53 protein-coding genes (2 of these 53 running past the window's edge) are annotated in these 57,671 nt (G+C 58.9%); 44 read left to right on the top strand and 9 right to left on the bottom strand.

From position 1 onward, the window contains the following. The 6 genes from AB7M29_RS15235 to AB7M29_RS15210 form a co-directional block, all read left to right on the top strand. Positions 1–354, top strand: partial view of a glutamine synthetase gene (locus tag AB7M29_RS15235; RefSeq protein ID WP_454247197.1) — the end only. 978 nt of this gene lie to the left of the window's left edge; 354 of the gene's 1,332 nt are visible here — the last part of the coding sequence; its start codon lies off the left edge, out of view; its stop codon occupies positions 352–354. Then, positions 338–1,090 (top strand): N-formylglutamate amidohydrolase, encoded by a 753-nt coding sequence (locus AB7M29_RS15230; RefSeq protein WP_454247196.1) that lies wholly within the window; start codon positions 338–340, stop codon positions 1,088–1,090. Before AB7M29_RS15235 ends, AB7M29_RS15230 begins: the two co-directional genes overlap by 17 nt. Before the next feature lie 57 nt (positions 1,091–1,147). Next, complete coding sequence (locus AB7M29_RS15225) at positions 1,148–2,497, top strand: APC family permease (RefSeq protein WP_217858564.1); 1,350 nt, start codon at positions 1,148–1,150, stop codon at positions 2,495–2,497. 119 nt (positions 2,498–2,616) lie between these two features. After that, a complete protein-coding gene (locus AB7M29_RS15220; RefSeq protein ID WP_217858565.1) occupies positions 2,617–3,633 on the top strand; it encodes an arginine N-succinyltransferase in 1,017 nt (338 codons plus the stop codon). Positions 3,634–3,694: 61 nt separating this feature from the next. Next, complete coding sequence (gene astA / locus AB7M29_RS15215; protein ID WP_454247195.1) at positions 3,695–4,729, top strand: arginine N-succinyltransferase; 1,035 nt, start codon at positions 3,695–3,697, stop codon at positions 4,727–4,729. A 226-nt stretch (positions 4,730–4,955) separates the two neighbouring features. After that, positions 4,956–5,825, top strand: a complete 870-nt coding sequence (locus tag AB7M29_RS15210; protein ID WP_217858567.1) for an isocitrate lyase/PEP mutase family protein — start codon at positions 4,956–4,958, stop codon at positions 5,823–5,825. Positions 5,826–6,166: 341 nt separating this feature from the next. Here AB7M29_RS15210 and AB7M29_RS15205 read toward each other — a convergent pair whose 3' ends face one another. Continuing rightward, complete coding sequence (locus tag AB7M29_RS15205; protein WP_454247194.1) at positions 6,167–7,408, bottom strand: M20/M25/M40 family metallo-hydrolase; 1,242 nt, start codon at positions 7,406–7,408, stop codon at positions 6,167–6,169. 216 nt (positions 7,409–7,624) lie between these two features. Next, the gene (locus AB7M29_RS15200) at positions 7,625–8,698 is read right to left on the bottom strand and encodes a diguanylate cyclase (RefSeq protein WP_217858569.1); all 1,074 of its coding nucleotides are present in this window, start codon (positions 8,696–8,698) and stop codon (positions 7,625–7,627) included. 222 nt (positions 8,699–8,920) lie between these two features. Between AB7M29_RS15200 and AB7M29_RS15195 the strand changes: the two genes are divergently transcribed. From AB7M29_RS15195 to hglS, 5 genes are all read left to right on the top strand, one after another. Beyond that, the gene (locus AB7M29_RS15195; protein WP_454247193.1) at positions 8,921–9,847 is read left to right on the top strand and encodes an alpha/beta fold hydrolase; all 927 of its coding nucleotides are present in this window, start codon (positions 8,921–8,923) and stop codon (positions 9,845–9,847) included. A 52-nt stretch (positions 9,848–9,899) separates the two neighbouring features. Further along, a complete protein-coding gene (glcD, locus tag AB7M29_RS15190) occupies positions 9,900–11,399 on the top strand; it encodes a glycolate oxidase subunit GlcD (RefSeq protein ID WP_123721115.1) in 1,500 nt (499 codons plus the stop codon). Then, positions 11,399–12,448: a glycolate oxidase subunit GlcE gene (gene glcE, locus AB7M29_RS15185; RefSeq protein ID WP_454247192.1), complete on the top strand. Its 1,050-nt coding sequence runs from the start codon at positions 11,399–11,401 to the stop codon at positions 12,446–12,448. Before glcD ends, glcE begins: the two co-directional genes overlap by 1 nt. 11 nt (positions 12,449–12,459) lie before the next feature. After that, the gene (glcF, locus tag AB7M29_RS15180; RefSeq protein ID WP_454247191.1) at positions 12,460–13,677 is read left to right on the top strand and encodes a glycolate oxidase subunit GlcF; all 1,218 of its coding nucleotides are present in this window, start codon (positions 12,460–12,462) and stop codon (positions 13,675–13,677) included. A 146-nt stretch (positions 13,678–13,823) separates the two neighbouring features. Beyond that, a complete protein-coding gene (hglS, locus tag AB7M29_RS15175) occupies positions 13,824–15,215 on the top strand; it encodes a 2-oxoadipate dioxygenase/decarboxylase HglS (protein WP_454247190.1) in 1,392 nt (463 codons plus the stop codon). A gap of 121 nt (positions 15,216–15,336) precedes the next feature. Here the strand turns inward: hglS and AB7M29_RS15170 are convergent, their stop codons facing one another. After that, positions 15,337–16,014, bottom strand: a complete 678-nt coding sequence (locus AB7M29_RS15170; RefSeq protein WP_217858574.1) for a type 1 glutamine amidotransferase domain-containing protein — start codon at positions 16,012–16,014, stop codon at positions 15,337–15,339. 100 nt (positions 16,015–16,114) lie between these two features. Here AB7M29_RS15170 and AB7M29_RS15165 point away from each other — a divergent pair, with 100 nt between their 5' ends. The 15 genes from AB7M29_RS15165 (at position 16,115) to AB7M29_RS15095 (ending at position 31,121) form a co-directional block, all read left to right on the top strand. Continuing rightward, the gene (locus AB7M29_RS15165; RefSeq protein ID WP_217858575.1) at positions 16,115–16,291 is read left to right on the top strand and encodes a hypothetical protein; all 177 of its coding nucleotides are present in this window, start codon (positions 16,115–16,117) and stop codon (positions 16,289–16,291) included. Positions 16,292–16,414: 123 nt separating this feature from the next. Further along, entirely contained in the window at positions 16,415–16,930 is a 516-nt protein-coding gene (locus tag AB7M29_RS15160) for an Hcp family type VI secretion system effector (RefSeq protein WP_007900657.1), read from the top strand. A gap of 131 nt (positions 16,931–17,061) precedes the next feature. After that, positions 17,062–19,368, top strand: coding sequence for a type VI secretion system tip protein TssI/VgrG (tssI, locus tag AB7M29_RS15155; protein ID WP_454247189.1), 2,307 nt, complete (start codon positions 17,062–17,064; stop codon positions 19,366–19,368). Next, the gene (locus AB7M29_RS15150) at positions 19,310–19,900 is read left to right on the top strand and encodes a hypothetical protein (protein WP_454247188.1); all 591 of its coding nucleotides are present in this window, start codon (positions 19,310–19,312) and stop codon (positions 19,898–19,900) included. The genes tssI and AB7M29_RS15150 overlap by 59 nt, the downstream gene beginning before the upstream one ends. Beyond that, positions 19,890–20,651, top strand: coding sequence for a hypothetical protein (locus AB7M29_RS15145; RefSeq protein ID WP_454247187.1), 762 nt, complete (start codon positions 19,890–19,892; stop codon positions 20,649–20,651). The genes AB7M29_RS15150 and AB7M29_RS15145 overlap by 11 nt, the downstream gene beginning before the upstream one ends. 24 nt (positions 20,652–20,675) lie before the next feature. Next, complete coding sequence (locus tag AB7M29_RS15140) at positions 20,676–21,419, top strand: DUF4123 domain-containing protein (RefSeq protein ID WP_454247186.1); 744 nt, start codon at positions 20,676–20,678, stop codon at positions 21,417–21,419. Beyond that, positions 21,416–26,191: an RHS repeat-associated core domain-containing protein gene (locus AB7M29_RS15135; RefSeq protein ID WP_454247185.1), complete on the top strand. Its 4,776-nt coding sequence runs from the start codon at positions 21,416–21,418 to the stop codon at positions 26,189–26,191. Before AB7M29_RS15140 ends, AB7M29_RS15135 begins: the two co-directional genes overlap by 4 nt. Beyond that, entirely contained in the window at positions 26,188–26,601 is a 414-nt protein-coding gene (locus tag AB7M29_RS15130) for a hypothetical protein (RefSeq protein WP_454247184.1), read from the top strand. Before AB7M29_RS15135 ends, AB7M29_RS15130 begins: the two co-directional genes overlap by 4 nt. A gap of 55 nt (positions 26,602–26,656) precedes the next feature. Beyond that, entirely contained in the window at positions 26,657–27,076 is a 420-nt protein-coding gene (locus AB7M29_RS15125; RefSeq protein ID WP_454247183.1) for a DUF6896 domain-containing protein, read from the top strand. A 143-nt stretch (positions 27,077–27,219) separates the two neighbouring features. Beyond that, positions 27,220–27,687 (top strand): hypothetical protein, encoded by a 468-nt coding sequence (locus AB7M29_RS15120; RefSeq protein ID WP_454247182.1) that lies wholly within the window; start codon positions 27,220–27,222, stop codon positions 27,685–27,687. A 69-nt stretch (positions 27,688–27,756) separates the two neighbouring features. Continuing rightward, positions 27,757–27,918 (top strand): hypothetical protein, encoded by a 162-nt coding sequence (locus tag AB7M29_RS15115; RefSeq protein ID WP_201060484.1) that lies wholly within the window; start codon positions 27,757–27,759, stop codon positions 27,916–27,918. Next, positions 27,860–28,114 (top strand): Imm50 family immunity protein, encoded by a 255-nt coding sequence (locus AB7M29_RS15110; protein ID WP_454247181.1) that lies wholly within the window; start codon positions 27,860–27,862, stop codon positions 28,112–28,114. Before AB7M29_RS15115 ends, AB7M29_RS15110 begins: the two co-directional genes overlap by 59 nt. A gap of 243 nt (positions 28,115–28,357) precedes the next feature. Further along, positions 28,358–28,705: a DUF6124 family protein gene (locus tag AB7M29_RS15105; RefSeq protein ID WP_454247180.1), complete on the top strand. Its 348-nt coding sequence runs from the start codon at positions 28,358–28,360 to the stop codon at positions 28,703–28,705. After that, on the top strand, positions 28,702–28,968 hold the full coding sequence (locus AB7M29_RS15100) for a hypothetical protein (RefSeq protein WP_454247179.1): 267 nt from the start codon (positions 28,702–28,704) through the stop codon (positions 28,966–28,968). The genes AB7M29_RS15105 and AB7M29_RS15100 overlap by 4 nt, the downstream gene beginning before the upstream one ends. A 290-nt stretch (positions 28,969–29,258) precedes the next feature. Continuing rightward, positions 29,259–31,121 (top strand): ATP-binding protein, encoded by a 1,863-nt coding sequence (locus tag AB7M29_RS15095; protein ID WP_454247178.1) that lies wholly within the window; start codon positions 29,259–29,261, stop codon positions 31,119–31,121. Between the two features lie 578 nt (positions 31,122–31,699). Here the strand turns inward: AB7M29_RS15095 and AB7M29_RS15090 are convergent. The 6 genes from AB7M29_RS15090 to AB7M29_RS15065 all read right to left on the bottom strand — a co-directional run bounded on the left by AB7M29_RS15090 (position 31,700) and on the right by AB7M29_RS15065 (position 38,285). After that, positions 31,700–31,873, bottom strand: coding sequence for a hypothetical protein (locus AB7M29_RS15090; protein ID WP_217858587.1), 174 nt, complete (start codon positions 31,871–31,873; stop codon positions 31,700–31,702). 10 nt (positions 31,874–31,883) lie between these two features. Continuing rightward, positions 31,884–32,126: a hypothetical protein gene (locus tag AB7M29_RS15085; protein WP_454247177.1), complete on the bottom strand. Its 243-nt coding sequence runs from the start codon at positions 32,124–32,126 to the stop codon at positions 31,884–31,886. Between the two features lie 62 nt (positions 32,127–32,188). Beyond that, positions 32,189–33,262: a lipocalin-like domain-containing protein gene (locus tag AB7M29_RS15080; RefSeq protein WP_217858588.1), complete on the bottom strand. Its 1,074-nt coding sequence runs from the start codon at positions 33,260–33,262 to the stop codon at positions 32,189–32,191. Further along, positions 33,252–35,723 (bottom strand): ABC transporter permease, encoded by a 2,472-nt coding sequence (locus AB7M29_RS15075; protein ID WP_454247176.1) that lies wholly within the window; start codon positions 35,721–35,723, stop codon positions 33,252–33,254. The genes AB7M29_RS15080 and AB7M29_RS15075 overlap by 11 nt, the downstream gene beginning before the upstream one ends. A gap of 1 nt (position 35,724) precedes the next feature. Then, positions 35,725–36,393 (bottom strand): ABC transporter ATP-binding protein, encoded by a 669-nt coding sequence (locus AB7M29_RS15070; protein ID WP_048394989.1) that lies wholly within the window; start codon positions 36,391–36,393, stop codon positions 35,725–35,727. Between the two features lie 194 nt (positions 36,394–36,587). After that, positions 36,588–38,285, bottom strand: coding sequence for a sulfatase-like hydrolase/transferase (locus AB7M29_RS15065; RefSeq protein WP_454247175.1), 1,698 nt, complete (start codon positions 38,283–38,285; stop codon positions 36,588–36,590). Positions 38,286–38,665: 380 nt separating this feature from the next. On the opposite strand from AB7M29_RS15065, the gene AB7M29_RS15060 reads away from it, so the two are divergent. The 18 genes from AB7M29_RS15060 to AB7M29_RS14975 form a co-directional block, all read left to right on the top strand. Then, entirely contained in the window at positions 38,666–40,018 is a 1,353-nt protein-coding gene (locus AB7M29_RS15060) for a UDP-glucose dehydrogenase family protein (protein WP_454247174.1), read from the top strand. Next, positions 40,015–41,073, top strand: a complete 1,059-nt coding sequence (locus AB7M29_RS15055) for an NAD-dependent epimerase (RefSeq protein WP_217858592.1) — start codon at positions 40,015–40,017, stop codon at positions 41,071–41,073. Before AB7M29_RS15060 ends, AB7M29_RS15055 begins: the two co-directional genes overlap by 4 nt. Continuing rightward, entirely contained in the window at positions 41,070–41,816 is a 747-nt protein-coding gene (locus AB7M29_RS15050; RefSeq protein WP_217858593.1) for a sugar transferase, read from the top strand. The genes AB7M29_RS15055 and AB7M29_RS15050 overlap by 4 nt, the downstream gene beginning before the upstream one ends. Further along, positions 41,817–42,461: a CpsD/CapB family tyrosine-protein kinase gene (locus tag AB7M29_RS15045; protein WP_253545332.1), complete on the top strand. Its 645-nt coding sequence runs from the start codon at positions 41,817–41,819 to the stop codon at positions 42,459–42,461. Positions 42,462–42,484: 23 nt separating this feature from the next. Then, a complete protein-coding gene (locus tag AB7M29_RS15040; RefSeq protein ID WP_217858595.1) occupies positions 42,485–43,507 on the top strand; it encodes a polysaccharide biosynthesis/export family protein in 1,023 nt (340 codons plus the stop codon). 17 nt (positions 43,508–43,524) lie between these two features. Beyond that, on the top strand, positions 43,525–45,120 hold the full coding sequence (locus AB7M29_RS15035; protein ID WP_217858596.1) for a GumC family protein: 1,596 nt from the start codon (positions 43,525–43,527) through the stop codon (positions 45,118–45,120). Positions 45,121–45,152: 32 nt separating this feature from the next. Then, entirely contained in the window at positions 45,153–46,208 is a 1,056-nt protein-coding gene (locus AB7M29_RS15030) for a glycosyltransferase family 4 protein (RefSeq protein WP_408980382.1), read from the top strand. Continuing rightward, complete coding sequence (locus AB7M29_RS15025) at positions 46,205–47,572, top strand: O-antigen ligase family protein (RefSeq protein ID WP_201060078.1); 1,368 nt, start codon at positions 46,205–46,207, stop codon at positions 47,570–47,572. Before AB7M29_RS15030 ends, AB7M29_RS15025 begins: the two co-directional genes overlap by 4 nt. Further along, a complete protein-coding gene (locus AB7M29_RS15020; protein WP_454247173.1) occupies positions 47,569–48,537 on the top strand; it encodes a glycosyltransferase in 969 nt (322 codons plus the stop codon). The genes AB7M29_RS15025 and AB7M29_RS15020 overlap by 4 nt, the downstream gene beginning before the upstream one ends. Then, positions 48,530–49,666, top strand: coding sequence for a glycosyltransferase family 2 protein (locus AB7M29_RS15015; protein ID WP_454247172.1), 1,137 nt, complete (start codon positions 48,530–48,532; stop codon positions 49,664–49,666). Before AB7M29_RS15020 ends, AB7M29_RS15015 begins: the two co-directional genes overlap by 8 nt. A gap of 12 nt (positions 49,667–49,678) precedes the next feature. Beyond that, a complete protein-coding gene (locus AB7M29_RS15010; RefSeq protein ID WP_217858599.1) occupies positions 49,679–50,680 on the top strand; it encodes a polysaccharide deacetylase family protein in 1,002 nt (333 codons plus the stop codon). Further along, positions 50,677–51,981: a lipopolysaccharide biosynthesis protein gene (locus AB7M29_RS15005; protein WP_454247171.1), complete on the top strand. Its 1,305-nt coding sequence runs from the start codon at positions 50,677–50,679 to the stop codon at positions 51,979–51,981. Before AB7M29_RS15010 ends, AB7M29_RS15005 begins: the two co-directional genes overlap by 4 nt. Then, positions 51,978–53,897, top strand: a complete 1,920-nt coding sequence (locus AB7M29_RS15000) for a hypothetical protein (protein WP_454247170.1) — start codon at positions 51,978–51,980, stop codon at positions 53,895–53,897. The genes AB7M29_RS15005 and AB7M29_RS15000 overlap by 4 nt, the downstream gene beginning before the upstream one ends. Before the next feature lie 92 nt (positions 53,898–53,989). Further along, a complete protein-coding gene (locus AB7M29_RS14995; RefSeq protein WP_217858639.1) occupies positions 53,990–54,679 on the top strand; it encodes a GNAT family N-acetyltransferase in 690 nt (229 codons plus the stop codon). 4 nt (positions 54,680–54,683) lie between these two features. Continuing rightward, on the top strand, positions 54,684–55,913 hold the full coding sequence (locus AB7M29_RS14990; protein WP_454247169.1) for a GNAT family N-acetyltransferase: 1,230 nt from the start codon (positions 54,684–54,686) through the stop codon (positions 55,911–55,913). Further along, on the top strand, positions 55,885–56,697 hold the full coding sequence (locus AB7M29_RS14985; protein WP_454247168.1) for a ChbG/HpnK family deacetylase: 813 nt from the start codon (positions 55,885–55,887) through the stop codon (positions 56,695–56,697). The genes AB7M29_RS14990 and AB7M29_RS14985 overlap by 29 nt, the downstream gene beginning before the upstream one ends. Before the next feature lie 57 nt (positions 56,698–56,754). Beyond that, positions 56,755–57,444: a hypothetical protein gene (locus tag AB7M29_RS14980; RefSeq protein WP_052965222.1), complete on the top strand. Its 690-nt coding sequence runs from the start codon at positions 56,755–56,757 to the stop codon at positions 57,442–57,444. A 152-nt stretch (positions 57,445–57,596) separates the two neighbouring features. Then, positions 57,597–57,671: the start of a type II toxin-antitoxin system RelE/ParE family toxin gene (locus tag AB7M29_RS14975; RefSeq protein ID WP_454247167.1), read on the top strand. 219 nt of this gene lie beyond the right edge of the window; only the first 75 of its 294 coding nucleotides appear in the window; it begins with the start codon at positions 57,597–57,599; its stop codon lies beyond the right edge, outside the window.

Below are 57,671 nucleotides of genomic sequence, written 5' to 3'. Positions count from 1 at the left end.
GCGCAGTACAACCTGGAATTTCGCGCCATGGACGCCACCGCTTCGCCGCATCTGGCCATGGCCACATTGCTGATCGCCGGGCGCCTGGGCATCGAGCAGCGCCTGGCCCTGAACGCGATCACCGATGAAGTCCCCGATTCCCTGAACGAAGAGCAACGCCAGGCCCGCGGCATCGTCGCCCTGCCCGCGTCCCTGTCCCAGGCGCTGGAATGCCTGCGCAACAGCGAGGCGCTGATCGAAGCCCTGCCGAGTGCCTTGCTGGACACCTGGTTCGCCCTTAAAACCGAGGAACTGAGGCTGACGGAACAGCTCTCGCCCGCCGATCTTTGTGAGCACTATGCGCGCCTGTACTGAGTCCGCCGAATTGGGGTTCTATACCCAACCTGCGTACACCCTGAGCCGGGAAGCCTCCGAGCACCCGCTAATTCTGGTGTGTGAGCACGCCAGTCGTTTTATCCCGGCCGGATTGAATGACCTGGGCTTGAGCCATGAAGCTGCCCGCGAACACATCGCCTGGGACATCGGCGCTCTGGCGCTGGCCGAGGGCTTGTCCGAAGCACTGGGCGCCACCCTGTTGGCGGCCAACTATTCACGGTTGTTGATCGACCTCAACCGCCCGCGCCATGCGCCGGACAGCATTGCGTTGCAGAGCGAGATTTATCAGGTGCCGGGCAATCGGGATCTGGACGAGGCCACCCGCGACTATCGCCGGCACTGCCTGTTCAAGCCGTTTCATGCCCGCCTGCAAACCTTGATCGACGCCCGTGTGGCGCAAGGTCGACCGGTTCGCGTGGTGGGGATTCACAGTTTCACGCCGATATATTACGGCCAGCCACGAGAGCTGGAAGCCGGCGTGTTGTACGGACAGGCCGGGGAGTACGCGCAGCGAGTGATCGACGGGTTGAGTCGGCACCCCTTGAAAGTCGCGGCTAATCAGCCCTACAAAGTCGATCCGCTGGGTGACATGACCGTGCCGGTTCATGGCGATGCACGCGGGCTTGAGTCGGTGTTGATCGAGGTACGCAACGATCTGCTGCGCACTCCCGAAGACATCGGTCGCTGGACCGATTATCTGGCGCCACTGCTGTAGAACAATAGCTTCAAACTCGCAGCATGCAGCTGCTTTCATATCAAGGAGAAGGGCTTCATGGAAATAGAAGAATTCGGCTACAAGCAAGAGTTGAAACGTAGCCTGACGCTGACGGACCTGGTGGTATACGGGATGATCTTCATGATCCCCATCGCCCCGTTCGGCGTTTATGGTTACGTCAACGCCGAAGCCCCGGGGATGGTACCGCTGGCCTACATCATCGGCATGGTGGCGATGCTGTTCACCGCCCTCAGTTACGGCAGCATGGCCCGGGCCTTTCCGATTGCGGGCTCCGTGTATTCCTACGCACAACGCGGCCTCAACCCGCATGTCGGGTTTATCGCCGGTTGGCTGATGTTGCTCGATTATTTGCTGATTCCGCCACTGCTCTATGTCTACGCGGCGATGGCGCTGAATCATTTGTACCCGGACATCCCGAAAGTCGGCTTCATCCTGGCTTTTCTGGTCAGCGCCACCTTCGTCAACCTGCGGGGCATTACCTTCACCGCGCGGATGAACATCATCTTTCTACTGGCGCAACTGGTGGTGCTGGGAATCTTCCTGTTCTATGCCTGGAATGCCCTGCACAACGGTGGCGGTAACGGCGAGCTGACTCTGGCGCCGTTGTACAACCCCGAGACATTCAACTTCGCCCTGCTGATGCAAGCAGTGTCGATTGCGGTGCTGTCGTTCCTCGGTTTCGATGCGATTTCCACCCTCGCCGAAGAGATCAAGGGCGACCCGGGCCGTAGCGTCGGAAAGGCTGCGCTGATCACATTGCTGGTGATGGGCGTGATCTTTGTCGTGCAGACCTGGATTGCCACGGATCTGGCCGCCGGCCTGGGCTTCAAGACCGCCGACACTGCGTTCTATGAAATCGCCGAAATCGCTGCCGGCAGCTGGCTGGCAACCCTGACTGCCGTGGCCACCGCCCTGGCTTGGGGTGTCGCGGTCGCAATCACCTCGCAAGCGGCGGTTTCGCGCCTGCTGTTCGGCATGGCGCGGGACGGCAAACTGCCGAAAGTGCTGGCCAAGGTGCACCCGAAACACAACACGCCGTATGTGAGTATCTATCTGGTGGCGGCGCTGTCGCTGGTGATCTGCTACCTGTTCATCAACTCGGTGGACACCCTCACCTCCCTGGTGAACTTCGGCGCCCTGAGCGGCTTTATGTTGCTGCACCTGACCGTAATCAACTATTACTGGCGTCGGCAGAAGTCCGGTCAGGTGATTCGTCACCTGCTCTGCCCGGTGATCGGCTTCATCATCGTCGCGGCCATCATGTACAACATGGGCGTCGATGCACAGAAACTCGGCCTGATCTGGATTGCCCTGGGGCTGGTCTATCTATTCTTCCTCAACAAACTGGGTGCCAGCACGGTCCTACCCGACCCAAGCAATGGCTGACAAGAAAAAGGGCAGCGTCTGACATGAATTCAGGCGACTGCCGATTTAACGCGTGGAAACCGACAGTGATAGTCAGGTTCGGTGCAAATCGCCGAACCCTTTGATACAGGAGTACATCCATGCTGGTCTTACGCCCAGTGGAGTTAACCGACCTGCCCCAGTTGCAGCAACTGGCGCGCGACAGTCTGGTGGGGGTCACGTCCTTGCCGGACGACACCGAACGCCTGCGCGAGAAAATTCTCGACTCCTGCGCTTCGTTCGAGAAAGACGTCCAGGGGCCTGGCCCGGAGAATTATTTCTTCGTTCTGGAAAATCTCACGACTCGCCATCTGGTCGGCTGCTCGGAAATCCTCGCCACCGCAGGGTTCAACGAGCCGTTCTACAGTTTGCGCAATCGCCATTTCACCAGTGCCTCACGGGAGCTGAACATCGAGCACGGGGTGCCGGCGCTGTCGTTGTGCCACGACCTCAGTGGTCATACTTTGCTGCGCGGTTTCCATATCGACACAGCGCTGGAACGCACGCGGTTTTCCGAATTGCTGTCCCGGGCGCGACTGCTGTTCATCGCCGCACACACAGCGCGCTTTGCCGAAGCGGTGATCACCGAGATCGTTGGCTACAGCGACGAACAGGGCCAGTCACCGCTCTGGGATGCGCTGGGCAAGCATTTCTTCGACCTGCCGTACGTTGAAGCCGAGCGGCTTTGCGGTTTGCAGAGCCGGTCATTTCTCGCCGAACTGATGCCGCAATACCCGATCTACGTGCCGATGCTGCCGCCGGCGGCACAAGCATGTATCGGCCGGATTCATCCCGACGGTCAGGAGGCCTTCGACATTCTTGAACGCGAAGGCTTCGAGACCAACAGCTATATCGACCTGTTCGACGGTGGCCCGACGTTGTACGCACGCACCTCGAACATTCGCTCCATCGCCCAAAGCCAGACCGGCACGGTGCACCCTGGCTCGGCCATCGATGCGCGCGGCAGCTACTTGGTAAGCAACGAGTCGTTGAAGGGTTACCGCGCCATCGTCGCCGAGTTGGACTATCGCGCCGGGCAACCCGTGGCCTTGAGCGCCGAAATGTGCGCGGCCCTGAATGTGACCGACGCCAGTGCGATCCGGTTGATCGCCCTGTGAGCCGCCACCGGCCCCGTGCCCAACGACAGCGCCAGAACAGGCGCGAAGAAGGAGCTGCATCATGATTGTCCGCCCGGTTCAAGTCACCGACCTGCCCGCCCTGCTGGATCTGGTGCAACGGGCCGGCCCCGGGTTCACCACCCTGCCGGCCAGTGAAGAACGTCTGACCCACCGAGTGCGCTGGACCCAGCGCACCTTTGCCGAACAGGTAGAGCGTGCGGACGCCGATTACCTGTTCGTGCTCGAAGACGACGATCAACAAGTGGTCGGCGTCAGTGCCCTGGTGGGAGCTGTCGGCCTGCGGGAGCCCTGGTACAACTATCGGGTCGGACTCACGGTCAGCTCGTCGCCGGACCTGGGTATTCAGCGCCAGATCCCCACGTTGTTCCTGAACAACGAAATGACCGGCCAATCGGAAATCTGTTCGCTGTTTCTGCGACACGATCAACGTCATGGCAGTAATGGTCGATTGCTGTCGCTGGGGCGCCTGCTGTTCGTTGCCGAATTTCCCCATCTGTTCGGCGACAAGCTCATTGCCGAACTGCGCGGCAGTGCCGACGAACAAGGTTGCTCACCGTTCTGGGACAGCCTGGGCCGGCATTTTTTCAAGATGGATTTCAGCCATGCCGATCACTTGTCGGGGCTAGGCAGCAAAGCGTTCATCGCCGAACTGATGCCGCGCCAACCGCTCTACACTTGCTTGCTCACCGAACAGGCGCAGGCGGTGATCGGCAAGCCGCACCCGACCACCGAACCTGCGCTGAAGATCCTCGCCGCCGAGGGGTTTGCCCATAAGGGTTACATCGACATCTTCGACGCAGGCCCGGTGATCGAAGCCCCGGTGTCGAGAATCCGCACGGTGCGTGACAGCCAACGCTTGGAGCTGGCCATCGGCACGCCCGACGACCAGGCGCCAATATGGCTGATCCACAACCGCCGCCTGGAAAGCTGCCGCATCACCACTGCCCAGGCGCGGCTGGTCGGCAACAGCCTGATCGTCGACCGCCTCACCGCCAAACGCCTGCAACTGCAACCCGGCAACTCGGTCCGCGCCGTGCCGCTGCGCAACCAACAACAGCAGGCGGTGGCGGCGTGATCGGAAAAGATCGCAGCCTTCGGCAGCTTCTACATCATTCTTTACCCGCCCACATCGATCGTTGAACATCCAAGGAGCTGCCGCAGGCTGCCGATCTTTTGATCTTGCATCCCTTGGCCGGCAAATTCGTCATCATTCTTCACCCGCCCACGTGATAGCCTTTTGTTCCTTCGGCGTTGACACTTTTGCTCAAGCCCTTCCATTCCTTTGTATTGGTGGAACTCATATGTCCAGGCTGTCACATCAAGATTTGCGCCGTAATTTCCGCCAACTGTTCGCTTCCAACGCCTGCTATCACACCGCGTCGGTCTTCGACCCCATGTCGGCACGTATCGCCGCTGATCTGGGTTTTGAAGTGGGGATCCTCGGTGGTTCGGTCGCGTCGTTGCAGGTACTGGGCGCCCCCGACTTTGCCTTGATCACCCTGAGTGAGTTCGCCGAGCAGGCTACCCGCATCGGCCGCGTAGCCCAATTGCCGGTGATCGCCGACGCCGACCACGGCTATGGCAACGCACTCAACGTCATGCGCACCATCGTCGAACTCGAACGCGCTGGCGTGGCCGCCCTGACCATTGAAGACACCTTGTTGCCCGCGCAATTCGGCCGCAAGTCCACTGACCTGATCGGGGTCGCGGAAGGCGTCGGCAAGATCCGCGCAGCTCTGGAAGCCCGGGTCGACTCGGAAATGGCGATCATTGCGCGGACCAATGCCGGGATCCTGCCGGTTCAGGAAATCATCAGCCGCACCCAGCAATACCAACAGGCCGGGGCGGACGGGATTTGCATGGTGGGCGTGCGGGACTTCGACCACCTCGAACAAATCGCCGAGCACCTGAGTGTGCCGCTGATGCTGGTCACCTACGGCAACCCGCTGCTGCGCGACGACAATCGCCTGGCCGAACTGGGCGTGCGCGTCACCATCGACGGCCATGGCGCCTACTTCGCGGCGATCAAGGCGACTTACGACAGCCTGCGCGAACAACGCCAGATCTTTACCCAGGCGTCGGACCTGAGCGCCACCGAACTGACTCACACCTATACGCAGCCTGAGGATTACATTCGTTGGGCGAAGGAATACATGAGCGTCAAGGAGTGAGGGTTCGGCTGAAATGATGGTGTGGCATCTGGCCCCTTCGCGAGCAAGCCCGCTCCCACACTGGATCTTCTGTGAACACATTATTTGTGCACGCCAGCAATCAAATGTGGGAGCGGGCTTGCTCGCGAAGAGGCCAGATGAGACACCGCTAAATCGCGACCTTGAACTTCCCTATTCCGAACCACCGCCAACCCCGTGGCGAGGGGGCTCGCCCCCGTTCGGCTGCGCAGCAGCCGTAAATCCAGGCGACTCGGTGAGTCTGAAAGAATGCAGGGGGCCGCTACGCGCCCCAACGGGGGCAAGCCCCCTCGCCACAGAGAGCTGCGCCCGAGCTGTGTGGCTTATTTCTTGGTCAACTCCATAATCATCCTCGACAACAGATAAATCCGCGGCGCCACGCTCTCGACCTCGGCGTATTCCTCTGGCGTATGGATATTCCCGCCGACAATCCCGAACCCGTCCAGCGTCGGTGTACCCACCCCGGCCGAGAGGCTGGCATCCGCCGCCCCGCCGCTGCCTTCTTCCGTCAACTTGCGGCCAATTTCGCCATAAATCCCTTGGGCCATGGCCATCAAGCGATCTGACTCCGCCGTTTGCGGCATCGGCGGCAAGCCGCGTTTAAGGGTGGTAGTCACTTCAGTCTCGGGAATCAGTTTGTCTTTCGAGACCCGTGCCAGGTCCTTTTCGATCCGGTCGAACTCTTCCGGCACCGCTGCCCGCACGTCAGCCTTGGCGGTGGCCTGATCCGGAATCACGTTGGTGCGGTCGCCAGCGTTCAGCACGGTGAAGTTGATGGTGGTTTTCTTCTGCGCATCGCCCAGTTTGCCGAGTTGCAGAATCTGGTGCGCGGCTTCCATGGCGGCGTTACGCCCCAGTTCCGGCGCGACGCCAGCGTGAGATGCCTTGCCTTTGACCTCGACCATGGCGGTGGCGCTACCTTTGCGCCATATCACCAAACCATCGGCTGGGCGGCCCGGTTCGAGGTTGAGCGTCACGTCGTGGGCCTTGGCGGTTTTCTTGATCAGATCAGTGGCGACGTCCGAGCCGGTCTCTTCGCTAGCGTCGAGCAGGAAGGTGATTTGCGCATAGTCCTTGAAATCGAGGTTTTTCAGGACTTTCAGCGCATAGATCCCGGCGACGATGCCGCCCTTGTCGTCCATCACGCCCGGACCATAAGCGCGGCCCTCCTTGATCTGGAACGGGCGCGCGGCGGCCGAGCCTTCCTTGAACACGGTGTCCATGTGTGCCATCAGCAGGATTTTCGCCTTGCCGGTGCCTTTAAGCGTGGCCAGTACATGGTTGCTCTTGTCCGGGGTGTTGGGCACAAGTTCGATGGTGGCACCGAGTTTCTTCAACTCCTCGATGGCGATGTCACTCACCTGGGTCAGGCCCGGTTCATAACCGGAGCCGGAGTCGATGTTCACCAGGCGTTCCAGCAGTTTCAGGGCTTCGCCTTTGTACTGTTCGGCATCGGCGAGGACTTGTTTATGGGGTTCGGCGAAGGCTGCGGGGGTGAAGGCGCCGAGGGCGAGGGTCAGGCCGAGGCTGGTGGCCAGGAGGGAGCGAGAGCGTTTGAACGTCATGAATCGATCCTTGTTTCGTGTCGGGGGTCGAAAATACCCTACCTGACTACGACGCAAGGCTCTACACCGGATGCGACATACACAAACCTGAATGACCACACATCCCCTGTGGGAGCGGGCTTGCTCGCGAAAGCGGTGTATCAGGCAACAATGATGTCGACTGACACTCCGTCTTCGCGAGCAAGCCCGCTCCCACAGGGATTTGTGGTGATTTGGTTACACCGAATCGAGCAACTCTTTATGCGGTTTACCATCGCTGTGGCAGATGACGCGGTTGCGGCCGGTGGTCTTGGCTTCGTAGAGCGCCTGGTCGGCGTCGTTGAGCCACAGGGTCGCGTCGTCGTGGGCCGGGTTGAAGGCCGCCAGGCCGATGCTCAAACTGACTTTCAGCGCTGGGTTCTGCTCATAACCCAACGTGGCGAAACGATCACGCAGCGCATCCATCGCCACGGCGGCGCGGTCCAGCGGCAGGTCCGGCAGCAGCACACAAAATTCGTCGCCGCCATAGCGCCCGGCGACATCCGCTGCCCGCAGGTTCTGCTTGAGCATTTTGCTCAGCTGACGCAGGACAATGTCCCCAGCGACATGGCCGTAGGTGTCGTTGATGATTTTGAAATGATCGATGTCGATCAGCGCTATCGCCCCGCCCTGCTGCTGGCGCTGGCAACGCTGAAACTCGATTTCCAGCTGATCTTTCCAGGCACCGTGATTCAGCAGGCCAGTCAGGCTGTCGGTGCGGCTCAGGGCCAACAGTTCGCGCTTTTGTCGGCCAAGAGTATGGGCCTGATGGAAGCAGATCCAGCCCAGGGACATCGGATAAATCGACAGCAAAGGCAAACAGGCGTACAGCTGAAACGGACTGGTTTGCGGGACAAAAGCCGGCATGAACACCAGCAGCCCGACGCCGATCCCGAGCATCTGCGCGACGGCGCCCATCAACAGAAAACGCAAACCGCCGATGGCCACGTTGTGCATCGCCATCATCGACAGTGTTGCCGCGCTGGGCAGCGGATTGAACTGCATGGCGGCCACCCAGAAGCCGCCGAGAAACGCGTCCACCAGGATATTGCGGTGTTCGGCGTGGAAAGGAATTTTCGCCCGGCGCGCCCATTGATAGGCCACATGCGGCCAGAGCAGCCCGTTGAGCAGCATCACTACCCAGACCCAAGGCGCCGGGTTGAGTGGATACATGCCTGCGCCGACGCACAATAATCCAAGGGCCAGCCCCAGGATTCGTGACCCATAAAGCCTCCTGGCCAGTGAAAGTCCCTTTCCTCCCTTTTTTTCCATAGAGGCCTCTGTACCACTGAACGGAGCCTGACAACACACGGGATTGAAAGTGTGCTTGAAGTCTATCAGGGCGACGGCAAATAGCCATCACCGGTTGGCGGTCTGAATAGCATGGCCTCGCCATGAGCTGAATGCCCGATGTTTGGTCTATACATGAAGGGAGGGATCGCGCTCAAACCCACCGACCACACTCTGTCCTGATCACTGCAAAGGAATAGCCTGATGCTTTTGTTGGTTGTCACTATCGCCGTCTTCGTGGCCTGGAGCTGGTTGAGCTACCCGGCCATCGGTTACTGGCTCTATGACTTGAACATGGCGCTGGAGGCCCGGCTGTACCGGTTGCACAAGATCGTCGTGCCAATCCACGAAATGACCGTTTCGACCTGGCAAGGCGGGCCTTACGAAGCCTCCAGCAGTGTGCTGATGCTGCACGGCTGCAGCGCCGACAAGAACATCTGGCTGCGCTTCGCACGGCATTTTGTCGACGACTACCGGGTGATTATTCCTGACCTCGCCGGGCATGGCGAAACCGGCTTCAAGGCCGGCGGTGGCTATGACATCCCGGTCCAGGCCAAACGATTGATCCAGTTGCTCGATATCTGTGGGGTCGAAAAGGTACATGTGATCGGCAACTCCATGGGCGGCTACATCGCGGCGTGGCTGGCGGCCACTTACCCGGAGCGCATTATCTCGCTGGCGCTGCTCGACCCGGCCGGCGTCACTGCCCCGGAGCTTAGCGATATGGAGCGACACCTGGCCCGCGGCCACAACCCGTTTTTGATTCATTCCCGTGAAGAGTTCCAGTATTTCTACGCCATGACCATGGCCTCCCCGCCGTGGGTGCCGGGAATCGTGCTGGATGCCGTCGCCCAGCGCTATGAACAGCAGCGCGACGAACTGGAAGAAATCTTCAGGGACTTTCACGCCAGCCCGCCGATGGAGCCGAAACTGCCCGACATCAAATGCCCGGCGCTGCTCCTGTGGGGGCGCAAGGACCGTTTGATCGACGTCAGCAGCGTACCGGTCTGGAGCAAGGGCATCGCCGATCTTCGGGTGGAAATCTGGGACGGTGTCGGCCATATGCCGATGGTTGAGCAACCGGCCAATACGGCGCGGTTATATCGGGAGTTTTTGGGAAGGAAAAACTGATGAGATCCCCTGTGGTGAAGGGGGCAAGCCCCTTTGCGCTTGGTGGTGAACGATGAACATTCTTTACGACGAACGCATCGACGGTGTCCTGCCCAATGTCGACAAGGCTGCATTACTCAAGGCCTTGCAGCAGGAGGTGCCGGACCTGGACATCCTCTGGCGCGAAGAAGAACTCAAACCCTACGAATGCGACGGTCTGTCGGCCTATCGCACCACGCCGATGCTGGTCGCCCTGCCCCGGCAGCTGGAACAGGTGCAGGCGCTGCTCAGGCTCTGCCATGCCCGCAACGTGCCGGTGGTGGCGCGCGGGGCCGGCACCGGCTTGTCCGGCGGTGCACTGCCATTGGACAAAGGCGTGCTGCTGGTGATGGTGCGGTTCAACAACATCCTGCACATCGACCCCGCCGCCCGCACCGCACGGGTCCAGCCGGGGGTACGTAACCTGGCGATTTCCCAGGCAGCGGCGCCCTTCGGCCTGTATTACGCGCCGGACCCGTCCTCGCAAATCGCCTGCTCCATCGGCGGCAACGTCGCGGAAAACGCCGGTGGCGTGCATTGCCTCAAATACGGCCTGACCGTGCACAACCTGCTGAAACTCGAAGTATTGACCCTTGAAGGCGAACACCTGACCCTCGGCGCCGATTCGCTGGACGCGCCGGGCTTCGACTTGTTGGCGTTGTTCACCGGTTCCGAAGGCTTGCTGGGGATCATCACTGAAGTCACGGTCAAACTGCTGCCCAAACCCCAAGTCGCCAAAGTCCTGCTGGCGAGCTTCGACTCGGTGGAAAAGGCCGGTCGCGCGGTGGCCGAGATCATCGCCGCCGGGATCATTCCCGGTGGCCTGGAGATGATGGACAACCTGGCAATCCGTGCCGCCGAAGATTTCATCCACGCCGGTTACCCGGTGGACGCCGAAGCGATTCTGCTGTGCGAACTGGACGGTGTCGAAGCCGATGTCCACGACGATTGCGAACGAGTCCGCGAGGTGCTGCAGCAGGCCGGCGCCAGCGAGGTGCGCCAAGCCCGGGACGAAGCCGAACGCGTGCGGTTCTGGGCCGGGCGCAAGAACGCCTTCCCGGCAATTGGCCGCCTCTCGCCGGATTATTACTGCATGGATGGCACCATCCCCCGCCGCGAATTGCCCGGTGTACTCAAGGGCATCGCCAGCCTGGCGCAAGAGTACGGCTTGCGCGTGGCCAACGTTTTCCATGCCGGCGACGGCAATATGCACCCGCTGATCCTGTTCGACGCCAACCAGCCCGGTGAACTGGAACGGGCCGAAGCCCTTGGCGGCAAAATCCTCGAACTGTGCGTGAAAGTCGGCGGCAGCATCACCGGCGAACATGGCGTCGGCCGGGAGAAAATCAATCAGATGTGTGCGCAGTTCAACAGTGACGAATTAACCCTGTTTCATGCCGTCAAAGCCGCGTTCGACCCCAAGGGCCTGCTCAACCCCGGCAAGAATATCCCTACCCTGCACCGCTGCGCGGAATTCGGTGCGATGCACATCCACGCCGGGCAACTGCCGTTCCCTGAGCTGGAGCGTTTCTGATGCCGGACTTCGATGCCAGTGAAGCCCTGCTGGAGCAGGTCAAACAGGCGCGGGAGAACGCCACGCCGCTGCGCATTCAGGGCGGTAACACCAAGGCGTTTCTCGGCCGTGAAGTGGCCGGAGAAATACTCGACACCCGCGCCCATCGCGGCATCGTCAGCTACGACCCGACCGAGCTAGTGATCAGCGTTCGCGCCGGCACGCCGCTGAGCGAACTGTTTGCTGCACTGGACGCAGCAGGGCAAATGCTGCCCTGCGAGCCACCATCGTTCGGCGAAGGCGCCACTGTTGGCGGGATGATCGCGGCGGGGTTGTCCGGGCCGCGGCGCCCGTGGTCCGGTTCGGTGCGGGATTTTGTCCTCGGTACGCGGGTGATCAGCGGCCTCGGCACCCACCTGCGCTTCGGCGGTGAAGTGATGAAAAACGTCGCCGGCTACGACCTCTCGCGCCTGATGGTCGGCAGTTATGGCTGCCTCGGGGTGCTGACCGAAGTCTCGCTCAAAGTGCTGCCCAAACCCCGGCAATGCTTGAGCATCAGCCTGGACATCGACTGCGCCCGCGCCTTGGCCAATTTGGCGCAATGGGGCCAGCAACCGCTGCCCATCAGCGCCGCCAGCCACGACGGTCAGCGTCTGTATCTGCGGCTGGAAGGCGGCGAAGGTTCGGTCGCAGCCGCTCATCAACGGCTCGGCGGCGAACCGTTGGATTCCGGTTATTGGGCCGACCTGAACGAACAACGACTAGACTTTTTTAATGAGGGCCTGCCGCTGTGGCGCTTGTCATTGCCCAACAACCTCGGGCCTCTGGACTTGCCCGGTGAGCAACTGATCGACTGGGGCGGCGCGCAACGCTGGTTGAAATCCGCCGCCGACAACATTCAGTCGCGGGCCCTTGAACTCGGCGGCCACGCCACCTGTTTCAGCCATGGCGTCAGCGAGACGCCCTTCCAGCCGCTGGCCCCGGCGCTGCTGCGCTATCACCGGCAACTCAAGGCGCAACTGGACCCGCTAGGGCTGTTCAACCCCGGCCGGATGTACGCGGAACTCTAGGGGCGCTCTCAATGCAAACCAATCTCAGCGAACAGTCCAAACTACTGCCCCGCGCCGAAGAAGCGGACAAGATTCTGCGCACCTGCGTGCATTGCGGGTTCTGCAACGCGACGTGCCCGACCTACCAACTGCTGGGCGACGAACTGGACGGGCCGCGCGGGCGCATCTACCTAATCAAGCAAGTGCTCGAAGGCGCCCCCGCCACGGCCAAAGCCCAGTTGCACCTGGATCGCTGCCTGACGTGCCGCAACTGCGAAACCACCTGCCCGTCCGGGGTGGATTATCACAACTTGCTGGACATCGGCCGCGCCGTGATCGATCAAGCGGTGCCGCGCCCGGCCAGTCAGCGACTGTTGCGCCAAGGGTTGCGGGCATTGGCGCCGAATCCGAACCTGTTCAAGACCTTGCTGCAGATCGGCGCCACCTTCCGGCCGTTGCTACCACGGGGCGTTGAGGCAAAGTTGCCCCACGACCTTCCCGCCACAGGCAAGCGCCCTGCCCCTCGGCATGCGCGCCGGGTATTGATGCTCGAAGGCTGCGTGCAGCCCGGTCTGTCGCCGAACACCAATGCCGCGACCGCGCGGGTGCTGGATCGGTTGGGGATCAGCGTGATTCCGGCCCCAGACGCCGGCTGCTGCGGCGCGCTGGACTATCACCTCGACGCCCAAACCATGGGCCTGGACCGCGCCCGACGCAACATCGACGCCTGGTGGCCGCACCTGGAAAACGGCGCCGAAGCCATCGTGCAAACCGCCAGCGGCTGCGGCGCGTTCATCAAGGATTACGGGCATCTGCTGGAGCGCGATCCGGTCTATGCGGCCAAAGCCCAGCGGGTCAGCGAACTGGCTCTGGACCTGGTGCAAGTGCTGGCCGATGAACCTTTGGAACGGGTTTGCGCAGCCACCGACCAGCGAATCGCCTTCCATTGCCCCTGCACCTTGCAGCACGCGCAGAAACTCGGCGGCGCGGTGGAAGCCGTGCTGACCCGGTTGGGCTTCAATCTCACCACTGTGCCCGACAGCCATTTGTGTTGCGGCTCGGCCGGCACCTACTCGATCACCCAGCCGGAATTGGCCCGGCAACTGAGAGACAACAAACTCAACGCCCTGGAAAGCGGCCATCCCGAGGTCATCGCCACCGCCAACATCGGCTGCCAGAGCCACCTCAACAGCGCCGGACGAACGCCGGTCAGGCACTGGATCGAATTGGTGGACCAAGTGCTGCGATAACCGAATAGCCTACGTTGCAAGAACAGCCTGCATCGCAAGAACAGTCCTTGGCAGAATGAAGTTCGTCAGAAACTTCGTTTGTCGGCGCCGCCGAAGGCTGCGATCTTTTCCGGCATCCGTTACGTCACTGCGCCAGGAAACTTTTCATGAGCCATCCGAACTTCGTCAGCCCTGACCTGATCCGCCAACGCTTCTCCAAAGCGATGTCCGACATGTACCGCGAAGAAGTGCCGCTGTACGGCGCGCTGATGGAACTGGTGGAACAGACCAACCGCCACGTGCTGGACAGCGATCCGCAGATCGCCCAACAGCTGAAAAGCACCGGTGAAATCCAGCGACTGGACCTGGAACGCCATGGTGCGATCCGCGTCGGCACCGCCGCTGAACTGGCGACCCTCGCCCGCCTGTTCGCAGTGATGGGCATGCAGCCGGTGGGCTATTACGACCTGACCCCGGCCGGCGTGCCGGTGCATTCCACCGCGTTCCGTGCCGTGCATGAGGCGGCGTTGCAGGTCAGCCCGTTCCGGGTGTTCACCTCGCTGCTGCGCCTGGAACTGATCGAAGACACCGAACTGCGGGCCTTTGCCCAGTCAGTGCTGGACACGCGCTCGATCTTCACCCCGGTGGCATTGGCCCTCATTGAGCGCGCTGAAACCCAGGGCGGCCTGACCGAATACGAGGCGCAGGACTTCGTCGCACAAGCCCTGGAAACCTTCCGCTGGCACCACAGCGCCACCGTCACCGCCGAGCAATACCAGCAACTCAGCGCCCAGCATCGGCTGATCGCCGACGTGGTGGCGTTCAAAGGCCCGCACATCAACCACCTGACGCCACGCACCCTGGACATCGACATTGTGCAGGCGCAAATGCCCGCCCATGGCATCACCCCCAAAGCGGTAATCGAAGGCCCGCCCCGCCGCCAATGCCCGATCCTGCTGCGCCAAACCAGCTTCAAGGCGCTGGACGAACCGATTGCGTTTACCGATCAAGCCGAAACCCGTGGCAGCCATAGCGCCCGCTTCGGTGAAATCGAGCAACGCGGCGCGGCGCTCACCCCCAAAGGCCGGGCGCTTTACGACCGCTTGCTCAACGCTGCCCGGGATGAACTCAAGGACTTCCCCAATGAAGCCAACGCCGCACACTACAACGCGCTAATGACGCAGCACTTCGGCGAATTCCCTGACACCGTCGAGGACATGCGCCAACAGGAACTGGCGTATTTCCGCTACTTCGTAACGGAAAAAGGCCTGGCAGCGGATGAACTGAACGGCGCGTCGCTGGAAGATTTGCTCCGCGACGGCTATGTGCGGGTTGAACCGCTGGTGTACGAAGACTTTTTGCCGGTCAGTGCGGCGGGGATTTTTCAGTCGAACCTGGGGGATGCGGCGCAAACCCACTATGGCGTGCATTCGAACCAGCAAGCGTTCGAAAAGGCCTTGGGAAGGTCGACGATTGATGAGTTGGGGTTGTATGCGCAGACGCAGCGGCGGTCGATTGATGAGTGTTTGGCAGCACTGGGTTTGGACGTTTCCGAATAAGCGTTATGGCTGCAAAAAAGATCGCAGGCTTCGCCAGCTCCTACGGGGGATTGGGTACACCGCTGCATCGCGGTTGCACACGGTCGAGGTAGGAGCTGCCGCAGGCTGCGATCTTTTGGTCTTATTGCAGCTTCGCCAACAAAGCCTTGGCGGTCGCTTCCGACGAGGCCGGGTTCTGACCGGTCAGCAACAGACCATCCGCAATCACGTAACTCGCCCAATCATCGGCCTTGGAGTAAAGCCCTCCATTGGCCTTGAGCATGTCCTCCACCAAAAACGGCACCACATCCGTCAGCTGCACAGCGGCTTCTTCGGAGTTGGTGAAGCCCGTCACCCGCTTGCCTTTAACCAATGGCTGGCCGTCCGCATCCTTGACGTGACGCAACACCCCCGGCGCATGACAGACCGCCGCCACCGGTTTGCCCGCCGTGTAAAACGACTCGATCAGCGCAATTGAAAAGGGGTCTTCAGCCAGATCCCACAACGGGCCATGCCCGCCCGGATAGAAAACAGCGTCATAGTCTTCGGCCCTCACGGTATTCAGCACCCCGGTAGACGCTAATGCAGATTGGGCAGCGGAATCCTTGCGAAAGCGATCGGTGGCCGCAGTCTGCGCGTCTGGCTCATCGCTCTTGGGGTCCAGCGGTGGCTGGCCGCCCTTGGGTGAGACCAGGGTCAACTGCGCGCCAGCGTCCTTGAAGATGTAATACGGTGCGGCGAATTCTTCGAGCCAAAAGCCGGTTTTCTTACCGGTGTTACCCAATTGATCGTGGGACGTTAAAACCATCAGGATTTTCATGTCGTTCTCCAGTCGATTTCAGGGTTATTCAGTGATCTCGGCGCTGGGTTTGACCATCGGACAGCGCTGTTCGTTGCGCCCATTTTCGGGGTGACGGCTCATGGCCTTGATGCGCAAGAAGTTGCGCAACTATTTCGATGAAAAGCCCCCCAGCGACGCTGGACGCCAGGTTTATGAAGCCCTCCAGCCGAGTGCGCAAGAAGTTGCGCAATGCTGCGCAACTTCTTGCGCACCTTTTCAGCTGATCCTTGCCGAAAACCCTTTCGGCGCTGGATAAATCGTATCAACCACCTGATTTATATAGCTTTAATCATTTCTGGCACGGACCTTGATAACAGTCAGGCACCCACCGGGCGATACCGCCTCCCGGGCACCCTAACTTTTAGCAAGGAGCACATCCATGGCTACACCAGCGTACATGTCCGTTACCGGCGAGAAACAAGGCCTGATCACTGCCGGCGCGTTCACCGCCGACTCCGTAGGCAACACCTACCAGGAAGGTCACGAAGACCAGGTCATGGTTCAGGCTTTCAGCCACGACGTGATCATCCCGCGTGACCCACAGTCCGGCCAACCGACCGGTCAGCGTGTACACAAGCCAGTCGTGATCACCAAGGTCTACGACAAGTCCTCGCCACTGCTGCAAGCGGCGCTGACTTCCGGCGAGCGCATGAGCGAAATCGTTATTCAGTGGTACCGCACCTCGGCTCAAGGCACCCAGGAGCACTACTACACCACCAAACTGGAAGACGCGATCATCGTCGCCATCAACAACAAAATGCACAACTGCCAGGATCCGTCGAACTCGCACTTCACTCACCTGGAAGAAGTGCAATTCACCTACCGCAAAATCACCTGGACCCACGAAGTATCCGGTACTTCGGGTTCCGATGACTGGCGCGTTCCGGTCGCCTGATCCAGGCCGACCGTTTCAAGCATCGGCCAGCTCTGCTGGTCGATGTTGTTTACGTCCTTCCAGAATTTTGCGTCCGTTGACCCGGCTTCCGGGTCTCAACGAACGCCGCAGCACTGTACGAGGAACAAGGGATGTTCGCGCCGGCCAATCAGACTCACTTTGCCCTGACTATCGAAGGTCTGGAAAACGATCTCCAGGTCCTTTCCCTGCAAGGTCGGGAAGCCATCAGCCAGCCTTTTGTGTTTGAGGTGGAGCTGGTTAGTGAGCAGCCGTCCCTGGACCTCGAGACCCTGCTGCACAAACCGGCCTTTTTGCAGCTCTCGCCAGACGGCAGCGGCATCCATGGCCAGATCTATCGTGCCGCCCAAGGCGATTCCGGCAAACGCCTGACCCGCTACGCCGTGGCCCTGCGTCCGCAGCTGACCTACCTGGCGCACCGCATCAACCAACGCATCTTCCAGAACCTCACCGTGCCAAAAATCATTGGCATGGTCCTCGAAGAGCACGGCATCCAGAGCAATGCCTACGAATTCAAAGTCGGGGCGATTTATCCCGAGCGCATTTACTGCGTTCAATACGATGAATCGGACCTGCAGTTCATCCAGCGCCTGTGCGAGGAAGAAGGTATCCACTACCACTTCCAGCACAGCGCCACGGCCCACAAGCTGGTGTTCGGCGATGACCAGACGGTGTTCCCGAAACTCGCGCCCGTGGCCTACCAGCAAGACTCCGGCATGGTCGCCAATGACCCGGCGATCAAGCGCTTCGACCTGCGCCTGGAAACCCGCACCAGCCGCACCACCCGCCGCGACTACGACTTCGAAAAACCGCGCCTGACCCTGGAAAGCGAAAACCGTGGCGACGCCCTGCCCGACCTCGAAGACTACAACTACCCCGGCCGCTTCATCGACCGCGAACGCGGCAAGCACCTGGCCAAACGCGCCCTTGAGCGTCACCGCAGCGACTTCCAGCTCGCCGAAGGCAAAAGCGATCAGCCGTTGCTGGTCAGCGGCCACTTCCTGGCCCTGACCCAACACCCAAAAGCCAAATGGAACGACCTGTGGCTGCTGACCGAAATCCTTCACGAAGGCAAACAGCCGCAAGTGCTGGAGGAATCGGTCACCAGCGACACGACCCAGCTCAAGGACGATTTCCATCAGGGCTACCGCAACCGCTTCCAGGCCACCCCCTGGGACGTGCCGAACCGCCCGCCGCTGAACCACCCCAAACCACGCATCCTCGGCAGCCAGAGCGCCGTGGTCACCGGGCCGAAAGGTGAAGAGATCCACTGCGACGAATACGGTCGCGTCAAAGTGCAATTCCATTGGGACCGCATCGGTGCGGCCGACGACAAGACCAGCTGCTGGCTGCGCGTGTCCTCCGCCTGGGCCGGCGCCCACTACGGCGGTATCGCCATCCCGCGGATCGGCATGGAAGTGCTGGTCAGTTTCCTTGAAGGCGACCCCGATCAACCGCTGATCAGCGGCTGCCTGTACCACAAGGAAAACGTCGTCCCGTACGCCCTGCCGGCGAACAAGACCCGCAGCACTTTCAAAACCCTGAGCTCTCCGGGCGGCGGCGGTTTCAACGAACTGCGCATCGAAGACAAGAAAGGCCAGGAACAGATCTTCCTGCATGCCCAGCGCGACTGGGATGAAAACGTCGAACACGACCAGAAAATCCGCGTCGGCAACGAACGCCACGACACCGTCGAACAAAACAGCTACAGCGAATTCAAGGCCGAAGAACACCACACTGTCTACGCCGATCGCAAAGTCGAAACCCGCGCCAACGACTACCTGACCGTAGGCGTGAACCAGCACATCAAGATCGGCACCGGCCAGTTCATCGAAGCCGGCCAGGAAATCCACCTGAGCAGCGGCATGAAAGTCGTGCTCGAAGCCGGCAGCGAACTCACCCTCAAGGGCGGCGGCAGCTTCATCAAGATCGACGCCAGCGGAGTCACCCTCAGCGGGCCGGTGATCAACATGAACTCCGGGGGGAGTCCGGGGAGCGGAACCGGGGCGGCACCGTTGATGCCGGGGGTGTTGAAGCAGGCTGATGCGGATAAAGCAGGTGCGGTGCTGACCCCGGCCCAAGTCAACACCCTCAAACGCAACGCGCCATTCTGTGAAGAGTGCGAAAGGTGCAAAGCGGGTGTATGCGATATAGCAAAACCTGCCCAAGACACTAAAAAAACCAGCCACGACTTAGTATTTTTAGTCAATGATGAAAAAACGGGTAAACCGAAGCAGAATATTCCCTATCGAATAACGCTTGAATCCGGGATTATTGTTGATGGTGTCACTGACAACAAGGGGATGACCCAAAAAGTCTCATCTAACAAAGCTGAAAAAGCCACTATTGAGGCCCCGTATTATGGCAACACAACAAGCGACGCTCACCCCAACCACGGATCAGACACCTGTAACTGTTAGTATCCCGACCAAGGAGCTAAGCGGCACGCAATGGGTTGCACGATTCCCGACCAGTACAAGTGTGGGCGATCTCACGACTGAGTTCGAAGCCAGTGTGAACAAATTTATTGCAGCGATAAAAGAAGCCGGAGGCAGTGTTGCAATTTCGGCAACTTATCGGCCCAAAGAGCGTGCTTATCTGATGCACTATTCCTCAGCAATATCTAAAGGAATTATTGCACCAGAAGACGTACCTGAAATGGACGGTGTAAACATCGAGTGGGTTCATAGCACCTCAGCGCAATCAATCAGTGCTGCGACCAGCATGGCGTCGGGCTACGGAATTGTGTATCCGCCGGCACTTACAAGTCGCCATACACAGCGAAAAGCCATAGACATGACAATATCCAACATGTCTGGAAAAACAATTGTAAATGCTTCTGGCGCCTCCATTTTGATCACTCACTTAAGCGACTTGAATCCAGTAGGTACTACATATGGAGTTAAAAAGCTTGTTTCCGACCCTCCACATTGGTCGACCGATGGACATTAAACATACACTTTTCACCATTCTGACTATTTTTGCAGGGTCAGTACTTGCCCAAGACACTGGATTTGGATTCGTTAAAAACAATCCAGACGGGCAAACTTATTTATATACAACCCAGAACATTTCAAGCAACGAAGTCATTTCAGTCCAATTCCCTCAGGATGGAACCGTTGCTTGCTGCAAGTTAACAAAGACAACTGGGGAAAAACAGCAGCATAGCGATGCAATGGACCTGCTCAACGAATCCGATATGCACATCTATGGGCTCGACATTCAATACACAGCGCCTTTCATCGGCATAGCTGTAGTTGGTAACCATGCAACCGAAAACGGCGTTTCAGCCGTGGAGGTCAAGGACCAAGCTACAACTATCAGCACCTGCTTGAGTCAAGAAGGCGTTCATTTCTTCTCGAGAGAAAATGGGAGCTTGAACGGTCACTTGTATTTGAGCCTAGGTTACGATGCAGAGCCAACGTCAAATTCTTGCGAAACGGAAAATGCTGAGTCCGTTCCGACCGACGTCTCCGGCTACATCAAAAACAGAGACAACTGTGATTCTTTGCGCGGAGATATTCCTGAACGGGACCCCGCCGACCCGAAAAAACTCGATCGTGTCATCAGCGATATAAATAAATATTGCAAGGGCACCGACCAGCAACTGAAGCAGTTGAAAGAAAAATACTCCGGAAACGAAAGCGTTGAGAAGTTGCTCTCGACTTACGAAGAAAACATTGAAGCTGACATGAGTTTTTAGATTCACTCATCAAGGACGGCTGTTGTGACATCTGAAGACATCAATCCACAGGTCTGGTTATCCAAATCTCCGCTGCTACCGGGTGAACGCCTCTACCTGATCGTTAGCGCGGCCAGCGATGCCGAAGCGCTCAAGACGCTTTACCAAAATGAACCAACAACCCAGGCGATCCCAATCTGGGGCGGTACACCCTACGCGGCTTGGCAGCCAGTGATGCCCTACCTCACCGAGTTGAAACCCAACTCAAGCTTCCTGCCATGGATCGCCGAAACTGACGCCCTCGATTGGGGGTGGCTGGCCGTATCCCGCTCCGAGCCGAACGTGGTGTTTGAACACCTTCGCAGCCTGACTCAAGTGAAGATGCCGGATGGGACTGAAGTGTTTTTTCGGTTCTGGGATGGGCGGCATATCTACCCGATTCTGGAAGGACTCGGCGATGCCGCCGGAGAAGTTCTGCCGGTGTTTGATCGGTACCTGATCAATGGGATGAGCCTGGAGGTGGGGCCGCGTGCGGTGCCACCGGCGAAGGACTGGCCTTGGTGGGAGGTGCCGAAGGCGTTGCTGGATGGCCTGACCAAGCAAAACCCATCGACCGTAATCGGCAACATGATGCAGTGGCTGAAGGAGGATCACGCCGAGCTGTACTTCTCGTTCCCCGAATCCAACCTGCGAACAAAAGTGGCGCGCTTCGTAAAACGCACGCCACTCACGGAAGAAAATTTCACCGGGCTGTTGAAGGCCCATCTGGAAAATGAGGTGGCTGTATGAGCATTCTGATGGGTGAGATCGTAGGCAACCTCACGGCAAAACAACCTGATGCTCAGGCCATCATCAGTGACTTCAAAAAGTGCCTGAAGGATTACCGTGAGCATGCCGAGGCCTGGTACGGCGGAGTCCTGGACGCGGAACAGCAATTCAAGGTCGGTGATGAGGTCCACACTCAGGACAAGGACAGCAAAAAGGAAAACACCCTTTATGCCAACTGCCCGGCAAACGGCAAACTCACGCTTGTGCATAGCTTCGAGTCTGCGCGATTTGTTCCGATCGGCAATACGCCGGTCCGTCTGGTGCCTGTGGTGGATGGCCGGTTCATTGGCAAGAACGAAGCCGGACCGGAAATCAACAAGACAATCGACTCGACCGGGATTCTGGAAATCACTGGCCTCACGCCCAATCAGCAATACAAAATCACGTTCTTCCCAAACCCTACTCGCGCGCAGATCGACAGCCTGTTCAACTCCTATCAGGGCGTGATCGGCGATTTGAGCGGCTGGTTGCAAACTGAATGGAGCACCAGTTTCCTACCGCTTTGGCAGGCACATACCGATGCATCGATGGGTCGCCGTGTCCTGCAGGAACTGGAGGCCGCATGGGAAGGCTTTCTGAAAGCGATCATGGGTTTGTGGGGTGATATCAAAAGCCTCTACAACCTGGTTGCACACCCTCGTGAGAACTACAAGAAGCTGAAAAAATTCTTCACCGAAGAACAAATCAAGAAAATTTATGACGCCTCCGCTGAGGCCATTCACACCGCCTTACTGATCGCCAGCGATGAACCACTAATGTGGATCTACGTTGCCGCCATCATGGCCTGGGTGAAGATGCTGCCACCGCAGACATGCACGGAGGTGCTGGCTCAGCTGACCACAGAGTTCCTGCTGAACATTCTGGTCGGTGTCGTCCTGACCGGTGGTCTCGGCCTGGCCGTGCGCATTGGCACGAAGGTAGTTAAAACCACGCAAAACAGCGGCAAAGTCGTGAAACTGATTGAAGACTTTACCGGCATGCTGATGAAGGTCAGCAAAACAAGCGCCACACCGCATTCCGAGGCTGCTCGGCCTTTACTGCTTAATGGCAATTCGGCATTCAACCCGGCGCGTAAAGCCAACGTTGAGATCGCCCCGCCCAAACCCGCCGAAACAGCAACGGCGCCGAAGAAGAAGCCACCTGTCGCCGGTGGAAAAGTGGAAACGGATGCGCAGATCCAAGCGCGCGGCAAAACTGAAAGCGCCACACGCGTCGAGCAAAAAGAGGCGGTCGACAACGCGCCAAATCAATCGAAAAACCCGGCTGACCAACCCACCGAGTGTGCCAACAAAACCTGCCTGAAAGACGACCCGATTTCGATGGTGACCGGCGAGGAATTGCTAACCCTCTCCGATGGCGAGCTGGGTGGTTTGTTGCCGCTGGAATGGACGCGCCTTTACCGAAGCAGTGCGGTCGAAATCGACAGCCGTCTTGGCCATGGTTGGAGCCATTCCCTGTCTCATCGTTTGCTACTGGACGATGAAGGTGTGCTGTGGACGGACAACGAAAACCGCCAGATCCGCTTCCCGATACCAACCGAACAACGCCCGGCCATCACCAACAGCCTGGCGCAGGCGGCGATTTATTTGGGCGATGCTCCCGGTGAACTGATCCTTACCCAGGCGGGGCCCAAAGCACGCTTCTATCACTTCCGTGCCGGGCGACTGATCACCATCAGCGATGCCTATGACAATCGGGTGCATATCAGCTATGACTTTGTCGACCGCATTCAACGCATCGACAACGGCGCAGGCCGCGCCTTGCTGCTGCGTTACGACGACCGTCATATCGCCGCGGTGGATCATCAGCAACAACGCTCCGAGTACAACGAGCGCGGTGAACGCCAAGATCCGTGGCTGACCCTTCAGACCTTGGCCTCCTACCGCTACAACGCATGTAATCAGCTCGTGTCCTCGACCAATGCGGCAGGTGAAACCGAGTATTACCGCTACAACGATCAGCACGTCATTCTGGAACGGCAACTGGCCGGTGGTGCCAGTTTTTTCTGGGAGTGGGAGCGTGAAGGCAAGCTTTCCCGTTGCGTCCGTCACTGGGCTAACTACTCGCAACTGGAAGCGCATTACGAGTGGGATGACAAAGGTTCAGTGACTGCTTACAACTCCGACGGCAGCGAGCATGTCTACGTGCATGATAAGAATGCGCGTCTGATCAGCGAGACCGCTCCCGATGGTGGGGAAACGCAGAAAGCCTATGACGATCAGGGTCGTCTGGTCGCAGTAAAAGACCCGATGGGCGCCATCACCGAGTATCAGTACAGCGATGCCGGGCGCTTGATGGCCGTGATCCCGCCAGAAGACGAACCGACCCGTTACAACTACTTCAACGGTCAACTCATTGATGTCCAGCGAGGTAAAGCGCGCTGGAAGTACGAGCGCAACCGTCAAGGCGATATCACCCAACAAACCGATCCTCAGGGCGCCGAAACCCACTACAGCTACGACCGTCAAGGCCGCCTGCTGGAAATCCGTCATCCCGACGGCAGCCGTCACCAACTGGGCTGGAACAATCTCGGCCAACTGCTGGAAGAACGCCTGCCCGACGGGGGCCAACGCAAGTACCGTTACGACGCGCTAGGTCGGAAAATCACACGTCAGGATGAAAACGGCGCCATTACCCATTACCAATGGGATGCCGTTGATCGCCTGACACAAATCACCCTGCCTGGTGGCGCCACCCGCGCCTTCACCTACAACCCGTATGGTCGCGTCACCGCCGAACGGGATGAACTCGGGCGCATCACCCGCTACGAATACGCCGACAACCTGCACCTGGTGAGCCGCCGCATCAACCCCGACGGCAGCCAGCTGCGCTACCGCTACGACAACTCGCGCCTGCTGCTCACCGAGATTGAAAACGAACGCGGCGAGCACTACCACCTCGACTACTACCCGAACGGCCTGATCCAGCAGGAAACCGGGTTCGATGGTCGCCGCACCGCCTACGAATACGACCTCAACGGTCGGTTGCTGAAGAAAACCGAGTTCGGCGACGACGGCAGCGAACTGGTGACCGAGTACCAGCGCGACGCTGCAGGTCGCCTGCTGGTGAAAACCCTGGCTGACGGCGAAGAAATTCACTACAGCTACGACGCCCTCGGCCGCCTCGTTAACGTTGACGACGGCAACTGGCCGCTGGCGTATGAATATGACCTGCAAGACCGCCTCATCACCGAACACCAGGGTTGGGGCACCCTGCGCTACGAGTACGACAGCGTCGGCCAACTGAAGCACTGCCGTCTGCCGGACGGCAGCAAGCTCGACTACCGCCACCAGCCTGGCGGCCAGTTGAGCAGCATCAACCTCAACGGCTCGCGCCTGACCACTCACCAGTTCAACGCAGGCCGCGAACAGCAGCGTCAACAAGGCCTGTTGCTCAGCCAATATCAGTACGACGAACAGGGTCGGTTGCAGGCGCACAGCGTCAGCCAGCGCGAAAAGAATCTGTTCCAGCGCCGCTACACCTACGACGCCAACGGCAACCTCGCCGGCATCGACGACAGCCGCAAAGGCAACCGCAGCTACCACTACGACCCGCTCGATCGCCTGATCAACGTCCGTGGCAGCACGCCTGAAAGCTTCGCCCATGACCCGGCGGGCAACCTCCTCGGCCAAGGCGACCAGCCAACCGCGAACCTGGCCAACGTCAAAGGCAACCGCCTGCTGATGCAGGGCGACCGTCATTACGACTACGACGCGTACGGCAATCTGATCCGCGAACGCCGAGGCACCGGGCAGAAACTGGTTACCGAGTACCGTTACGACTGCCAACATCGCCTGACCGGCGTCAGCCTGCCGGGCGGCAGTGTCGCATCCTACAAATACGACGCCTTCGGCCGACGCATCGTAAAGACCGTCGACGGCCACACCACTGAGTTCCTCTGGCAGGGCGAACGCCTAATCGCAGAAAGCGCCGACAATCGCTATCGCACCTACATCTACGAGCCCGGCAGCTTCCGTCCATTGGCCATGCTCGACGGCGAAGGCCCGCTGAAAGCAACACCGTTCTACTACCAACTCGACCACCTCGGCACCCCACAGGAACTCACCGACTACAGCGGTGAGATCATGTGGTCGGCGAAATACTGCGCCTACGGTAATCTCGCCGCACTCGACATCGCCGAAATCGACAACCCGCTGCGCTTTCAGGGCCAGTATTTCGATGCCGAGACAGGGTTACATTACAACCGGCATCGCTACTACAATCCGGGGACTGGACGGTTTCTGACGCCGGATCTGATCAAGCTGGCGGGTGGGTTGAACAACTACCAGTACGTGCCTAACCCTACGGGGTGGGTGGATCCGTTGGGGTTGACAAGCTGTCCTGGAGCGGGTGGTAGCAAGTCGGAAATCAGACTGGAAGATCCACCAGTTAAAGCGACCGTAAATGAAGGATCCCCTCCCCCTCCGGCCCCTCCAAGACCGGACAAGTGGAGTCGGGAACCTAAAAGTATTCAAGATCAGATGACATTACAGGCAGCTAAAGAAGGTCAAGGCGTCGTTATTATCGAAAACCTCAATGATCCTGCCTTTAAAGGAATGGATAAAATTGAGCTCAAGATAAAATCGAAGAACGGAAATGACTCCGTAGTACATTATGTACGCAATCCGCAGACCGGAGAGCTCATGGATTTCAAGTTCAAAAAGCACAGCACCGATGATATAAAACCTTGGGGTAATGACCCATCAGTGCCACCCGGAGTCATCGACAAATGAAAGTCGTATGCAAAATCAACAATCTGAATGACATATCAGCACCAGAAACCGTCATGCGTTTAAAGCGTTACATATTCATGCCTGACGGCGAGCTAGACTTGCAACTTGGAATGGAATACACGGTTTATGGCATCGAGTTTCGAGACAACTGCCCTTGGTTCTATATATGCACAGAAAAAGATGATGAGTATCCAAAACCATATGCAGCCGATGTCTTTGATATTATTGACGAGCGACTTTCCTCTCATTGGAAACTTAGCTTTCAAACTCAAGATAATAACAAATACAAAAGCTCACTTATATTCCAAGAATGGGCCACAAACATTAGCTTTTATGAAAACTTAATTGATGGCGACGAGCAAGCTATCACTACATTTGCGAAATACAAAACACTTATGGACTCAGAGTAATTTAGCAACCAAAAAAAACAATAAGGAAGGCGACAGATCTATTTTCTACGTACTCATGAAAATAAATCTGTCCCTTTTGGCTGGCCCCCTTTTGGCTGAGAAGATGATTAACAAGGATCTGGAATTATTAATTTTTGATTTTTTAGGCGCTGTAGAAACCTCACTACAGTTGCTTGAAGACAAATTCGGCTCGAGATCACTACAACAGCTATGGCATGAGAAAAAAATAGCTCAACGAGGAAAAGTTCTTAATGGAGTGAGCTATCAATTACATGGGAGCGGATGCATGATCGAATATCCAGATTATTGTGTGGATTTCGATTTCGGGCCGAATGGAAGAACCGATGGGTTCGACGCATGGCGCCTGTATAACTACGCATGTGAACTCCCAGAAAAACATGCAAAATACACAAACCTAACTATAGTTGAATCCGAATTAAACCAATACATCCAAGGAGACATAGTTAAAAAATAGACGACTCCAGTTCCCACTTATATTTTTTTACGCAACCAAAAAGCCAATTATCCTCATGTACATAAAGGGGGGGCCATAAAGGAGAAATCACGACAGGCACCTCAAACCTGTTCCTTCTTCGAGACAAAAGCACCAAGCCTAGGATGGGAAACCCAGCCAAAATCGGTAAAACAGACACGATTGGACCGAATCAACAAACAGGATGGAAGTATCCATATCAGCCACCACAATCGAAGCGATCTAACATGATAATAAAAAGCATTAAATGGATATCGAAGTCAGCTGAAGAAGCGGAAGTTGAAATTAGTGATGGTAACTTCACATGCATCGCCTTCTCTCAACCTTGCAATGTAATAGTGGGCGAGCATTTAATTCAACCACTCCACGTTTTTTCTGTAAAAAACGCAATGATCAGTGATCAGTCGGCGGTAGGAATATGGAACTTAAGCGACACAAAACTTGAGCGAAAAGTCATTTCCGAAGTTATCGACATCACTAACCAAGTGGTTGCCGTTGGCGACATACATATGGTGATCGATGATTTTTTACCAAGAGGATTAGAGATTGGGAACATCATTGAATTCGAGTGTGCAAGAATAGATCTGTGGTAGTAGAAAAAAACAAACCCGCCCACTAAGCTTGGCCACAAGGAACAAAAATGAAGTTCTGGAACGATATCGATGGCAGCATTTTTTTTCAACCAAATTTTCAAAACCCCCGTAGCAATTGGCCTCATTGAACTTTTCACAGTAAACATCGAAAACAACAGACCAACGATAATACTTGAGTTCGACATCAAAGAACTCCCTGACGCCCCTCCCGCAAAAATGGAAAAAGGCTGAATTCAACACATGCCGCATCGGTTTAAACTGTAGCGAAATCAGCAGCCTGACGATCAAAAATATACCTACAAAAGAAAAACTTAGTATAAAAATCACTCAGAGCGAAAGCCTCTTCACAATTCATGCTTCGAACAGCAGTTCGACATTTGAACTCACAACAAAATCCCCCTACTTTGTGGACCCTCAGTATATATGAACAATAAAAAACCCGAACTCACTTAAAATCAAATTTGACTCAATTTTTCAGCCCCTTTGGACGCCTGACAAAAGCATCGGACATTTCCCACAACCCCCATCGCCATCCATGAACTTGTACTCCCCTCCCTCCCCAGATAACCTCCCCCAGTCGCTGCAACCTCAGCGACCGGTTTTGACAGACCGAACACGATCAAGGCATGCAAATGCCGCTTTGCGGCTCCGTTGATTCAGGAGCTTCACGATGAAAAAGTTTCCACCCGATTCCCTCACCCCCCTCCAACTCAACCAAGCAACCCAACGCACCATCAGCGCCCGCCTCCGCAACCCAAAAAGCCCCGACCCCACCAGCCACGTTTTCACCCTCCTCCCCAACATCAACACCGAAACCCTGCTAAGCCACGCCTGCGAAACCCTCGCCTCGCTCAACGTGCTGACTACCGACTTTGCCTGCGAGCTCGAAGGCTCGCACCGCAGCCTGGCACTATCGATTCAGCAATTGGCCGTGCTGGGTGAATTGTTGGTGAACAGGGCGCTGGACAACCTCGACCCACCCGGTGGGGCGTCCGACGCCCAGGAGGTGCAGCCATGACTCGATACATGCCGATTACCGGCATCGACTGCACGATCCCGTCCCTGCTGATCGACACTGAAGCGCCTGTCGACGTGTTGCACGACACGGCGGCGTATCGCATTCGCAGCGTCACTCAACTGTTGGAAACTCTGTCTCTGGGCGAGGCGCTTGGTGGTGATGCTGCGCTGTTGCAAGAGTTTGCGCGGGTGTTAGCAATCCAATTGCGTGATGGCTACGATTTGCTGGATGTGGTCGGGCGGCGGTTACGAGCGCAACTTTAAATCATCAATAAAAATGGGCGACCCAAGGTAGCGTCGCCCATTTTTATATCCGCAACTTTTAAACACCACCTCCCAGACTTACGCACGCAGCACTTCGCAAGAGTTTGTTAAAAACTGTCTTTAAACTTCTGATCAATCCAAAAAAACGACTCAACATCGCGAGCACAAAAAACCGTCTCTTCGGTCAAGTAACTTCTCACCGCCTCACCTGAAAACCGCGAAAAACAAAACCATGGTTTTCACCTCACCTTCAAACTATACTTCCGCGCGCAGTATGGAGGCTGTGATAAATGTTCAAACTCAGGCGAAAAACATGGGCTTTACTCTTGGTTTACATCGTAGGTGTCAGTGGCTATATCTACTACCTCTACGTCGAGACTCAAGGGGTCCTCACTGAAAACATTAATAACAAATTGCTGCATGCTGCGTTGGGTGCTTCGGCCATCCTTGGCGACCGCTACCATGACAATCTGATCGACAAACAGTCCAAATCCGAAACGGAAGACTGGAATGCCATTCAGCGGCTCTCCAGCTTCAACGAGTCCATGGGCACCGCCTTTGTCTATAGCGTAGTCAAACGCGCGGGTGAAGCTTATCTGGTCAGTTCCAGCGCATCGAAAAAAGAAATTCAAGAGCAGAATTTCGTACGTTTTTTCGATCCCTATCCGGATGCCAGTCAGGCTTTGCTCGACAGTTTCGAGCGCACCGAACCCACCTGGATCGACTACTCGGATCACTGGGGAGACTTTCGCGCCGTCTTCGTCCCAATGAAATCGCAGGACGGTACGATTTATGTTACTGGCGCGGAGATTACGTTGGCGGACTACTACCACCAACTTAATCAGGACTCCCTGCACCATATCATCCTGGCCATTCTGGTATTTCTCGCCCTCAGCCTTTTACGCATGCGTGCTCATCTCCAGCAATTGAAAATAAACGAACAGGTATTGAATCAGGCAAAAAATGCCGCCGAGGACGCTGATCGTTCAAAAACCAGATTTTTGGCCACCATGAGTCATGAAATCCGTACGCCCATGTACGGTGTTATCGGCGCGACCGAGTTGCTGGCGAGGTCCGCCCTGAATCCCGAGCAAAGCAGTCTGCTAAGAACGATTAATACAAGTGGACGAGCCCTGCTGTCTCTTATCGACAACATTCTCGACCTTGCAAAAATCGAAGCGGGCAAACTTGAATTGAAACCTCGTGTTTTCGAAGTGAGAGCATTGGTTTTATCCAGTATTGAAATGATCCGACAAAACATTCAGGACAAGCCAATAGCACTTGAGGTCCAAGTCTCACCGGACGTACCTTCCCTGGTCAAAACCGATACCGATTGCCTTCGCCAGATATTGCTCAACTTGTTGGGCAATGCGGTCAAATTCACCGAAGCCGGAACGGTATCGCTCATGGTCACGACTAGCGGTTACGGCCCTCAAGCCCGACTCGACTTCTCTATACGCGATACCGGCATAGGTATCCCCGCGGAACGGCAAAACAGCCTATTCAAGCCCTTTACTCAGTTCAAAGGGCCGGCCAGTCAACGCTTTACCGGGAGTGGGCTAGGTCTTTCAATCTGCAAAAATCTGGTCGAGGCGCAGCATGGGACTTTATCTTTCACCAGTCAGCCTGGCGTCGGATCGACGTTCTCCTTCTCACTCCCCATGGAGCTTTTTTCAGTCTCGGAAATACCCATCGGGGACGATCATGCAGTGGTGGGTTTCGACTCATCTTTTGCCGGGGACTACCCGCTCGATATCCTGCTGGTGGAAAACCATCCAGTGAGTCAGAAAGTTGCCATGGCGATGCTACAGGAGTTGGGCTATACACCCGACCTTGCGTCAGATGGCCTGGAGGCGGTCAATCAGTGTATGACTTCGACTCCAGATATCATTTTTATGGATATCAACATGCCTGTTATGGATGGGCTAGCGGCCATTCGTGAAATCCGCAAACTACCATTGGGCGATACTTGCTACATCGTTGCTTTCACCGCGAGCGCTTTTTCGAGCGAGATAGAGCGTTTCAGGGCCGCGGGTGCCAATGACGTTTTAACCAAACCGGCGAACTTTATGGCCTTGACCCGAGTGCTTCAGCGTGCGGCCAACTACCGGCAGCAACTCCAGGCCAGCACTCCGGTAGTGGATGCAATTTAAGGGCACATTCGCAGCGTGACTCAACGGTTGGAAACGCGTTCCCTGGGCGAGGCGCTTGGCGATGGCGATGGCGATGGCGATGACGATGACGCTGCGTTGTAGCAGGCATTTGCGCGAGGGCGGCGGTTGCGGACACAGCTTTAAATCACCCAATAAAAATGGGCGACTTCAAGGTCGCCCATTTTTTATGTCCGAAACTTATAAACATTGCGTTCCAGAGGAGGTGTTCGCCCAGTGTAATGGCCTGGCAATCCATGCACCGGTAAAGAGCCCTGACACCGGGCGAACGGGAAGGATTTTAATAGAATTTGGCCGATATGTCCTCGGTATAAACATGAAATTAATGCACGTAATATTTCGTAAGTTTTTGCTAAAAAAACGGATACAAACTTCTAAAACTCACCAGTTCGACCATTAAAAATGATTGTTCTTATACAGTTATTTGCACAGGAACAATCAATACGTACAAGTAATGATCAGCTTGGTCGCTGGCTGGCGACTTTCAGCACAGCAGTATGGATCACCACAACGCTCTGTTCTACGTTCAGATCTTTCATTTTCGCCTGCATAGACGCTACTCAGGGAGTGTTCGCAGTTTCTTGCGCGGTGGATTCGCCGCTTTCTGTGCCCTTGCCGCTTTCCTTGCGCCGGGTCGGGTCGGTGGGGCGCAAGGCGTCGTTGTCGCGCTCGACTTCGCCTGGTGGCCGGGGCTCGTCGGGGTTTTCCGAGGGGGTGGTCGGTTTGGGATTCATGGGGTTTTCCTCAGGCTTCGGGATCGTCGACTTCCTGCGCAACGTTCACGGCGGGTGAGTCTTTGTGGGATTGATCGGCCTTGGTTTTGAGGATCTGCCATTGATCGAGGTCGATGGCGCCCTGCCCCAGCAGATCGTCGGCGATGCGCAACAATTCACTGTAATGCACGTCGGGAGATTGCTGCCAGTAGGCCTTGTCGTCGAACAGCCGCTGCCAGGTGGCAAGGGTGGGCGGTTTGAGGTCGTCGCTCATGGCGGGCTCCCGTGAAATGGGCTTCATTACGTAGGAAAACGGCGTGGCGGCGAGAGTTCCGGTTAATACCCGGTCATCTCCAGATACCCCTGCCCGCCATGACTGCCGCTGAGCCGCACCGGTCCTTCCCAATAGGGAATGCGCAAGTCCATCCAGGCCTTGGGGTTGAGGGCGCTGATGGTGATTTCGAGGTGTTTGGCGGGGATTTTGATCGACCAGCTCACGGGCATCGAACGCCCGGCCACGTTGGCGGTGTCTTGAGGCGTGAGGCTGATGTCGTCGGCATGCAATAGCTGCGTCTGGCCTTGGGAATCGATCCAGGTGCCGGTGAGGTACGGCGCGCCGTCCTTTTGCCGCATGCGGTAGAGCATGACCTGTTCGCCACTGTCCAGGTGCAGGGAGAACCAGTCCCAACCGGTCTGGTTGGCGGTCAGGGGTTGGCTGCTCCACTCGCGATCGAGCCAGGCAGGGCCGCTGACGGTGTAGGTTTTGCCATCGATTTCCAGGGTGCCGCTGGCCTGGAAAAACGGCTGGCTGTAGTAATACGAAGCCTGGCCTTGTTCGGATTTCTGGCTGAAGCCTTTGTCGCCCTGAAGCACCAGCGGACGTGTGGAGGTCAGTCGAAGCTGGTAGCTGAAAGCCTTGTCGCGGGCGCTGAGTTGCAGGTCCGCCAGAGGCTCTTCATGGGTGGCCTGACTGCTGAAACGCCAGTCGTCGATCCATGCGTTGAACGGCGCCAGGCTCACGCCGGCCTGGCCGACGCCGCCTCGGGCGTAGCGTTCGGCGGCATAGTGCGCCGTGGCGGAAGTCACCGCCGCATGGCCCAGCCAGATGGTTTGATTGCTCCAGCCAGACTGTTCGGGAGTCGCTTTCAAGGCGCTGCGAAACAGCGTCCATTGCGCGCCGAATTCCTGGCCCTGATCGTCCTTGAGGTTGGCGGTGACGTACCACCATTCGATGCGAAAGCCATCGTGCGGGCCGTGGTCTGCCGGGAAGCTGAACACCCGCCCGGGCACCACTGGGGTAAATGCCTCGGCCTGATGACCGAGGCCGGCGAAGCCTTTTTCCGGCGCAGGCGTGTTGTCGCATCCGCTCAGCAGCGCGGCCAGTAACAACACGCCGAGCTTAATCTTCATGAGCAAACGTCCTCAGCAGATCCGCCGGTTGCGTGCGATACAGCGAGTACAACGGCCACGCTGAAGCGAGCAATGTTGCGAGCAACGCCAGGCCCATCAACTGCAACACTTGCAGTGGAAACACCCGCAACGGCAAGCGCCAGCCGAACGCCTGAACGTTGATCACCGTGTCCAGGCACCACGCCAATGCGATGCCCAAGGGCAATGCCAGCACCAGCGTCAGTACCGCCAGCAACCAGGTTTGCCCGAGGTTCAGTAGCATCAATTGGCGACGGGTTACGCCCAAAGCCCACAGCGGCGCGAGTTGTCCGAGGCGGCTCTGGCTTTGGGTCAGCAGGCTGATGAACAGCGCCACGCCCGCGACACAAAGCGTCAGGCTATTGAGCGCGGCGGTGGCGGCGAAGGTGCGTTCGAACACTTGCGTGGACCAGCCCTTGAGCCGGGCCTGATCGACGATGCGGCTGTCGTCCAGGGTGAAACGGGTTTGCAGTGCGGCCAGGAATCCGGGAATCGACGCCGGTTCGATGCGCAGGTTGAAACGGTTGGGCGTCAATTGCGGCCAGCCGCGCAACAGGTGATTGATGTTGACCAGCAGGTGGCCCTTGGGATTGCCGTAGTCGGCGTAGATCCCGACGATCCGTGGTGACCATGGGCCATTCGGCGTGGGAATCGTCAGTTGATCACCAAGGCGTACCTTCAACCGCCGCGCCAGTTGCTCGCTGAGCATCAACGCGTCGTCCTTGGCCAGTCGCTCCCAAGGGTTGTCGCCCAAGGCTTCCAGCAGGGGCCAATGCTGACGATACGTCGGGTGATCGATCACGCCAAAGACGTCCGCCGGCCAGCCCTGCAACTGGATCGATACCTGCCAGTTCGGAAGCACCGCGGTGACTTGAGGTTGTTGTTTGAGCCAGGTGTGCAGTTCTCGAGCCTGGGCGGGATTTTGCGGATTAAGGTACAGCTCAGCGGTCAGGCGTTGTTCGAGCCAGTTGCTGAACGTCTGACGGAAACCGGCGGTCATGCTGCCGGCGCCGATGTTTGCCGCCAGCGCCAACAACAGCGCCATCAAGGCCAGGCTCAGGGCCGGCAGTTGCTGGCGGCAGTCGGCGAGAAACCATTGACCGAGCACCGAACGACTGCGCCCAAGCACCCAGTTGAGCACGCTATTCAACACCACCGGCAAGGCCAGTGCGGCGCCGATCAACAGGGCGGCCATCAGCACGAAACCGCTGCTCAGGCTGTCGCCGAAGATCAACGCCAGCAACGCGATCACCGCAGCCATCGCCGCGACCCAACCCTGGCGCCGCAACCAGCGCGCGTGGGCTTGGTGCCAGGCTTGCGGATTGGCCAGCGCCAGCAACGGCAGACGCGCCGCACGCAGCAAACTGTTGGCGCCGGCCAGCAAGGCGCCGAACAGGCTCAGGCCGATACCGCTGAACCACCACAGCAGACTTAGATTCAATTGCCCCGGCACTTCGGCGCCGTACAAGCCGCGCAAGCTGGCGGCGACGTCCGGCAACAGCACACCCGCCAACAGGTAGCCGCTGACGACACCGGCGATACCACCGATCAGCGCCAGCCCCCCCAGCTCGACGGCGAGACAGGCAATCAACATGCGCGCACTGACTCCACAGGCGCGCAGGGTTCTGAGCAAGCTTCGGCGTTGCTCCAGCGCCAGGCCGATCGCCGCGTGGACGATGAACAGGCCGACCACGAACGACAAAAAGCCCAAGGCATCGAGGTTCAGGTGGAAGCTCTCGGTCAGTCGCGCGAGATTGTTTTCTTCGCCACTGGTTTTGAGCTGGAGTTGGCCCTTGAGCTCATCAGGCAGGGGCGCGCTGAAATCCTTGGGCAGCAGCAGCCGTGACAGTTGATCGGGCAATTGCAGAATCTGTTGGGCGAAGCCGATGTCCACCAGCAACACGCCGGGCGCCATGTCGGTCTGGGCACGCAGCGGCGGCAAGGTGATTCCGCTCTGGGCCACCGGGGTTTCCCCTTCGTGCAAGCCCAACGCTTGTAAAGTCTGCGGTGAAATCCAGGTGCTGCCCGGCGGGGTGAAAAACTCGACAACCTGCTCGATTGGCAACGACCGCCCGGCCACTGCGGACCCGGCCGGCAGCGACACCGGCTCAATGCCCATCAACTGCAAGCGCTGGTCTTCATGGCCCTTGAGCGTCACCCGACCTTGCAACACGGGTGATACCGGCCAACCCGCACGACGCAGGTCGACAAACACTTGCTGGGAAAACACCCCTCCGCTGGGTGCACTGAGGCTGGCTTGCGGTTCGCCGCCGATCAGTTGACTGGCGCGGGCGTAGCTTTCTCGCGCCTGGCTGTTCAGCGCTTGCACGCCGGTCAGCAGGCTGGTGGCGAGCCAGAGCCCGGTCAGCACACTGAAAAACTGCACCGGATGCTGGCGCCAATGGCTGAGCAGCGCCCGCAACGTCTCGCGAAAAACCCGCACCTCAGCGCTCGTCCGCGCCAGCCAGACGGCCGCCGTGCAGCACCACTTTGTCTGCCAACCGCGCGGCGACCCGTGGGCTGTGAGTGACCATCAACAAAGTCGTCGGGCTATCGTCGAGCAGCTCCAGCAACAACTTCAACACCTCATCGCTGGTGGCTTCATCGAGGCTGCCGGTGGGCTCGTCGGCCAGCAGCAGTTTGGGTTGCGATGCCAGGGCGCGACCTAATGCGACCCGCTGCTGTTGCCCGCCGGACAGTTGCTCCGGATAGCGCCGCAGCAAATCTCCCAACCCAAGGCGCTGCACCAGATGCGCCTGCCAACGTGGATCGTGGCGCCCGGCCAGACGTGCCTGAAACGCCAGATTGTCTTCAACGCGCAAACTGCCGATCAGGTTGAACTGCTGGAACACCAGACCGATTTCGGTCCGCCGCCAGTTCGCCAATTGGCTCTCGTTCATCTGCTCCAGCCGATGCTCGCCACTGCGGATGCTGCCGCGATCGACCTTGTCCAGCCCGGCGATCAGGTGCAGCAAGGTGCTCTTGCCACTGCCCGATTCACCCATCAGCGCCAGGCTGCTGCCGGGCTTCAACGTGAGGTCGACGCCTTGCAGCACGGGCAATGGGCCTTGGGGGGTGGCGTAGCTTTTGAAGACGCCCTGGACGTGAAGCATGAAGGGGAAACTCTTTTGATGAGTGGGGGCAAGGGTAGAGAGTACACCCGATAATCTTGGGTTGAACGGTCTGACGTCTTCGCGAGCAAGCCCGCTCCCACAGGGATGCCGGTGTACGCAGAATCTGTGTACACATCGATCAAATGTGGGAGCGGGCTTGCTCGCGAAGTGGCCGGCTCAGCCAACAAACAACCTCACTGCCCCACCGCCACACTCGGCACCACCCGCCCCGGCGTCACAATGCTGTTCAGATCAATATGCTTCCACTCAGGCTTGGCCCCCAACCGCGCATTAAACCGATAGTTAAAGGTGAAATCGTCCCCCGTCGGCATACTCAGCGGTTTGCCATACACCGCCTCGATCCCCGCCAGGTCATAACCCATCACCTGCAGCAACGTCGGGAAGATGTTGTAGTGACTGGAGCGATCCTTGTTGGCCGGCAATTGCGCCTGCCAGTCCAGGGTCTTCAAACCGCTGCCCGAAATCACCACCAGGGGCACCAATCCCTCCTCCCCCACCGGATCACCACCGCAGTGAGTATTGAGCCCCGGGTTACCGCGCTCATGCAGGTCCTGCCCGTGATCCGAGGTGTAGATCAGCAACGCATTGCGCAAATCCGCCTGAGCGAAAACCCGTGCGAAGAACTCGCCGACATTCCACAGCACGGTATTTTTGTAGGCATTGCGGTACAGCAACCAATCATCTGGCTGACCGTTGAAACCATCACGTTTGCCCGTGTCCGCCACTTCGACAAATCGCCCTCGGGGCAATGTCGGACGGTAAGCCATAAACGCGTCCGGGTACTTGTCGTGCACCGGAAAATGCGCGCCGACCTTGTTGATCACCACCAGCTGCGGCTTACCGTCGTTGAGCAGCTCGATCAGCTTGGCCGCCGCGGCCATGTCGCGCTCACGCACGCTGGTGCGGTCGAATTGCACGAACTCGTCGATGTCCTTTTTCTCGGCAGCGTTCATCAGGTTCTGCAAGTTGCCACCGGTGCGCTGGGAGTCGATGTAAACAGTGCGCAGTCCGGCCTTTTTGGCGTACTGCCAGATTGACGGCAGCGTGCTGTTGATCCGCATGTAGTCGCCGCGGGTGCCACCGTAGCGCAGGGTGACATTGGTGTCGGCACTGCAATTGGCGATGGATGCCGCATAGCCGTAATTGAAAATGTCCACGCCCGGGCGCGGTTCCTTGAGGTTGCTGTGCACACCGAACGGCGTGTTGATGTCCAGGTAGTTGCCGGAGATGCTCTCGTCGATGATCAGCACAATGTCGTGCCCCACCGGCTGATCGATACGCGTCATGCTCACCGGTTCACGGGGGCCGACGGTGTTGTGCAGCGCTTCATAGGTGAACAGATTCAAATAGGCTATCGGCGTGTACATGATCGGCAAGCCACGGGCACCCTCGCCGGCCCGCACAAACAGCACGGTGCTGAGCATCAGCACCCCGAGCACTGGCGCCGCCACCAACAGCGCACCCGGTAATGGCACCCGTCGACGCGGCTTGAGCCCGATACCGAACAGCAGTAACAAACCACTGACTGTCCCGCTGATGATTGTATCGCGGTACTGGTACGCCGCTTCTTGAATGAAGCCACCGGAATACACCAGTGACACAAAACTGCTGTAGGTCATGTAACCGGCAGTCACTTGCGTATAGACGTCAAAGAACACCGCCGAGCCAAACATCGCCAGCGCGAACAAGTGACGGATCAGCGTCTGACGGATGTAGGCGGTCATGAACAACGCCACTGTCAGCACGACGAACATTGCGCCATACAACAGCATAGGAAAACCGATGCCCAGCGCGTCAAGACGATCGAGGTAGTAGTCGTAATTCTTGAGTAAATACAGAACCAGCAACAGTTCCTTGAGGTATCGGATCATGGCGATTACAGCGTCTCCGTGGCCAACGGATGATTGGCCATTTTCTGACACTAGCACCGAGCCCTCGAAGCGCAAGAAATGCCGGTTTTTTTCCTAAAGCGTCAAAAAAACGTTGCCTCAAATCTGACACACTCAAGCGTCTGTAACCCTTGTGTTTCAAGCCTTACGACCGTTTATCGTTTTCTTCAAACCGTCAGAAACCCCTCAAAACCGCGGCAAATCCAGCAGCGGCAAGCACTTGATGGCAAATAGCCCGTGAAATCGGGGTTTTCCCGGTCGAGTTACCCGTCATTTTGCTGACTCGCTTTCCCATGGCTGGGCTATACCCCTTTTGACAGTCTCATTTCAGTTACATCCACCGTTTTACGAGGCACGCCAATATGGACGTGAGCGTATTTGGTACGGGTTACGTCGGTCTGATACAAGCCGCGGCATTGGCCGATGTCGGACATCGTGTGCTGTGCGTTGATATTGACCCCAACAAGATCAAGCAACTGCAACAAGCCGTGCCCCCGATCAGCGAACCGGGACTGTCCAGCACACTGGAAGACAACATCAAGGCCGGTCGCCTGCTCTTCTCCACTCAGGCCAGTGACGCGGTCGAACACGCCGAACTGATTTTCATCGCGGTGGGCACTCCCGCCGATGAAGACGGTTCCGCCGACCTCAGCCATGTGCTGAATGTCACTCGGCAGATCGCCAGTTTCATGGAGTCAGACCGCACCCTGATCATCAAGTCCACCGTGCCGGTGGGCACCGCGGACCAGGTGGCAAGCACCGCTAACGAAGAACTGCAACGCCGTGGCAAAGAGGCGTTGAACGTGCGAGTGGTGTCCAACCCGGAGTTTCTCAAGGAAGGCAGCGCCCTGGCCGATTGCATGCGCCCGGACCGGATCATCGTCGGCACCAATGACGATGAAGCGCGCAACCAATTGAGCGAACTCTATGCGCCGTTCTGCCGCAACCGCGAAAAGCTCATGTTCATGGACAACCGCAGCGCCGAGCTGACCAAGTACGCCGCCAACGCAATGCTCGCCACCCGCATCAGTTTCATGAACGAACTGGCCAACCTCACTGAGTTGCTGGGGGCCGACATTGAGGCGGTGCGCAAAGGCATCGGCTCGGACCCGCGCATCGGTTACCACTTCATCTACCCCGGCTGCGGCTTTGGCGGCTCGTGCTTTCCCAAAGACCTGCGTGCCCTGTTGCACACCGCCGAACACAACGGCATGCCAATGCGTCTGCTGCGTAGCGTCACCGATGTGAATGACAGCCAGCGGCACATCCTCTTCAGCAAACTGCAGGCGCTATTTCCCGATGGCCTGGTCGGCAAATCCATCGCGATTTGGGGCCTGGCCTTCAAGCCCAATACCGACGACATGCGCGAAGCCCCCAGCCGTTATCTGATGGAGGCGCTGTGGGCCGATGGCGCGAGCGTGCAGGCTTACGATCCGGAAGCCATGTCCGAGTGCCGACGCATTTACGGCTACCGCAATGACCTGCACCTGTGCGCCACCCGCGACGACACCCTGGAAGATGCCGACGCACTGGTGATCTGCACCGAGTGGAAGAATTTCCGTGTGGTCGACTTCGATCTGCTGGCGAGCAAATTGCGCGCGCGGGTGATCGTCGACGGGCGCAATCTTTACAACCCGGAGCACGTGGCGGCGGCCGGTTTGCACTACAGCGGTATCGGGCTTCGGCACATCGCTCCCGAGGCGCCACGGCCATGAAGATACTCGTCACCGGAGCGGCCGGTTTCATTGGCGCCCATTGCGTGTTGCGGCTGTTGCGCGATGGGCATCAAGTGTGCGGCCTGGACAATTTCAACGACTTCTACGACCCGCAGCTCAAGCACGACCGCGTGGATTGGGTGTGCAAGCAAGTCGGCGATTTCCCGCTCGCGAAAGTCGATGTGGCCGACGCCACGGCCCTCGATGCATTGTTTGTTCGTGAACAACCAGAGGTGGTGATTCACCTCGCGGCCCAGGCCGGGGTGCGTTACTCCCTGGAAAATCCCCGGGCCTACGTCGACAGCAATCTGAGCGGGTTTCTCAACATCCTCGAAAGCTGCCGTCACCACCCGGTCAAACACTTGATCTATGCCTCGTCCAGTTCGGTCTACGGCGCCAATCAGCACACGCCTTACTCGGTCAAGGACTGCGTCGACCATCCGTTGTCGTTGTACGCCGCGACCAAAAAAGCCAATGAGCTGATGGCCCACAGCTACAGCCATCTGTTCGGCATTCCCTGCACCGGTTTACGTTTTTTCACCGTGTACGGGCCTTGGGGGCGGCCAGACATGTCGCCGATCCAGTTCGCCCGGGCGATTGCCGAAGGGCAGCCGGTGAAGCTGTTCAACTACGGCGAGCACCAGCGTGATTTCACCTACATCGACGACATCATCGAGAGCATCGCCCGTCTGATCGAGCGCGCCCCCCTAGCAGCACCGCAGTGGAACCGCGAACAACCAGACCCGGCCAGCAGCATGGCGCCATGGCGCATTTACAACATTGGCGGACAACAGCCAGTGGAGCTCAAGGACTACCTGGCGCTGCTGGAAAAACACCTCGGACAAAAAGCCCTCGTCGAGTTGCTGCCCCTGCAACCGGGCGACGTGCTCAACACCTGCGCCGATGCCAGTGATCTGGCCCAGGCCACCGGTTTCCAGCCACGGATCGAGCTGGATGAAGGACTCGGACGATTCATCGCCTGGTTCCGTGACTACTACCCACTGCGCAACGCCCACTCGCCACTCGCGTCCGGGCTTCAGCGGAGGACTCTATGACTGGACATGAAAAAGGCGTGTTGCTCAATCACATGCAGCGTGACAAACGCCTGGACCCCGAACACCGAATGCGCCTGGACACGGCCATCCACATGCAGGGCCGCGGCTGGATGACCGGCCGCGACGGTGGCCGGCCCTGGACGCTGTCGCGAACCAACCGGGTGGTTGCATGCCTCGGCGCGCTGGTGATTTTGCTGCTGCTCTCCCCTGTGTTGCTGGGCCTGGCGCTGGTGATCAAGTTCAGCAGCCCGGGACCGGTGATGTTCGTGCAAAAGCGCACCGGTTACCGCGGCCGCCTGTTCGGCATGTACAAGTTCCGCACAATGGTGACCAACGCCGAAGAGCTCAAGGAGTCGTTGCGGCACCTGAACAAGCACGGCGCCGATGCCATCGATTTCAAGATCGACAACGACCCAAGGATTACCCCCATCGGCAGCTTCCTGCGGCGCAGCAGCCTCGATGAGTTGCCCAACCTGATCAATGTTGTCAGCGGCGACATGCGTTTAGTCGGTCCACGACCGACCTCCTTCAACGCCTATCGCTACAAAGACAACCACCTTGCACGCCTGAGCATCTACCCCGGCATGACCGGCCTGTGGCAGATCTCCGGGCGCAGCAATATCGACTTCGACCAGCGCGTTGAGTTGGACCTCAGCTATATCGCCGAGCAGAGCCTCTTGCTTGATCTGAAGATCCTGTTGAAAACCCCCTTCAAAGTATTCAGCGGCCACGGAGCGAGTTAAATGGACGGTTCATCGAATAAAAGCCTGACCATCGCCAGCCCGAGCGAGTCCAACCTGACCTCGACCGTGCTCGACCTGGATCTGCGGATCCTCTTCCTGACCGCCGCCAATGCAGGCGCCGGCACCACCACCAGCGCCCTGGCGCTGGCCAGCCAACTGGCGTCAATGAGCAGCGGCCAAGTGCTGCTGGTGGACGCCAGCCAATCGGAGAGCAACCTCACGCAACAGCTGGGGCTGACCAAAGAACGCGGCTTTCGTGACCTGCTGTTCAACGCCTCGCCGCCGCTGCTGCAGGACTGCCTGGTGAACGTCTCCAGCCTGCCCTTCCACATCCTGCCGAACGGGCGGCACATCCGTGGCGCCGAACACCTGACGACTGAACAGCTGGCCCCGTTGCTCAACCAGCTGGGCGATCGGTATCGCTTCGTGGTGATCGACGGCGACGCGGTGTATTCGGCCGCCGACACCTTGGTCATCAGCACTTTGGTGGACGGCGTGATCATGGTGGTGCGCGCCGAAGACACGCGCTGGGAAGTGGCCCAGGCCGCGGTCCAGCGCCTGACCCAGGCCGGCGCCAAACTGGTGGGCAGCGTCTTCAACCGGCGCAAGTACTACATGCCCAAATGGCTCTACAAAAACCTGTAAGCAACCGCAGAAAGGATGACGCCATGAACGCCAAAATGCTTCTCCTGCTGTTGCTGCCGCTTGCAGGTTGCTCCAGCACCAGTGAAACCCAGCAAATGCCGGTACAGATTCTCACGGCCGAGCCGGCCAATGCCCAGGCCACCGACATGCCCAAGGTTGAACAGACCTTGCGGCCCAAGGATGTGCTGGATGTGATCTTCCACGTCAGCACCAGTAGCTCGGGGGCTTACCGCATTCAGCCCGGTGACCAGGTCGCCCTGAACTTCACCGCGGCCAGCCAGCTTAACGGCACTCAACTGGTGCTGCCCGACGGCACCATCGAACTGCCAGGGGCCAATACCGCGGTGAAAATCGGCGGGCTGACGGCCGTCGAAGCGCGGCAGGAGATCCAGCGTGCCTATGAGCGCAAATCCCTGTTTCAGCCCAATCGCAATCAGGTGACGGTGCTGGTCACCAGCCCGCTGAGCAACGAGCTAAACCTCAAGAGCAACCTGAGCCAGCCCGGTAGCGGTATGACCCGGGAGATCACCGTGGGCAACGACGGCTATGCGAGTTTCCCGGAAATAGGCTCCGTACCACTGCAAGGCATGACGGTCAACCAACTGGAAACGTTCCTCAATCAACGTTACGCGCAACTGCCGGGGCGGATGAGGGTCGACGTCATGCTCAAGTCCACCTCGGGTAACGAAATCTATGTGCTGGGTGAAGTCGCGCAACCGGGCTCCTACCCGATTCGCCGGCCGGTCTCGGTACTCGAAGCGTTGACCCTGGCCCGTGGCACTAACGTCAAGGCGCGACTCGATTCGGTGGTGATCATGCGCCGCACCGGCAACCATGTGCAGGCCGTGCACTACGACGTTGAAAAAGCCTTGTCCGGTGACGCCTCGCAGATTGCTTACCTGCAACCGGACGACATGCTCTACGTGCCCAAGACCAAACTGGCCAGCGCCGGTGAGCTCGCGCGGCAACTGGCGGACGTGGTGTTGTTCCAAGGGGTGGGCTTCGGTTTCGCCTACCGCGTCGACAACAAAGACAGCGACAACTAACGCTCAGGTGACCGACCATGAACCCAAAGGAAAACTACCTGCATGAGTTCTTCAGGATTTTCTTCGCTAACAAACAGTTGGTGAAACGAGTCTTCCTGATCTTTGCAGTGATCGCCCTGATCTTGCCGCTGATGCTCAAGCAGAGCTTCGACATTACCGCGCAGGTGATCGTGCAGTCCAAAAAACTCTCCCAGGGAGACGCCACCACGTCCCTGACCCAAGGTGATGCCTCTTTCATTCCACCGTCACTGGCGGACATGGAAACCGAGAGCAATATCCTGCGTTCGCCGGCCCTGATCCGTCAGACCATCAGCGACCTGCGGGACAAAGGCGAGTACGCGCCCAACCCCGGGATCTTCAGCAAACTGGTGACCGAACCGATCAAACGTTTTGTGACCACCCCCTTGCGTGAATACGTTGTCAATCCGGTGCGCGATGCATTCGGGCTTGAGACCGATCCGGTTCGGGACACCGCCCTGGATACCTACACCCAAGAGGCCGTCGATAACCTGAAAATCGAAACCCTGCCGGGTTCCAACGTGATCTCCATTGTTTACAGCTTTGGCGATCCCGCCCAAGGCACCCGGTTTGTCGCGGCGCTGTTGCAAAACTACCTGGCCAGCCGTCAGGAACTGCAATCGATCGACCTGCCGCAGAGCTTCTACGAAACCAAGAAGAAGCAATATCAGGTGCGTCTCGATGGCTTGGAAGGCACGCGGCTGGCGTTGCTCGAAGGCGTGGGTTCATCCGATCCGAAGGAAGAAATTACCTTCCGCCTCAATGCCATCAATACCGAGGAACAGGCCCTGAACCTGTATCAGGATCGCCTGCTGCAAAGCCAGCGCTGGCTCGACTACCTGAAAACCGCCCTGGCGTCAGCCACCAATACGTCCCGGCTCAGCGAGTACACCTTCCCCTTCACCTTCACCACCACGGTGGACAACATTGCGTTCGAAGACCGCGAGATCAGGCAGCTCGGTGAGCAACTGACCACTCAGGTCAGCCGCTACATGAACGACCTGGCGGTGTTCCAGCCGGGCAGTGAACCGATGCTGTTGACCCGCGAGCAGATTTCCCGCACCCGTCAGCAGTTCCTGAAAATCGTCAGCAACCGGATTCAGGAGCGGACCAACGACCTGGCGATTGTCACCTCGGTGATCAAGCAGAAAACCGCGCGCATCGCCGACTTCAAGGACCGCATCCATCAGTTGCAAGTGGCTCAAAGCAAGCTTGCGCAGATGGACACCGAGATCAATGCCTTGCACGCGGCGTTCTCCACCTACGCCCAACGCTTTGCCGAAAGCAGCTCCGCCGGTTTGCTGGACAACGATATGTCCAACGCCCGGGTACTCAGCCCGCCGTACGAACCGACCGAGGCGGCGTTTCCCAAACCGCTGCTGATCATTCCGTTCGGGATGCTGACCGGTCTGCTGCTGGCGATTGCCTTTGTCTACGTGCGTGAGTTCTTCGATCACCGCTTCAAACACCCAGCGCAAATCACCCATGAACTGGGCTTGCCGGTGCTGTTGGTGATCAACGAGCAAGACGTTATGCCGAACAACCCGCACAAAAACTGGACCGTGGATAGCTTCGTGCATTGGGTGCGCCATTGAACGGGCCGCTCAGCGCCAGCGCTCTGCCGATCATGCATTTGATCAGCAGCGGCGGCTTCTATGGGGCTGAGCGGATGCTGCTGGACCATTGCCTGGCGACGCCGGGGCGGCACCAAGTGCTGTTTCTCGATGCGCCGCCAGTGCTGATCGCGCGATTTCGCGAGGCTGGGGTCGATTGCCGCAGCTTCACGGGTTTGAGGCAATTGCTGCGTCATTTACGTCAGCGGCGGGCTGAACAGCCGCTGATCAATACGCACAATTTCAAGGGTCTGTTATTTGGTTGGGTGAGTGCGACGTTGTTGGACTTGCCATTGGTGATTACCCAACACGGTTTCACCCCACGCAGTCGCAAGCAACGCCTCTACGGCTGGCTGAGTTTGCAACTGTGCCGCACGGCGTCGGTGCATCGGGTTGTTTGCGTGGCTGAAAGCATCGCCGTACTGCATCGCAGAGCGAGTGTTCGAGCGGAGAAACTGCAAGTGATCCCCAATGGTCTGCCAGCAGCTAGCGACCTGCTGCCCAACAACGTCAAACACCCGCGCTGGCTGGCGGGCTACGTTGGAAGGCTGAGCAATGAAAAAGGCCCGGACCTGTTTCTCGATGCCCTGATTCCGCTCTGTCAGCAACACTCGCAACTGGACGCCGTGATGCTCGGCGACGGCCCGGAACAGGCAGCCCTGCTGGCGCGGATTGCCGCTGTCGGCTTGCACAAACGCATCACCCTGCCGGGTTATCAGACCGACATGAACCGGTGGTGGCAGCAACTCGATGCGCTGGTGATCAGCTCGCGCACCGAGGGCACGCCGATGATTTTACTGGAGGCGATGCAGGCCGGAGTGCCGGTGGTGGCATTCAGCGTCGGCGGGATACCCGATGTGCTGGAGGATCGGCACAACGGCCTGCTGGCGACACCCACCGACAGCGCCGCCCTCGCCCGGCAGATCGACACGCTGCTGAGTGAGCCGGCACTGGCTCGCGAATTGATCGACAACGCAAGACGTACGCAATTGGACCGTTACGACCTGAAGGCCTTGGCCGAACGCTGGTCGCAGCTTTATATCCGTACTGCACGGGAGGCACGCGCGTGATCTTTCCGCTCTCGATCGTCAGTCTGCTCGCCCTGGTCTGCCTTGGTTTGCTGGCCAGTCCTTATCCTTATCTGGCACCAGGCGCGGTGCTCGGCCTGGTGGCTGTCGCGGTGCTGTACCGAAAACCTGCCTGGGGTTTGTTGGGCATCGCGGCGCTGGTGCCGTTCGAAGGTTTCTTCAAGGGCAATGCGCTGTCGGGCACCAAATTCATCGGTGCTTCGCTGGCGCTGATCGTGATGTTGCAACTGGCTATCCACCAGATTCCGTCCGAGCGCCTGCGCAGCAACATCTGGCGCTACTTGATCTGGTTCATGGTGTTGTACCTGTTGAGCATGATCAATACCGACAACCTGGACATGTCCCAGAGTCATCTGCGGGATCTGAGTGTCGGCCTGGTTCTGTTTGTAATCACCTTGCTGATCGGCCGTGATTTGAACCTCGATATGTTCGCCCGGCTGGTGACCCTCAGCGTCAGCGCGACCAGCGCGCTGGCCATGTTCTCCACCAAGTATCAGGACCAGGGCCGCGCCGCCGGGCTGCTGGAAGACCCGAACTCGTTTGCACTGCTGATCGCCTTCGCCGTGCCGTTGGCTCTGCTGCTGGTGATTCGCAGCCCGAACCTGTTGCACCGGTTGTTCTGGGGCGGCTGCTGCATTTTGCTGCTGGGCGGCATGACCAAGACCGATTCCCGTTCCGGGCTGGTGGTGCTTTTTATCAGCTTGATGATCGGCGCCTGGCACTACCGCGCGCAGTTGCCACGCATCCGTCCGCGCCACTTGGGTTTTGCCATGCTTGGTCTTGCGATCGTGATCCCGCTGGCCATTTATTCAATGCCGGCCGGTTACATCGCACGCATTCAGTCCTTGAGCATTTTGAAGGCCGGCGCCAAGAGCCAGGACGAATCCCTCGGCCGCCGCACGTCGTACATCCTGGTCGGCAGCCAGATCATTCGTGAGCACCCGTTACTCGGTTCCGGCCCCGGCACCTTCCCGCTGCACTACGCCACCACCGGTTACGCCAAGGTGTTTTCCGCCAACCGCAAGCCCAGTGACCTGTACCGCCGCGCTCACAACACTTACCTGGAAATCTTCAGCGAAGTGGGGATTCCCGCCGGGCTGTTGTTCGTCGGCATGCTGGGCCTTGGGATGTACAACCTGATCCGTGCCCGTCATGCCTGGTTGCTGCGACGGGATTGGGAACAGGCCGACCTGATCACACACCTGGGCATCAGCTATCTGTCGCTGATGCTGTTTTTGATGTTCCTCAGCGCACCAAATCACAAATACCTGTGGATCATGCTCGCCCTGACTTTCGTGTTGCGCCTCAAGGCTGAAGAACGTCCGCCGACGGAGGCCAAGGCATGAGCCGCATCAGCCTCGTCATCCCGATGTACAACGAAGCCCGACACATCGGTCGTACGTTGCTCGCCGCGAAAAAAGCCGCTGAGGCCACCGGGCTGGAATGCGAGTTGATCGTGGTCGATAACGGCTCCGACGATCAGGGCCCGCACATCGCTCGCCAGTTCGGTGCGCAGGTGCTGGTGCTGCCCGGCCTGCTGATCGGCGCCCTGCGCAATCGCGGGGCGGCGGTGGCGACAGGCGAATGGCTGGGCTTCATCGATGCCGATATCGAGATGCCCGGGGACTGGCTGACGCTCTTGTTCGAACTGGAGTCCGGCGGTCAGGCCGATGTCCTTGCCCTGGACTTGCACACCCCTATCCAAGCGCCGTGGTTTGCCACGGCCTGGCAACGCCGCATGGCCCGCCCGACCACTCACACCTTGCACCCGGTGCGATGGCTGCCCAGCGCCAACCTGCTGATGCGCCGCACCTGGTTCGATAAGGTCGGCGGCTTCGACGAAACCCTGCGCACCGGTGAAGACAAGGCGTTCACCTTGCGCCTGAGCGAAGCCGGCGCACGATTGCTCGCGGTCAACCAAAGCGTCGCCTTGCATTGGGGTTACGAAGGCAGTTGGCGCGAATGGATGGGCAAGGAATTGTGGCGCCAGGGCAGTCACCTGCAACTGCTGCGCACCCAAGGGATGAGCCTGCGCTTGTTGCGGTTCCCGGCCTTTTCGATGGGCGTCTGGGGGCTGGATTTCATCGCACTATCCGCCCTGCTCAATGGTTTCTCTCAAGTGGCGTTATTTATCGTGTTCATCACCAGCCTGCCAGCGCTGGTGCTGAGCCTGCGCCAGAGCCTTAAACACCGTGACATTGGCCTGATGCTGCAACTGTGGGGCCTGCACTGGGTGCGCTTGCACCTGGCCGGTGCCGCGCTCATTTTGAGCCTGTGTCATTGGAATGCCAGGAGGCCGGCCCGTGGCTGAACTCATTTTCTGGTTGTGCCTGTTATTGCCGGTGTATGCCTGGCTCGGCTACCCGCTGCTGCTGACGCTGATCGCGCCGTTGTTTCGCGTGCGGCGTCATGTACCAGCACAACCCATGAATGTCAGCATCATCATCGCCGCGCACAACGAGGCCCGGCATATCGAAGAGAAGTTGCGCACCCTGCTCACCCAGGATTATCAGGCGCGCTCGCTACACATCATTCTGGCCAGCGACGGCTCCACCGACGACACCGTGGCCTGCGCCCACAAGGTCATCGACCCGCGCATCAGCGTGCTCGACCTGCCCCGTCAGGGCAAGGCAGCCACCTTGAATGCCGGCGTCGCCCTGAGCACGGGTGAGATTCTGGTGTTCACCGATGCCGACAACCAATGGTCGACCGACACCCTCGGCCAGTTGCTCGCGCCCCTGGCCGATCCGGAGGTCGGGGCCTGTGCCGGGCACATGCTGATCCCGGTGCCGGGCAAGGGCCTGAGCCTGGGCGACAGCCTTTATCGGCATTACGAAGGCTGGTTGCGCAAGATGGAAAATCGCACCGGCTGCATGGTCTCCGCCGACGGCGCCCTGCTCGCCCTGCGTCGCGAGTTGTTCCAGCACGTGCCGGCGGAGGTCAATGACGACTTCTTTATCAGCACCTGTGCGCCGGTGGCGTTCAAACGCATCGTCTATGTGCCCGAAGCACAAGTGAGCGACCAGGGTGTCGACGAAATCGCCAAGCAATGGCGTCGTCGCCAGCGCGTCACCGTCGGCGGCCTGCAAAGCCTCGCCCAGCGCCGGGAGATGCTGAACCCTTGGCGGTATGGCCTGTATGCGATTGCACTGATCAGCCACAAGCTGATTCGACGCCTGGCACCGATCCTGTTGCTGCCGTTGCTGCTGAGCAATTTCTGGCTGTGGAATGTACATGGCTTCTATCGCCTGAGCCTGATCGCGCAACTGCTCGGTTACGCGATGGCCATCGTCGGCCTGCTGGATGTGCAACACCGTTTGCCCAAACCCTTTCGCCTCGCCGCGTTTGTTCTGGTGACCCTTGCCGGGATGAGTATCGGTCTGTGGCAGTTCTTGCGCGGCCAGCGGTACGCGCAATGGAACCCCGAGCAAAATCGTTGAAAGGACCGCGCCATGGCGATCAAACAATTATTAAAACGCACCAGTGGCTGGCTTTATCTCAACTCGCCCGTAGGCCGTCACCAATTGCACGGTGCCGGGGTGATCCTGATGCTGCACCGGGTGCTGGCCAATGACCGCGCCGCCGACCTGCCCCATCGCAATGAACTGTGCGTCGGGCCGAAGGCGTTCGAGCATCTGCTCGCCTGGTTGAAAAAAAACTTCGAATGCGTGCCGTTGATGGAGATCTTGCAACCCGGTGCCATCAGAACCGAACGGCCAAAAGTCGCCCTGACCTTCGACGACGGCTGGCGCGACAACGCGCTGAATGCCTTCCCGTTGCTGAAAAAGTATCAGGTGCCGGCGAGCATTTTTCTCTCCACCGATTTCATTGGCAGCCGGCAACGTTTCTGGTGGGAAAGTCTGGGGGAAACCCTGTGGCACAGCCACGGTGAAAAAGCCCGGACGCATTTGATTGAATACCTGCAACAGCTTGGGCGACCGCTACCGGTGCTGCTCGATGATCTGGATGTGCAGCGCCGTAGCCTGGCGCTTTTGCATTTTCTGCAAAGTCTGAAAACCTTGCCTGCGGGCGAACTGAACCGGCTCACCGATCAATGCCCCGAGGAGTCGTTGCCCCAGGCTCTGGACTGGCATCAAGTACGCGCGCTGGAAGCCAGCGGATTGATCCGCTTCGGTCCCCATGGCGCCAGCCACGCGATACTCACCGGCCTTGACGATCAACGTCTGGATGAGGAACTGAGCCGCAGCCGCAATGCCCTGCTGAACGGTTGCAACCGGCCACTGCCGGTCTACTGCTACCCCAATGGCGACCATGATGCGCGGGTGCGCGAACACGTGGCGGACCATGATTTCCCGTTTGCCTTGGGCACCGTCGCCGGGATTTATCGTGGTATCAGCGATCCATTGGCCTTGCCGCGAATCGGCATCAGCCAGCGCACCGCGCGCAATCCGGAGTTGTTGTCCTGGCGCATCTACCGCGGAGCCAGGCCATGAGTCGCAGTCATTACCTCAAACACCTGGCCCTGAGCATGGGCACCAAACTGGCGATGATCGGCCTGCGGTTGCTGCGCAACGTATTGCTGGCGCGGATTCTGGGGCCTAGCGAGCGAGGTCTGTTTGCGTTGCTCAGTACCCTGCCCGATTTGATCAGCGCCGCCACCAGCGGCGGGCTGAATTCGGCGGTGGGGTATCAGGCGGCCAAGCAACGACCCATGGGATTGTTGCTGAGCCAGGTGCTGGTATTTGGTTGCCTGCTGGCGGGTTTGCTGACGTTGCTGGTGGTGGCGCTGGTGCGGGAGTTCGGTGGTGAACTCGACATCACCACGCAACTGGGATTGCTCGCCTGGCTGTTACTGCTGGCGGTGCCGCTGACCGTGCTCAAGAGCGGCCTGCTGACCTTGCACAATGCGTCGGGCGGCGTGGTGGCGTTCAATGCCTTGCGGCTGGTGGAATCCCTGGCGCCACTGCTGCTGTTTCTGGCCTTGTTCTGGATGTGGAAAGACGCAGCCCTGGAAGCGGCGCTGATCAGTTGGCTGGCTGGCTTCAGCCTGGTGGTGCTGGCCGGGTGGTTCTGGCTCAAGCGCGCTCAGCCCCTGGCGTTGCAATGGGACCGCGCCAGCCAGAATGAACTGCTGCGCTACAGCGCTCGCAGCCATCCGGACCTGCTATTCCAACAAGTGATTCTGCGCTCCGATTTCCTGTTCATCGGCGCCCTGCTCGGCAGCGCGGCGCTGGGGCATTACGCCATGGCCAGCGCCGCCGCCGAGCTGTTGCTGATCGTCCCGGAAGCGGTGACCACGCCGCTGATGAAACGCCTGCTGCAACAGGACGAAGGCATGGATCGCCTGACGCCGTTGGCGCTACGCCTGACCGCCACGGTGATGCTCGGCGCCTGCCTGACCATGGCGGTGATCGGTGAATGGCTGATCATCACGTTGTTCGGCATTGCCTATCAGCCAGCCTACCCGGCGTTGCTGGCGCTGCTGCCGGGGCTGCTCGGCCTTTGCTATGCGAGCATCCTGCGCCTGGATTTGCTGGGCAAAAATCGCCCCGGCACGATTTCACTGTTGATGGGCCTCGGCGCGTTGCTGAACCTGGCCCTGAACCTGTTGTTGATCCCGATTTACGGCATCGTTGGCGCCGCGACGGCATCGTCCATCGCCTACCTGGCGGTCACCCTCGCGCTGCTGGTGATGTATTGCCGGTTGAGCGGCGTACCGGTCTGGCAAACCCTGATCATCCTGCCCAGCGATGTGGCCCCGATGCTTCAGATGCTGCAACGGAAATCGGCATGAAACGCCTCATGCTGCTGTTGAGCCTGGGCCTCGGTTTGAGCGCCCAGGCGGCGCCCATGCGCTGGGCTGATATTCGCGACGGCAGCTTGTACCTGCAAACGGATCGCCCCGACACGCTGACTATTCGTTGGGCTCCGGCGTGGCAGGCCGACGCCAACGAAGAACGCCTGTATCTGCTCGATGGCAACGGCAACCTCAAGGGCGAGCGCCTGATCGCCGCCAGTGAAACCCGAGGCAAACAGAGCTGGCCGCTGGCGCCGAGTGCCGCCAGTTATCGATTGGAAATCCCGGGCTACAGTTTCCGTCGCTACACGATCGAACACGACGAGCACACCGTGGCGTTGTTCGCCCCGGCCAAGGTGCATTTCAGCGCCGAAACCCGCGGCGGCGATGAGCTGTATTTCAAGGTCGCGCCGGGGGAACACGCAGTATTGGCCGGCAAGTTTCACGGTGGGATCAATACCCTGCAAGCCCAGCGAGTGAGCGACAACAAACAGCTGTCCCTGGCGCTGAAACCCTATCGCGCCTACTGGCAGTTCGATCAGGTGGCATTGCCCGTCACTCAGGACGAACAGGTCTGGCGACTGCGCCTGCAAGGCAGCGGCAAGGTCGCATTCTGGCTCGATGGCACGGCGAACCTGTTTGCCCAGAACCCGCAGCAGCTAAAACCGCTGCGCGAGGACGATGGCCAGACCCGCTTGACCCTGCACAAAGAGCTGCTCGGCCCCACCCCGAACCTGGGCATTTACTTGCCCTACGTGCTGCCCCCTCAATCCAGCTTCGCAGCGCTCGATGCCCTCAAGCCTCAGGCAGGCACCTATTACAGTTTCGTTGACGTCACCGCGCAAAATCCGCACCACGAAGATGCGTTCCGCCAGCTCTATCAGAACCGCTTCGGCATCACGCAGGACCTCACGCTGTTGGCCGGCACCCAGCGTCAGGCCGATCTGCGCGCCGACACCCAAAGCAACGCCGGCCTCGACGCCTGGCTCGCCGCCACTCGCGCCCTCGGCGGCAACGGTACGCACTACATCGCGTTCGCCGACGAGCCGAACCTCAATTACCCGAGCTACGCCGACTACCAGGCGATCTTCAACAGCATGGCCCGGCAAGTGCGCAGCGATCCGGCCAACGCCAAGGCCGGTGTGCGCATCGCGATGCCCGCCACTTCGCGCTTCGTTAACGGCCCGTTCGCCGACAACGCCGTCGACAAGCGCGGTATCGATTGGGCGCGGCGCCTGCTGGCCGAATCCGGCGAGCAGATCGACGCCCTCGCCTGGCACGAATGGATGATTCGCGACCTGTTGGCGACGCGGGTCTACCGCGACAGCGTGCGCCGTGCCGCCGAGTTGGTGGGCCTCGATGCCAAGGGCCGGCCACGCAAAGCCTTGCTGCTGGATCAGACCAACCTGTCCAGCGGCTCAAGCCTGAGCCCTTACGATCAGGAAACCCATTTTGCCTCGCTGTGGTGGACCTCGGTGGTCATCAACTCGACGCAGGACGGGTTGCTGGACATGCTCAACTGGTTCCAGGCCGCCGACGAACCGACTTACCCCAAAGGCATGGTGCGGGTGCTGGGCGGCGATCGTTTCGAACTCAAGCCGGTGGGCCTGGCCCAGCAATTCATCCAGCAGCACTGGCTGAAAAACGTCATGCGCCTGGACAACGACGCCTTCGAAGTCGATGTGCTGGCCATGGCCACCGAACGCCAGCGAAGTTTACTGGGGGTCAACAAGGGGGTGCGCTTGCAGCGTGTCGATCTGGCCGGGGCGACGTGCCCGCTGGTAAAGGGAGCGCTGGTGTACTTCGGTGCCGACAGCCGCAGTCGTAGCGCTCAATTCAACTGTCACGACGGTCGCGTCAGCTTCGACCTGCCGGGCGAAACCTTGTTCGCCTTGAGCTGGAGCGCCTCATGAACGCTGTCAACTTACATCACCACGACCGCGCCGCGCTCAACTGCGCGCTGCAGGACGCCATCCGCGACCGGTCCCTGTCAGGAGGCAATGATATGAATGCCTTAGGGAAACTTCGCCAACACATCAAACGAAAAGGCCTGCGTGCAACGATCAGGGTCGTATGGCGGCGCTACGTGTTTGCTCACTGGGCGCTTTTGTGGATGAAGCGTGACCTGGTCAGCCCGGTACCGCCTCACCAGCTCAAGCCTTGCCCACCGCTGCAAGTGAAGACCATCACGGTGCACAACATCGCAGCCTTTGCCCGTCACTTTGGCGACCGGATCAACATCATGGAAGAACTGGCCACCGAGGGTTACACCGGGCACATGTATCTGGATGGCAACGGCGACGCGGTGGCCTTCATCTGGGGCAGCACCCGGGAGTATCACGACCGGCATTTCTACGGCTGCACGTTCCCGGTAAACAAAGGCGAATTCTTCGAATTCGGCGGCGAACTGGCCCGTGCCTATTGGGGCACCACGCTTTCGGTGGACCTGCAACTGCGACTCTGGAAAGCCATGCAGGCCCAAGGTTGCAACACGGTCGTGGATGTCTGCGACGCCCACAATATACCGGCGCTGAAACTGCACATTCGCATGGGCTATCAAGAGCAAGGACGCATCCAGCACGTCTATCGATTATTCGGTCGCTGGCGCTTCTTTCGTGAGACCCGTTACAGCGACTCACGCCTGGATGCGCTACGTAAACCGTCCCGTTCACCTGTTCCTGAGGCGGTGGCCTGAACTTATGGTGGCACGATTCGAATGGCGCACGTCGTTGTGCGCCCCGGACTTTCCGGCAGCTGCCTATGAGGGGTTGCGCCTGCGCGTGCCCGATCACACGCCGTTCAACACCCTGGCCTGGCTGTGCGCGTCGGAACAGGCACTGACCGCTGGGGAACGCTTGCACGTTCTGCTCGGCTGGCAAGGTGATGAATTGGCCTTGTGCCTGCCGCTCGTGGCGTCCGTGGAGCGCTTTGGACGGTTGCCATTTCGGGTCTTGCGTCACCTCGGTTATCCCCTCACCGATCGCCTGGCCCTGCTCACCTGTCTCGATACCGACAGCATGCGCAAGGCGCTGGTAATCATCCGCCGTCACTTGCCCCATGCGATGCTGCAACTCAATGAATTGTCCGAACCCATCGGCGAAGAAAGCGCGCTGACCGCATGGATGGCCCACAGCTCGACCGGCGAGCGCCGCCTCAGTTGCCGGGTGCCGGTGCATTTGATCAGCGAGGCCGACCACCAGGAAGTCTCCGGCGACCCGCGCTACAAACTGCGCCGGGCGCGTAAACGCATCTTGGCCTATGGTGCCCAGATCCGACGCGTAATCCCTGACGCGGCCACCATCGGGCCTTTATTGCAAGCCCTCAGCGACGTCGAAGCGCAGAGCTGGAAAGGCGTCGAAGGCGTGGGGATTTTCACCAGCAACCGTAGCCGGCAATGGATCGACCTGGCCTTCACCGCCCTCGCCAAACAGGGACTGCTGCGGGTGATACTGCTGGAGCTGGACGGACGCTGCATCAGTTACCGGCTCGGGTTGCTGGAACAGGGCCGGCTGTACGACTACAACCTGGCGTTCCTGCCGAAATACGCCGATCTGGGCAGCGGTCGTGTGCTGCTCGAAGAGTGGATTCGCTGGGGCCTGGACGATAACTGGCACTGGATCGACGCTTCGCGGGTCAGCCTGAAGAGCTCCAGCCATCAACTCCATGAGCGCATGACCGGGCAACTTGAGCACTGGCGCTGGAGCTTTTACTCCTGGCGCCCCAGCGGCCTCGCCTTGGGGCTGACCATGCGACTCTGGCATCACTTCAAGCCGTGGTTGAAAAAGTGGCGGGCCTGGCGTGAAACGCTGCTGCCTGTTGCTGAACCCACCCCTGCACCCGACGCCGCCGCAGCCGCCGACAAAGGCCCTGCGCCCACCGAAAAAACCATGGAGGGCAAACATGCCTCGCCAAGTCATAGTCAACGCTGACGATTTCGGCCTCAGCTCGAGCGAAAACGCGGTGATCCTCGGCGCCTTCCAGGCCGGGGTCATCAGCTCTGCCACTGCCATGGCCAACATGCCGGCGTTCGAGGAGGCCTGCGTCCTGGCACGGCAGCCGTTGCTCCTGGGGCGAATCGGGTTGCACTTCAACCTCACCTATGGCCGGCCGTTGAGCCCGTCGATTCTCACGCGTTCGACGTTCTGTGACAGCCAGGGCGTGTTCAATCTCAACCTGCCCCGCCACAGTCTCTGGCTCAACCGCCTGGATCGCGACGCGGTGCTGGAGGAACTCGAAGCCCAATGGCAACGCTGCCTGGACAATGGCCTGCGCCCCAGCCACATCGACTCCCATCAGCACGTGCACAACATCTGGCCCATCGGCGAAGTCGTCGCGCGTTTCGCCGCCCGCCAAGGGGTGCCCGTGCGACTGGCGCGCCATTTGGGAAATAACCTGAGTGTGCCCAAGCGGGTATACAAGACGCTGTTCAATCATCGATTGAACCGCCTCGCCGGAGCGACCGCCCAGTACGTATGCACCCCGGTAGACCTGCGCAACGTGGCGATGCCGATCGACGGCCTGTTGGAAATCGTTGTCCACCCGACCCCTATCGGGGCCGATTTTGGCGATATCTATTTAAACCCCGGAGAGTCTCTGGCTCACATTCTGGAGAAGCGTCTCCCGGGCATTCCGAGAGTGTCCTATGCCGTTGTGCCGAGGACGCTCAAAGACGAACAGCAGTACTCGATTGAGCTACACCCGTTGCAACCTTGATTTATCGCTATCGAAAACCTTATCCACCACACCCTGGCTTCAGCCACGGAGGACTTCATGAGCGCCATCGCCAAGCTTCGCGAACGAATCAAAGAAAAAGGCCTGCTTCACACGCTCCAGACGCTCTGGAACCGCTATGTGTACTTGCACCGAGAGCTGCTGTGGCTGGGACGCGATCTGGTCACCCCAATAGCGCCGCACAAACTACGGCCCTACACGGGCTTGCGTCTGGTGACGATTACCCAGGAGAACGCCAAGGCTTTCACCAAGTATTACGGTAATCGCGTCAAGGCCATGGCCCAAATCGCGTCCGAAGGTCATACCGGGCACATGTATCTGGACGAGGAAGGTGATGCGATCGGATTCATTTGGGGCAGCCTCAGTGACTACTTTGACCAGCACTATTACGGCTGCTGGTTCCGGGTCCAACCCGGTGAGTTTTTCCAGTTCGGCGGTGAGATGATCCCTCAATACTTCGGCTCCGCCCTGTCGGTGGATGCCCAGTACAATATTTGGGGTGCGATGCGGGACCAAGGTTGCGACAAGGTCATGGACGTCTGCGATGCCCGCAACATCCAGGCCATGAAAATGCACCTGCGCATGGACTACCAGGAGCAAGGGCGCATCACCCACGTCTACGACCTGTTCGGCCGCTTTCGCTTCTTCCGCGAAACCTACTACAGCGGCTCGCGGCTGACTGAACTGCGCAAACCTGCGCAGTCGACGGCGACTGCGGCGCAGGCGTGATTTGGGCTGGTGGGTGTTCGTTGCTTGATTTTCCGCCATCGTGGGTTTTCCTGCGATGGCGTCATTTTGCCTACACAATTTAGGGAAAAACACACACCAGACCAGAGAATGAACTGACTGCTCGTCCGTATTCATATGGATACATTCGAGCAATGAATTATCTTATTCAACAAACCAAAATCTTCGTGACATGGCATGCCTCGATTCGCGACTTGCGGGCCAAGGTT

The sequence above is a fragment of the Pseudomonas sp. F-14 TE3623 genome, assembly GCF_053629015.1.
This window is presented reverse-complemented; position numbering and strand designations above follow the sequence as displayed.

What these genes read in the sequence shown, in the direction of transcription:
- AB7M29_RS15230 (WP_454247196.1), top strand. Translation starts at nt 338, where the DNA reads ATGCGCGCCTGTACTGAGTCCGCCGAATTGGGGTTCTATACCCAACCT.
- AB7M29_RS15225 (WP_217858564.1), top strand. Translation starts at nt 1,148, where the DNA reads ATGGAAATAGAAGAATTCGGCTACAAGCAAGAGTTGAAACGTAGCCTG.
- AB7M29_RS15220 (WP_217858565.1), top strand. Translation starts at nt 2,617, where the DNA reads ATGCTGGTCTTACGCCCAGTGGAGTTAACCGACCTGCCCCAGTTGCAG.
- astA (WP_454247195.1), top strand. Translation starts at nt 3,695, where the DNA reads ATGATTGTCCGCCCGGTTCAAGTCACCGACCTGCCCGCCCTGCTGGAT.
- AB7M29_RS15210 (WP_217858567.1), top strand. Translation starts at nt 4,956, where the DNA reads ATGTCCAGGCTGTCACATCAAGATTTGCGCCGTAATTTCCGCCAACTG.
- AB7M29_RS15205 (WP_454247194.1), bottom strand. Translation starts at nt 7,408, where the DNA reads ATGACGTTCAAACGCTCTCGCTCCCTCCTGGCCACCAGCCTCGGCCTG.
- AB7M29_RS15200 (WP_217858569.1), bottom strand. Translation starts at nt 8,698, where the DNA reads ATGGAAAAAAAGGGAGGAAAGGGACTTTCACTGGCCAGGAGGCTTTAT.
- AB7M29_RS15195 (WP_454247193.1), top strand. Translation starts at nt 8,921, where the DNA reads ATGCTTTTGTTGGTTGTCACTATCGCCGTCTTCGTGGCCTGGAGCTGG.
- glcD (WP_123721115.1), top strand. Translation starts at nt 9,900, where the DNA reads ATGAACATTCTTTACGACGAACGCATCGACGGTGTCCTGCCCAATGTC.
- glcE (WP_454247192.1), top strand. Translation starts at nt 11,399, where the DNA reads ATGCCGGACTTCGATGCCAGTGAAGCCCTGCTGGAGCAGGTCAAACAG.
- glcF (WP_454247191.1), top strand. Translation starts at nt 12,460, where the DNA reads ATGCAAACCAATCTCAGCGAACAGTCCAAACTACTGCCCCGCGCCGAA.
- hglS (WP_454247190.1), top strand. Translation starts at nt 13,824, where the DNA reads ATGAGCCATCCGAACTTCGTCAGCCCTGACCTGATCCGCCAACGCTTC.
- AB7M29_RS15170 (WP_217858574.1), bottom strand. Translation starts at nt 16,014, where the DNA reads ATGAAAATCCTGATGGTTTTAACGTCCCACGATCAATTGGGTAACACC.
- AB7M29_RS15165 (WP_217858575.1), top strand. Translation starts at nt 16,115, where the DNA reads ATGGCCTTGATGCGCAAGAAGTTGCGCAACTATTTCGATGAAAAGCCC.
- AB7M29_RS15160 (WP_007900657.1), top strand. Translation starts at nt 16,415, where the DNA reads ATGGCTACACCAGCGTACATGTCCGTTACCGGCGAGAAACAAGGCCTG.
- tssI (WP_454247189.1), top strand. Translation starts at nt 17,062, where the DNA reads ATGTTCGCGCCGGCCAATCAGACTCACTTTGCCCTGACTATCGAAGGT.
- AB7M29_RS15150 (WP_454247188.1), top strand. Translation starts at nt 19,310, where the DNA reads ATGGCAACACAACAAGCGACGCTCACCCCAACCACGGATCAGACACCT.
- AB7M29_RS15145 (WP_454247187.1), top strand. Translation starts at nt 19,890, where the DNA reads ATGGACATTAAACATACACTTTTCACCATTCTGACTATTTTTGCAGGG.
- AB7M29_RS15135 (WP_454247185.1), top strand. Translation starts at nt 21,416, where the DNA reads ATGAGCATTCTGATGGGTGAGATCGTAGGCAACCTCACGGCAAAACAA.
- AB7M29_RS15130 (WP_454247184.1), top strand. Translation starts at nt 26,188, where the DNA reads ATGAAAGTCGTATGCAAAATCAACAATCTGAATGACATATCAGCACCA.
- AB7M29_RS15125 (WP_454247183.1), top strand. Translation starts at nt 26,657, where the DNA reads ATGAAAATAAATCTGTCCCTTTTGGCTGGCCCCCTTTTGGCTGAGAAG.
- AB7M29_RS15120 (WP_454247182.1), top strand. Translation starts at nt 27,220, where the DNA reads ATGGGAAACCCAGCCAAAATCGGTAAAACAGACACGATTGGACCGAAT.
- AB7M29_RS15115 (WP_201060484.1), top strand. Translation starts at nt 27,757, where the DNA reads ATGGCAGCATTTTTTTTCAACCAAATTTTCAAAACCCCCGTAGCAATT.
- AB7M29_RS15105 (WP_454247180.1), top strand. Translation starts at nt 28,358, where the DNA reads ATGAAAAAGTTTCCACCCGATTCCCTCACCCCCCTCCAACTCAACCAA.
- AB7M29_RS15100 (WP_454247179.1), top strand. Translation starts at nt 28,702, where the DNA reads ATGACTCGATACATGCCGATTACCGGCATCGACTGCACGATCCCGTCC.
- AB7M29_RS15095 (WP_454247178.1), top strand. Translation starts at nt 29,259, where the DNA reads ATGTTCAAACTCAGGCGAAAAACATGGGCTTTACTCTTGGTTTACATC.
- AB7M29_RS15090 (WP_217858587.1), bottom strand. Translation starts at nt 31,873, where the DNA reads ATGAATCCCAAACCGACCACCCCCTCGGAAAACCCCGACGAGCCCCGG.
- AB7M29_RS15085 (WP_454247177.1), bottom strand. Translation starts at nt 32,126, where the DNA reads ATGAGCGACGACCTCAAACCGCCCACCCTTGCCACCTGGCAGCGGCTG.
- AB7M29_RS15080 (WP_217858588.1), bottom strand. Translation starts at nt 33,262, where the DNA reads ATGAAGATTAAGCTCGGCGTGTTGTTACTGGCCGCGCTGCTGAGCGGA.
- AB7M29_RS15070 (WP_048394989.1), bottom strand. Translation starts at nt 36,393, where the DNA reads ATGCTTCACGTCCAGGGCGTCTTCAAAAGCTACGCCACCCCCCAAGGC.
- AB7M29_RS15065 (WP_454247175.1), bottom strand. Translation starts at nt 38,285, where the DNA reads ATGATCCGATACCTCAAGGAACTGTTGCTGGTTCTGTATTTACTCAAG.
- AB7M29_RS15060 (WP_454247174.1), top strand. Translation starts at nt 38,666, where the DNA reads ATGGACGTGAGCGTATTTGGTACGGGTTACGTCGGTCTGATACAAGCC.
- AB7M29_RS15055 (WP_217858592.1), top strand. Translation starts at nt 40,015, where the DNA reads ATGAAGATACTCGTCACCGGAGCGGCCGGTTTCATTGGCGCCCATTGC.
- AB7M29_RS15050 (WP_217858593.1), top strand. Translation starts at nt 41,070, where the DNA reads ATGACTGGACATGAAAAAGGCGTGTTGCTCAATCACATGCAGCGTGAC.
- AB7M29_RS15045 (WP_253545332.1), top strand. Translation starts at nt 41,817, where the DNA reads ATGGACGGTTCATCGAATAAAAGCCTGACCATCGCCAGCCCGAGCGAG.
- AB7M29_RS15040 (WP_217858595.1), top strand. Translation starts at nt 42,485, where the DNA reads ATGAACGCCAAAATGCTTCTCCTGCTGTTGCTGCCGCTTGCAGGTTGC.
- AB7M29_RS15035 (WP_217858596.1), top strand. Translation starts at nt 43,525, where the DNA reads ATGAACCCAAAGGAAAACTACCTGCATGAGTTCTTCAGGATTTTCTTC.
- AB7M29_RS15030 (WP_408980382.1), top strand. Translation starts at nt 45,153, where the DNA reads ATGCATTTGATCAGCAGCGGCGGCTTCTATGGGGCTGAGCGGATGCTG.
- AB7M29_RS15020 (WP_454247173.1), top strand. Translation starts at nt 47,569, where the DNA reads ATGAGCCGCATCAGCCTCGTCATCCCGATGTACAACGAAGCCCGACAC.
- AB7M29_RS15010 (WP_217858599.1), top strand. Translation starts at nt 49,679, where the DNA reads ATGGCGATCAAACAATTATTAAAACGCACCAGTGGCTGGCTTTATCTC.
- AB7M29_RS15005 (WP_454247171.1), top strand. Translation starts at nt 50,677, where the DNA reads ATGAGTCGCAGTCATTACCTCAAACACCTGGCCCTGAGCATGGGCACC.
- AB7M29_RS15000 (WP_454247170.1), top strand. Translation starts at nt 51,978, where the DNA reads ATGAAACGCCTCATGCTGCTGTTGAGCCTGGGCCTCGGTTTGAGCGCC.
- AB7M29_RS14995 (WP_217858639.1), top strand. Translation starts at nt 53,990, where the DNA reads ATGAATGCCTTAGGGAAACTTCGCCAACACATCAAACGAAAAGGCCTG.
- AB7M29_RS14990 (WP_454247169.1), top strand. Translation starts at nt 54,684, where the DNA reads ATGGTGGCACGATTCGAATGGCGCACGTCGTTGTGCGCCCCGGACTTT.
- AB7M29_RS14985 (WP_454247168.1), top strand. Translation starts at nt 55,885, where the DNA reads ATGCCTCGCCAAGTCATAGTCAACGCTGACGATTTCGGCCTCAGCTCG.
- AB7M29_RS14980 (WP_052965222.1), top strand. Translation starts at nt 56,755, where the DNA reads ATGAGCGCCATCGCCAAGCTTCGCGAACGAATCAAAGAAAAAGGCCTG.